Consider the following 54,170-nt stretch of genomic DNA (forward strand, 5'->3'; position numbering starts at 1 on the left):
CCTCCACCCGCCCCCGAGGGCCGGCCAGACCGGCACGACCCCCGCTCAGGTCAGGCCGCGTTCCCGCCGACAGCCACCAGCCGAGGACCGGCAGGCGCCTCCGCCTCCCCCAGCCCGAAGGCCTCATGCAGCACGCACATCGCCTTGTCGGCCACCGCCTCGTTCACGAGACAGCTTATCCGCAGCTCGGTCACCACCAGCCCCGAGACGGTGATGCCCTCCTGCGCCAGCGCCCGGCAGAGCCGCGCAGGAATCGACGGATCCGAGCGGATCCCGATCCCCACCAGCGACACCCTCGCCAGCCCTCCCGTCACCCGCATCTCCCCGGTCTTCAGTCCGGCCACGAGCGGGTCCAGGTGCTGCCGTGCGCGGAGCAGGTCCACATCCGGCAGGGTGAACGCGATGGTCGTGGTGGTGGACGTCTCCGCATCGCGCGCATGGCAGAGCATGTCCACGGCCACGTTGAGCTCGGCGAGGAGGCTGGCCAGCGACACCACCAGCTCCGGCTGGTGCTCGATGCCGGCCAGCTCCACCCGCACCTGGCCCTTGGAGCAGGCGAGGCCCGTCAGAACCTTCCCCTCCAGCGCCCTCTCCCGGTTCACGATCCAGGTCCCTTCTTCACTGGTGAACGAGCTGCGTACGTGCACCGAAACGTCGTATTTCATCGCTATCTCCACGCTGCGTACCTGGAGGACTTTCGCCCCCAGAGACGCGAGCTCGATCATGTCCTCGTATGCCACTGACCTAAGCTTGCGCGCCGTGGGGCAGAAGCGTGGATCGGCGGTGTAGACACCGTCCACGTCGGTGTAGATCTCGCAGACGTCGGCACCCAGCGCTGCTGCCAGAGCGACGGCCGACGTATCCGAGCCCCCGCGACCGAGGGTGGTGATGTTCTGACCCGAGTCCACCCCCTGGAACCCGGCGACCACCGGGATCTGCCCGCGCGCGAGCGTATCGCGCAGCGGACCTTCCTCGACCCAGAGCACCCGGGCCTTGGTGTAGGCGCTGTCGGTGAGCACGGGGACCTGGTGCCCGAGCACCGAGCGCGCGTCGCCGCCTTCGGCGTGGATGGCCATTGCGGTCAGGGCGACTGACACCTGCTCTCCCGTGGCGACCATCACGTCGAGCTCCCGGCTGTCCGGGAGCGGAGCGAGCTTGTGCGCCAAGGAGAGCAGCCGGTCCGTCTCGCCGCTCATCGCGCTGACGACGACCACCACGTCGTCGCCAGCGCGCTGGCTCTCCAGCGACAGCTTCGCGACCCGGCGGATGCGCTCCACGTCGGCCACCGACGAACCACCGAACTTCTTCACCAGAAGCCGGCGCTTCGTCGGCGTGGATGGCTGATCTCCGGACGAGGTAACGGCGCGGAGGACCCTCACTGGGCGGCCTCCTCGTAGTCGTTGTCGCCCGCGGCGAGGCCCCAGCGCAGGCCCTCGGCCATCACGATCTTCTGCAGCCGCGAGAGCATCGCGTTCACGTCCTCGCGCTGGAAGATGTTGCGCCCCACGCACAGGCCGGTCCCCCCGTGGAGCACCACCTCGCGCGCCATGGCGAGGATCTCCTCCTCGGAGCGCACCACACCGCCCGCGAAGAACATCGCGGTGTGCTCGTGCACGCCCCTCAGGATCGTGGGGATCTGCGCGTGGCTCGCGGGTGCCGCCAGCTTGAGCGCGTCGGTCCCCAGCTCCACGCAGGCCCGCACGAGGTGGCGTTGCCGCCTCATGCTCAGCTCCTCCGTGTCGCAGACCACCTTGTCGTAGAGCATGGTCAGCACCGGCATCCCGTAGTGCCGGGCCTCGTCCACCAGCTCTCCGAGTTCGGTCAGGTTGTGGGCGTCGTTCTTGCCGTCGAAGTTGAGCTGCAGCGATACCGCGTCGGCGCCGAGGCGGAGGGCTGCCTCCACCGAGGTCAGCCGCTCCTTCCGGTCCGGCTCGGCGGAGAGGGACATCATGCCGTTCAGGTGGACCATGATGCCCTTGCCGCGCAGCAACCCGAGCCGGCCGAGCCGCTCGACCATGCCCTTGTGGGCGATGACCCCGGTGATCCCCGGGTGACCGATCCAGCGCGCGACTTGCTCAGCGCTGTCCAGCCCCTCCACGGGACCGATGGTCAGCCCGTGGTCGATGGGGACGATGATGCCGCGCCCGGATTTACGGTCCAGGAAACGCGACCAGCGGATCTGCTTTGCAACTCCATCCATGGGAAAAAGCGCCTCTCAGGTTTCGATGATGTGCTCGTCGACCTTGATACCCACGTGCCGCCCGGGCTCCGCGATGTGCCCGAGGACCTTGTGGCCTGCCTTCAGCTCGGTGATGTTGAGCGGCTTCGCGTCGTCCGAGAAAATGCGCACGTGCCAGTCGTCCTGCATGATCACGTTGATCCGTTCCCCGCTCTTGAACTCGGACTCGATGAGCCGCAGCGGCCGCACCTCCGTCTTCATGCGCCCGACGCTGCCGCGGCGCGTGGCCCCGCTGCGGTCGACGAGCATGAGCGGCGAACCTGCACGCAGCTCGCTCATGTAATCGGTACGATTTCCGAAATTGTAGACGTAGCTATGGACCGCACCCGCATTCACGCGGAACGGCCGCAGCTCCATGTACGGCAAGAAGAACACCTCTGGGCAGCAGAGGATCCCGCCTTGCGACGTGGAGCCCACCAGGATCCCTTCCGTCGGCGAGAAGAGCGTCGTCGTGTCGATGCAGCTTCGATACCCCATCCCGATGGGAACGCTGCGCACGATCGTGGCGACCTCGAGCTTGGTCGCGGTCCTGTCGAGCCGGCCCAGACGTGAGACGAAATCGCTCAGCACCTCGTGCGAACGGGGCGAGAACATCACGCCTTCCGCGCCGACCTCCATCACCCCCAGGGTGACGATCGCGTCGTCCACGTCCGTGGGCGTGCTGATCTCCTTGATGAGCACCGTGCGCGTCGCCTGCAGCGTCGCGATCACCAGCTCCAGCGGGATGTTCGTGGGATCGCGGAAGCGCACCATCATGTAGGCGTGCTGGCAGCCCTCCGCGATCGACGCGTGCAGGCTGTTGCCGTCGTCGACGTACGCCCGGTAGCAGGTCGCGAATCCCCGCTGCGACGCCTGCTCCAGGAGCTGCACGTCGTGGCTGGCGATCACCACGTCCTTGCCGTTCTGGGGCAGGCCCGCGAGCCGCGCCAGATCCTCCAGCTTCTCCGCGTGGAACACCTTCAGCATGCGCGACGGAATCGCCTGCGCCATGGTGGCCACGTTGGCCGGGTAGAGGACCACGCCCGTGTACGCCAGGTTGACGATGCGCTCCAGCATCCCCTGGCAATCGTCGGGGCTCGCCAGCCCTGACGTGTCGAACCAGACCACGAGGGCGTGCTGCTCCTCCATCCGGTTCCGGTCACCCTCGTGCCGCTCCAGGCGGATACGCTCCCGCTTCGCCATGGATACTGCGTCGTTGATCCCCTTCACGAGCGGTGGCGGCGTCACGCCGCTCGGGTGGCTCCCCGAGCCGCTCAGCGACCCCTCGTGGACGCTGCTGCCGCTGCTCCCGTGGTGCATACCGTGGCCATTGCTGCCGTTGGTGTTGTGGGAGCTGCCATTGGATGATGAAATGTTCATGGTGAGACCGTTCTCCTGCTGTTTAACCCGGAGCGCCGCTGTGCTCGCGGTCGATGTAAATGGGTTTCGCCGACATCCCGAATGCGATCTGCTCCCTCCGATCGTAAAGAGTCCCCTTGGGGACCAGCTCTACCGAGAGCCGTGTTCCGTGCGTCTGTTCGAGCCGCCAGAGGAGGTCGGGCTCGATGCGATCCTCGTCGCGCTCGCGCTCCACCACGAAGCGCAGCCCGCCCTTCGTGGGCGTCACCCGCCAGAAACGACGGCTCGGCAGCTCCGAGACGATCGCCTCGAGTGTCCACTGATCGAAGGGCCGCTCCCCGATCCATACCGTGTCCGCGGCGCGCCCCCGGATCTCCAGCGTCGCGTCTTCCCCGCACGCGCAAGGCTCCTCCAGGCGGCGCCCCCGATCTCCGGTCTGGTAGCGGATCATGGGCATTGCCCGCGGCGTGAGCGACGTCACCACCAGCTCTCCCGTCTCCCCCGGCGCCACCTCCTGCTCCAGGCGGTCGTCGAGGATCTCCATCAGGAACTGGTCCTGCCAGGGGTGGAGCCGCCGCGCCTGGCAATCCATGGCCTGAGGCCCGGTCTCCGTCATCCCGTAGTTGTCGTAGACCGGGATGCCCCAGATCTCCTCGAGCAGCCTCCGGCGCGACGGCGAGAGTGGCTCTCCCGCGCAGCAGATGGCCCGCAGGCGCGGGAAATCGCGGCGCGGATCGAGCCCTGCCATCTCTGCGGTCTCCGCCACCATCACCGCCGACAGCGAGAGCGTGGCGAGCACCGTGATGTCGAGCCGCCGGAGCAGCTCCACGACGCGCGGCAATGGCGTGACCGTGGTCCGGCTATCGGCGGGGATGACGCATGCCCCCGCGTGCTGCGCCGCCGCGTGCACGAAGTGCCCGATGGTGGACAGCGCATAGGGGAAGCGCACGAGCACCCGCTCACCCCCCCTGAACCCCACCCCCCACTGCGCGAACCGCTCCCGGATCTCCGAGAGGTCACGGTTCGTGTACCACGCCGACACCGGCTCGCCGGTGGTCGCCGAGGACTCGTGGTACTGCGACAGCGCGTCTCCCGGCACGCACACCAGACCGTGAGGAGATTGCCGCCGCACGTCCTCCTTGGTGATGAACGGGATCCGCCTGAAATCGTCCCACGACTGGACGGGACCCTCTGGCAGACGACCCCGGTAGAAATCGGAGCTACGCGCGTGCTCCAGCACCTGATTGATGGCCGCAAGCTGGCTCGATGCGCTCATGACACCCCCCTCCGGCCTGCGCTCAGGAGCATTCGATGCGGAGCAGATCGCGGATGTTCCCACCCAGGATCTTGTCCCGTTCGCTCCCCGTGATGGGGAGCAGGAGCAGCTTCTGCAGCTCCACCGCAGGGTGGGACAGCGGGAACTCGGAGCCGAAGATCACCTTGCTGGCTCCTGCCCGCTTCACCGTCTCCTGGATGTGCAGGTAGCTCCCCAGCGACGTCTCCACGAACAGGTTGTCCAGCGTCGCCGCCGCGGCCGAGGCCTCGGTGTCGGCGGGGCCGGCGCCCATGTGCTCCAGCATGAATGGCGTGCGCGGGTATCGCCGCGCCAGCTTCACGTAATCGTCGGTGTTCGCCCCTGGCCTGAAGGCCACGTGCGAGCAGATCGGCGCCTCGTGTGCGGCGCAGATCTCGATGAGGGGCGCGAGCACCTCGTCTCCGAACCCGAACCGGTGCACGAGCGGCGAGATCATCAGCCCCCGGAAGCCCTTCTGGAAGAAGCGCTCCAGCGTCTCCCCGGCCCCTGGCGCGCACGGGTCCACGCAGGCGAACCCGTACAGACCCTGGCTGAGGCGCAGACCCTCGTCGATGTACTCGTTCTTCGGCACCGGCTCGGGCTTGCGCTCGCCCCTGATGTAATCGCCCATGTGCCGCACATCGAGCATGCCCCCGGGGCTGATTACCCCTCGCTCGATGCCGCCCTGAGCGAGCTGCTGCAGGTACAGCTCCGCGGAGCCGTACGTCGTCGGAGACACGTGCGCGTGCGCGTCGATGATCATCGAACCCCCTCCTCGCGTGACGGTGTGAGTCAGTTGCGAACGACGCGCGCCGCCTTCACGGTGGGGCGGGGCATCTGCTCGACGATCTCCAGCTCGAACGGCAGCCCCGTCGCCGTCTCCATCTTGCCGGCGAGCACCTCGGCGAGGCCTGGCCGGTGCTTCGCCCCGCGTGCCAGCTCGCAGCGCACCTTGATGCTCGACTCGTCGCACACGGGCATGACCATCTCGAACCAGTTGCCCACCTCGGGCATCCGGAGCAGGTGCTCCTCCAGGTAGATCGGCGACAGCGCCCGCCCCCGGAAGCGGATCTGGTCGAACGCGCGCCCCCTCAGGAAGAACCGCGGCATCCGCGCCCCGCACCCGCAGGGCGAGAGGTCGAGCACCCCGAGATCCCCCGTCCTGAACCTGATGACCGGGCTGTCGTAGCGGAGCAGCGAGGTCACCACGATCTCCCCCGGATCCCCCGGCGCCGCCACCAGCCCCGTGGCCGGATCGACCAGCTCCATCAGCACGTGCGCCTGGGGCACGTGGTAGCCGTTGTGCTCGTCGCACTCGATGCCGAGCACCCCGCACTCCAGCGACCCGTAGAAGAAGCTCGCCTGCGCGCCCCAGATCTGCTCCACCCGCTTCCTGAACGCCGGCGAGCACCCCTCGCCGGTGAGCCAGATCTTCTTGAGGTTCAGGGTGCTGAGATCGAGCGACACCCGCTCGGCTTCCTCCGCCAGGGTGATCGCCCACGAGGGACTGGTGACGATCACCGTGGGCCGCAGGTCCTTCATCACCTTGATGGTCTTGGAGGGCGTCGAGTACGCGCCCCCCTTGCCCGCCGGGATGACCGTCGCCTGGTAGCCCTCCATGAACGTCTTGTGGAACGACAGCCCCGCCGTGCTCATCTCGTACGGCAGCGCGTTCATGCAGATGTCACCGGGCCCCACCGGGAACAGCTTCGGGTAGCGGGGCGCGAGGTCGTGGAGGATGTAATCGCTCCAGGTGGACATCTGGTAGACCTCCTGTCCCCCCGTGGTCCCGGTGGAGACCTGGATGAGCGCGATGTCCTCCCTCGCGCAGGTGAGCAAGAGGTACGGGTCCTGCCGCAGCTCGTCCTTGCTCAGGAGCGGCAAGCGCGAGAGATCCGCCGTGCTCTTGATGTCCACAGGCATGACGACCGCCTGGTCCATCTTGGCCTGGTAGAAGCTCGACTTCTCGTACGCACGCCGGGCGATGGCCCGCAGCGATTCGGACTGGAATGCTTCCAGCACGTCGGCAGGCATTGAATCCGCTTGCTCCAAGCTGGAGAGATAGCGGGAAAGGGCCGGGGCCATTTGCATGGCCTGAAGGGTTTGCTCGAAGATGGGACGCCTTCGCATGGTGTTGTTTCCGGGCGCCGGGGGGGGCCTCGCCCATGCGGCGAACATCGTGGCACACGCTCCATGAGGGCGCCATCGACCCACGTCTCTATCGCTCACCTCCAGTGGCACGCACCTGCGCACCTGCGGACGACCTGGCCGCGCGCGGTGTCAATCGGAACCCGCGCTGCCCTCGCCAGGTGCACCGCGGTTATGGCCAGGCCGGGCGTGGTGATGGCCAGGCCGGGCGTGGTGATGGCCAGGCCGGGCGTGGTGATGGCCATCGGGGCGACGTCGTGGCCCGATCGCGCTCGACCGCCCGAGGCGCTGGCGCGCGCGTGCCAGCGCCTGCACGCGGTTCCGTGCCGAGCGTCGTCCCGCAGGCTGGGCGCAAGAAGCGCGCACCGGGGGGCGCCTTGTGGTAGCTCCCTGCGCCGACTTCCATGTCCTCCCCCACCCCTGGCTCTCCAGCCGCGCGCTTCCCCCCGGGCAGCCGCGCGCACCTCCTCCACGCCATCGCGCTCGTCGCCCTCCGCGCGGCCATCGCTGGCGGTGGCCTCCTCGCCGCGCGCGCGTACCTCGGCCCTGATCAGGGCCCCCTCGGCGGCTCGCGCGCCTCCTTCGCGTTGCTCGGCATCCAGGCCGCCCTGGTGCTCGTCCTCGGCTGGCTCGCCCTGCTGCGTTTCGGCCGCGTCAGCCTCCGCGACCTGGGATTCCGCGACCTCTCTCCCGGCAAGGTGGCGCTGGGCGTGGCTGCCTTCTTTCCCTGCCTGGTGTGCATCGCCTCCATGCTCCTCGCCGCCGGGATGACCCCTCCCGCGCTCCTCGACGCCATCCTCGCCCAGCCCTTCCCGGTGCGGATGCTCTGCCTCGGCGCCGGCATCGTCGCCGCCCTCGCCGACGAGACCCTCTTCCGCGGCTACCTCCAGCCCGCGCTCATCTCCCGCCTCGGCAGCGCTCTCGGCGTGATCCTCACCGCCCTCCTCTTCGCCGCCACCCACTTCCCCCGCTCTGCCACCCAGCTCGTGACGTGGATCTTCCTCGGCCTGATCTTCGGCGTCCTCCGCGGCCGCGACCAGCCGCTCTGGGCTCCCGCCATCGCCCACACCCTGGTGTGGGCCGTGATCGGCCCGATGTGATGCTGCCCCGGCGCCCTCGCCCCCGGACGCGCCAATCGGGCGCGCGGCCCCGAAAGCCCCTGCGATAGGCTATGCAGGACGCGATGGTTGCCGCCGACCTTTCCCCCCTCCTCGCCCGCGCCTTCCACACCGACACCGCGACGCGCGCCACCGCCGCCCTCGCCGAGATCCGTGAGCAGCGAGGAGGCCGCGCCGCCCGCGTCCGCGCCTACGAGGTCGTGGTCCCCGAGGGCGCCGACCGCGCCTGGTTCGAGGCCAGCCTGCTTCGCCCCCTCGTGTACTTCTGCGAGTCTGGCCGCGCGCCACTCCCCGCCTGCCCTGGCGTCTTCGTCGCCCTCTTCGCCGGCGACACCCTCCACTGCATCGATGCCTCCGAGGTCGTGTCCTTCGGCTGCGCGCTGCTCGGCGTCGACAGCGAGGAGCTGGTCCGCCGCTTCGGTACCGGCGAAGTCCGCCACGCCCTGCGCCGCGACGACTGACCCGCCCGTCCCCGGTCCTCGCGGCCTCGGTCCGGGAATCCCCGCCTCTGACGTGCCTGACGTGCCTGACGTGCCTGACGTGCCTGACGTGCCTGACGTGCCTGACGTGACTGACGTGCCCGCGAGTACGACCCTCGGACCGCGACACCACCTGCGCCATGGCCGGCGGTGTCGTGGCCCTGTTCGCCGCCCCTCGATTCCGGCCGTATGGCTCGCTGCCCGCGAGCCCCTCGCACTCGGCGCGCCGAGCGCCTTTCTTACCCAGGGCTGAGGGGGGGCGTCAGCTACTTCGGAATCCCTCAGGAAGGCAAAGTCGAGAACAGCTCCTCCACGTCGCCGACCACCACCGCGCGGCGGATCCAGTGCTCAAGCTCGGCAAGGTCCCTCGTTGCGAGGACGCGCTCCCGGATGCGCTCGGAAACCTCCAGCCCTCTGCTCTCCAGAACACTGAGCACTGCCTGAGCCTTGCCCCTGAACAGCCCCTCTTGCAGTCCCTCGTCTCGTCCCTGGGCCACGTAGCTGCGCGCGAACTCGCTCTGGTACTCGTAACCGCCCTTCATTTTCGCCTCCAGACTTCGCTTCGCCGCCTCGTTCAGCGACGGTAGTACCACATCCACGTAGAGTCGCTGTTGCTCGCCCCCCAGCCCGGCAGCCGCAGCTATCGCAGCAATGGCGATGGACACCCCAACATCACTCTGGCCGTGCGCCATGGCCGAGAGCACGGCCAGCTCCGGCCTCAGTCGCGCCTCCTCAGGTTCGGTAATTACCGGAACGGCCTCGGGACTAAGCACGTAAGGCTGCAGCACCAGACGCGGCGGACCCACCAGGATGGGCTCCGCACTCCGGCGGGCGATGGCGGGGTCGGTGGTCACCACCAGCAAGCATGCCGGGCATCGGTAACGCGCGCGCACGGCGACCAGGTACGATGGCCACGAGTATGCCTTGTCGGGATCACGCCCGAGCTGCGCCTCGACGACGATGGCAAGGACCGGCTTTCCATCGAGCAGCAGCACCACCAGGTCGGCGTGGTGCTCGACGGGCACGACCTCGGTCAGATCGGCGGGCTCGATGCGGGCCTCGCTGAAGGTGGGCACGGGAGCCCCCAGGGTGTCGCGCAGGATCTCGGCCGCGAGTGTGGGCCTGTTCTTGAACAGAAGCAGCAAGGCTTCGTGGGTCAACGAGGGCACGGCATCTCTCCTCCTCGGAGCTGTCTGGTCACCTGCACGCGACGCGGTGGTGCCCAGTGGCTTGGCGTGCTCGGACTCCCGGGCGGCTGCACCTGCTCCTTCTCCTTTCAGTTACGGAGAGCGGTGCCGTCTTATCTGGCTTTGCGCAGTGACCTGGCTCTACCCAGCCGCATGTCCACCCTCTCTCCGACGCTCACGGCGAGCATCGGGAGGAGTGTTCCGGGATTCTGGTCCAGGGTCCGGGATCCCTGGTCGTGGGTTGAGGACCGACGATGAGGGGTTTGGCTTCCCTGGTCGTGCTTCCGGCTTCGACGATGAGGGGTCCAAACTCCCTGTTGCCCGTGGGGGCGCTCACGTGTCAGGGCAAGGTTGCGGGGAGTCTGGGCAAGAAAGCCCACCTTCGGGCTACCGGGTTGCCTGCTCCTCGGGGTGGGGTCGCCTGAAGTAGGCTGCGCGCCATGGGCTTGCTCTCCCGTCGCTGCCTCGTTTCTCTGCTCTCGCTCGGACTGGGAGGTGCCCTCGCAGGATGCGGCTCTGCCATGCCGGGGGCGGATGGTCCTGCTGCTGCCGCCGCAACACCGGGGAAGGCGAAGCGTCGGGGCAAGGCAGAGCGGCTCGCGGAGGACCCGAAGATCGGGGTGTACACCTCGATTCCCTGGGGGTTCGACACGGCGTCGTACTGGATCGAGGGGCCCGAGGGGCTGATCGTCATCGACACGCAGTTCCTGGTCTCGGCGGCGGGGGAGATGATCGAGGCGGCGGAGGCCATCACCGGGAAGAAGGTGAAGCTCGCCATCGTGCTCCACCCGAATCCCGACAAGTTCAACGGGACGTCGACGTTCCAGGCGCACGGGGTGAAGGTGGTGACGTCGGCGCAGGTGGTGGCGCAGATTCCGGAGGTCCACGTGAAGCGCACGGAGGCCTTCTTCGAGCGGTACAAGCCCGACTATCCGGCGGAGCAGCCGAGGCCCGAGAGCTTCGGCGATGCGGATCAGGAGCTGTCAGCGGGCGGGGTGACGGTGAAGGTGCGGGTGATGGGGACGGGGTGCTCGGCGGCGCACGTGGCCGTGGAGTACGGGGAGCACCTGTTCGTGGGCGACCTGGTGGGGAACGGGACGCATGCGTGGCTGGAGATCGGGGAGGCGGAGGCGTGGATCGAGCGGCTGAAGGAGCTTTCGTCGCCGCCACACCGCTTCGTGCATCCAGGGAGGGGCAAGTCGGGCGGTCCCGAGCTGCTCACCTGGGAGGAGGGCTACTTGCAGCGGGTGCTCGCGGAGGTGGCGAAGGAGGGTCCGGTGATGCCGCCACCCGCGGGAGCGCTCGATCGGGTGAAGGGGCGCATCCTGGAGGCGTATCCAGGGCTCGCGTACGACGTGTTCCTGGAGCTCGGGCTGCCGGCGGTGTGGGAGACGCAGGCGCTGAAGGCGTCGAAAGGGGGAGGCTGACGCGAGCGCCTGAGGCGGAGCAGGAGCGCGGGGGCGGGGCAGGAGCGCGGAGGCGGGGCAGGAGCGCGGGGGCGGGGCAGGAGCGCGGGGTTTCAGGGCTTCCGGTTCAGGAGACCCATCCAGCCTTCGAGGGCGCCGTAGGAGATGACGTCGCAGATGTCCTCGACGAGGCGGATGCGATCCTTGTGGGCACTGGCGATGCCGTTCTTGAGGATGGCGGCGGGCCAGCCGCGCTCGCGCGCGCCGCGGAAGGTGTTGAGCACGCAGAACTCGGCGCAGTAGCCGCTCAGGATGAGCATGTCGATGGAGCGGGCGCGGAGCTGGGCGTCGAGGTCGGTCTCCCAGAAGGCGTTGCCGGCGCGCTTGTCGATGCGCAGGTCGCCCGGCTCGGCGGTGATGCTCTCGTGCAGACCGAAGGAAGGGCTGCCGGGGATGCGGGTCGGCTCCTCGATGTCGGAGACGATGATCACGGGCGCCGAGGCCTTGCGGAAGAGGGCGATGGCGGCGTTGATGTACTCCACGGCGGCGTGGAGGGAGGGCTTCTCCGGGTTGCCCTCGGCGAAGAACTCGTTCTGCATGTCGATGACGAGCAAGGCCAGGTTCATGAGGCGCATGCTCTGCTCCCTGAGCTGCGCTGACAAGCCCGGGGCTCACCCCTGACGCGCCAGTCGCGGAGCGCTCCGGTGGGCGCCTGGCGCGGAGGCAGGAGGTGGCTCGGAGCAGGTGCGGACGGGGTGGTCGCACGTGCTAGCCTCGATCCATCAACCCGGCGTCGGTCGGACCGGAGGGAACATGGACATGAAGCGAACAGCACGTGCAGTGGGCGTGGCGGTGGTGAGCGTGGCGCTCGCCGGATGGATGGCCGTGGGGTGCGGCTCCGAGGAAGGGCAGGAGCCCTCGGGAGGGAGCACGTCCTCGGGGACGGGAGGGCAAGGGGGGCAGGGTGATCAAGGTGGAGGAGGAGAGGGGGGAGGCGCGACGGGCACCGGAGGGCAGGGGCCAGGGTGCACGCCGGGGGCGACGATCCTCTGCTACTCGGGGCCGCCAGAGACGGTGAACGTGGGCATCTGCAGGTGGGGGGAGTCGACCTGTCACGCGGACGGGAGCGGCTACGGGGCGTGCGAGGGCGAGGTGCTGCCGCGGGAAGAGGTGCTCGGCGACGCGGTGGACGACGACTGCGACGGGACGACGGTGGCCGTCGGCGAGAGCCTGGTGGCGCGGTACTACTTCAACGAGGATCCGGCCGCGGGGGTGACGCAGGTGGAGGACACGTCGTCCCAGCCGCTGCCGCTGCAGATCAGCAACCCGAACCCGTCGATGCCGGTGCTCTCGGTGGCGGCGGACGCCGAGGGGCACCGGGGGCTGACGTGGACGACGGCGGGGAGCACGGCGACAGCATCGGCGCCGTTCGTGGGGACCAAGGTGCAGACGCGGCTGAACGGGAACCAGGCGTTCACGATCGAGCTGGTGGCGCGCATCGAGGGGATCGTGAACTTCTCGCGCCTGGTGTTCCTGGGGCGCTCGGAGTCGTCGCAGAACCCGTTCGATGCGCTGGTGCTGCGGTTCGACAATGCGGGGCGGCTGCAGGCGTACATCGAGGACACCACGGTGGGGCGGTGGGCCTACGATTACGTGAGCGCGGGGAGGTCGGTGCTGCAGCTCGTGGTGGACAGCACGCAGCCCATCCCCGATCAGCGGCGGAAGCTTTACGTGAACGGGGTGCTCTTGCCCGCGTTCGATACCAACGCGCCGGCGCAGTTCTCCAACGTGAACCTGGGGACGAGCACGGTGTTCTCGGTGGGGAGCCGGCCGGGAGGGAGCCACTCGATCCGGGGGACGATCTACTACCTGGCGCTGTACGAGACGGCCCTCGCGGAGGCGGAGCTGCAGGCGAATGCGACGCAGCTCATGGCCGACGACGATACGGTGCCGTGAACGCAGGGAGCATGAATGCATGAAGGCGAGGTCAGAGCGCGTGACGGCGCTCTGACGATTGCCTCACGCGCTGGCCGTCATTGTGGGCGCATGACGCGGATGGGGCGGCCCTTGCTGTCGGTGGAGAGCTCTCCAGCAGCCGTGGCGGCGGGGGGAGGGTCGCCCCGGCCGACGGTGAAGGATCGGACGGAGGAGAGGCGGCGGGCGCCGAAGGTGCCGGTCACCTGTACGGCGAGGGTCGCAGCGGTCGCGGGGGGCGTGTAGCTCACCTGGAGGGGGACGCGCTCTCCAGCGCGGGCCGTGCGGGCCGGGTTGGGCGTGGATGCGGGCGGGGCGTGGAGCACGAGGCCGTCGGCGCCCCAGACGGAGACCGTGACGTCGGTCGCGTCGGCGCGGAAGAGGATGGCGATGGAGGCGGTGCTGGCGGTGGGCTCCGCGGTGATGTCGACAGGGGCCTGGACCTTCGCGGTGACGTGGGGGTCAGGGGGCGGCGGCACGGGGTCCGGCTGGTGGCCGGTGCTCGGGGGCTGCACGGGCGAGGTTTCCTGGATGGCGTCTGGCGTCGGCTGCTGGGCGGTGCCAGGGGCGTGGGCGCTGTCAGCGGCGCATCCGCCGAGCATGAGCAGGGACAGGGCCACGAGGAGGGTCTTCATCGGCTGGTCCTTCAGGGGCTTGAGGCTGGCAGTGCCCGCGGGCGCGTCGTTGCAGGGGTCCCGGTGCGTCTCGTCTCGGTCGGGTCTGATCATGGGGTGATCTCCAGCGACACGGGGTAGGTGCCGGGGTTCATGCCGTAGCCCTGGACGTTGATCACGTAGGTCTCGCCGGGCTGGGTTGCGACGGTGACCAGCTCGTTGCCGTCGGCGGTCACGGCGAAGGCCAGGAGATCGCCGCGCTGGTAGACGAGGAGGTCGACGTCCTGGGTGGCGCTGGAGCGCACGGTCAGGGAGGGGCCGGTGGCGTTGAGGCGGACGTAGCGGTTCTGGGCGAGGGCGTTGTAGTCGGCGCCGCCGACGAGGGTGAGGGCGAGGGTGTCGCCAGGGGCGGCGTCGACGTAGACGGGGAGGGTGCCGGGGAGGCCGCCGCTGTGGGTCTCGCCGGTGCCCCAGACGTCGAGCACGGGGTCGATGCCGAGCTGGTCGCTGCCGCTGTCCGCGCGGTGGTGGGCGACGAGGGTGTCGATGGCGGCGGCGTCTCCGGGGTGGCGGGCTTTGAGGGCGGCGATGAAGGAGAAGAGGGTGGTGAGGGCGGGGGTCTGGCGGAGGTCCTGGGTCATCACCTCGTGAATGGCGCCGAGGCCGAGGGCGACGGTGTCGAAGGGCTCGGGGGGAGCGGTGGCGCCGTCGTAGAGGTCGAGGAGGACGGCTTCGATGGTGGTCTCGGAGTACCAGCCAGGGGACGAGGCGGCGCTGGTGTCGTTGGCGTCGACGTCCCAGGAGAAGCCGCTGGCCTGGGCGGGGCCCTGGGTGTCGCGGTAGGTGGTGTCGGGGTCGAGGATCATGGCGCTGAGGGCGTTGCCCCAGCCTTCGCTGAGGGCGACGCGGGGGTCGAGCAGGTCTCCGTAGCCGTGGCCGCCGCCAGGGCTGTCGGTGCGGGAGAGGCGCGATTCGTAGTAGTGGCCCCACTCGTGGACGAGGACGTGGGTGTCGAACTCGTCGGTGTCCACGCCGTCGTCGCCGAGGATGTAAAGCTCCTGGTCGTCCCAGTGGGAGGTGCCGATGCGGCCGCTCTGGATGGAGCCGTCTTCGGGGCGGTTGTCGGGGCTCCAGTTGATGTGGAGCGGGGGGAAGTCGGTGGGGCTGGCGCCCGCCGCGATGAAGCGGCGCGAGGCGGTGAGGGCGGTGTCGAGGAGGGCGAAGGGGGCAGCGGCGCGGACGCCGGTGTACGTGTCGCCACCCCAGCCGGTGGTGGCGGTGAGGTCGAGGGTCACCTCGTCTGCGAGGTCGAGGAGGGCGCTCTCCAGGGTGTAGATGGCGTCGCTGGCGGTGTTGTCCTCGATGACGATGGGTGGGGAGAGGGACTCGGCGTAGACGCGGATGCGGGCGCGGGTGCGCTCGGGGACGTCGATGGTGTAATGGCCGTCGTCGTCGGACGCGGTCTCTGCGAGGAGGGCGCCATCCTCGGTGAGCAGCTCGACGCGCGCGGCGCGGATGGGGGCGCGGGCGGTGGCGGCGTAGTCGAGGCCGTCGGCGCCCGGCAGGTGAGGGACGCGCTCGTAGGTGAGAGCGCCGACGATCGTGGAGCGAGGCGTCGGGTCAGGCTCGGAGGACGTGGTGGTCGTGGTGGCGGGGGCGTCGCTGTCGTCGCCGCAGCCAGCGGTGAGGAGGGATACGCTCAACCCGAGGCAGAGACGGGCGGCGAGAGCGACGGGCGCGGTGGGGCGCGCTGCGATGAGCGTGGTGGGGAGCGTTGCGGTGAGCGTGGCGCGCGAGGAGGCCATCATGCTGCGTGCAACGTACTGGCGTGCGCTCGACGCGGCAATCTGCGGGCGGCGTGCGGGGGGTGGCAGGCTTGCGTTCTCGACTTGCCGCCTCCAGGATGGGCAGCGGCTGGAAAGTACGGCAGCGAGGCTGGAGAGGAGCGATGGCCGACACCGTCGACGCGGAAGAGGCGCCGCAAGGGGGGATGCGTCCGGAGGAGCGGGGTACGGCTGTGCGTGAGTTTCTGGTGGGCATCGGGGCTTCCGCGGGAGGGCTGGAGAGCCTGAGCGCACTCTTCTCCAGCATCTCTTCCGACCTCGACCTCCCGTACGTGGTAGTCCAGCACCTGTCGCCGACGCATCGGAGCTTGCTGGCGCAGCTCATCGGCAGAGAGACGTCGATGCGGGTCGTGGAGATCGAGGACCAGGTCGTCCCCGAGCCGAACACGGTCTACATCACCCCGGCGAACTGGAACCTGCTCTACCAGAAGGGCCGTCTGCGCCTGGTCGAGCCGGCGAGGGAGGTATCGCCCAAGCCGTCGGTGAACTCGTTCTTCGCGTCGCTCGCGGAGCAGAAGGGGGAGGACGCAGTGGGGATCGTCCTCTCGGGGACAGGGTCGGACGGGGCCAGCGGGATCCGGGCGATCAAGGCGGCTGGGGGGGTCACGTTCGCGCAGGATCCGAGCACGGCGCGCTACAGTGGGATGCCGCAGGCGGCGATCGACACCGACCTCGTGGACTTCGTGCTCTCGCCCGAGGACATGGCGCGGGAGCTGACGGTCCTCGCCCGCTCGCGGGGGGCGATCACCCTGCCGCGGGAGGAGGCGCCGCCAAGCTTGAAGATGCTGCTCGGGCGCACGAGGCAGCGCACGAAGATCGACTTCTCCGGCTACAAGGAGACCACGGTGTGGCGGCGGATCGCGCGGCGCATGGCGGCGAACCGCGTGCGCACGTTCGACGAGTACCTGGCGCTCACCAGGCAGCGGCCCGAGGAGATCGATCGGCTCAGCAAGGACATCCTGATCTCGGTGACCTCGTTCTTCCGGGATCGGGAGGCTTTCGCGGCGCTCCGGAACGCGCTCGCGCAGGTGGTCCGCGGCAAGCCGGAGGGAGCCGACATCCGGGTGTGGGTCGCCGGGTGCGCGACGGGCGAGGAGGCGTACTCGATCGCGTTCTTGCTCTCGGACCTGCTCGGGCCGCGGGTCAGGAACCACGGCGTGCAGATCTTCGCGACGGACGTCGACGAGGAGGCGCTCTCGGTGGCGCGCCGGGGGCTGTACCCGGCGGCGGCGGTAGCCGACGTCGATCCGGAGATCGTGTCGCGGTACTTCATGGTCCGCGGCGATCACGTGGAGGTGTCGAAGGCAGTGCGGGAGATGGTGCTCTTCGCGCGGCAGGACCTGGTGCAGGATCCGCCGTTCCTGCGGCTGGATCTGGTGAGCTGCCGCAACGTGCTCATCTACTTCAACCCGACCCTGCAGTCGCAGGTGCTCTCGGTGTTCCACTACGCGCTCGCGCCGGGCGGGGTGCTGTTCCTGGGCAGGAGCGAGAGCATCCTGCCGCACCAGGGGCTGTTCGAGCCGCTCCACAAGGTGGGCAAGCTGTTCCGGCGCAGCAACGCGCAGGTGGCGCCCTCGCTGCGGTCGCTGGGGTTGTTCGGGGTAGTGCGTGAGGCGCGCGCGTGGCGGGCCGGGGGGGCGTCGCGGGACAGGCACCCCGCGGAGCGGCTGCTCGCGGCGGCGGCGCGGGCCTACCTGCCTCCCAGCCTGCTCGTCGACGGGACGCTCGACATCCATTACGCGCACGGGGAGGTGGGCGGCCTGCTGGAGTTCCCCTCGGGGCGCCCGAGCCACAATGTGGTGCGGGCGCTGCGCCCGGAGCTGCGGGCCGAGGTGCAGATGCTCATCCACCGGGCGCGTCAGCGGCAGGCGCCGGTGCACGGGGCGCCGCGGACCCTGCTGGTGTCCGGGGTGTTGCATACGCTGCGCGTGGCGGTTCACCCCGTCTCGCCAGAGGGCGTCGGGCTTGCGGCAGGGGGAGGCGGCGGGGCCGAGGAGCTGTTCCTGGTGAGCTTCGAGCCTGTGGGAGAGTGGGCGGCACAGGTGGGGCATGAGGACGCGGGCGAGCAGGAGGGGGCGGCGTTCAAGGCGATGCAGGAGGAGCTCGTCAAGAACCGGGAGCACATGCGGGTGCTCGTGGAGGAGCTGCAGTCGCTGAACGAGGAGCTGCAGTCGCTGAACGAGGAGCTGCAGAGCTCGAACGAGGAACTGCAGTCGCTGAACGAGGCGCTGGAGAGCTCGAACGAGGAGCTGACCACCGTCAACGAGGAGCTGCAGGTCAAGGCCGCCCAGCTCTCCGAGGCGAACGCAGATCTGGAGAACATCCAGTCGAGCGCGGCGATCCCCATCCTGGTAGTGGACGAGCACCTGCGGGTGACGCGCTTCAACGAGGCAGCGGCGCGCGCGTTTACGCTGCGACCCGCGGCGCTGCTGCGCAGCGTGACCGAGGTGGCGTTCGAGCCGCCCCTGGACGACGTGGCGGGCAAGCTGGCCTCCGTGATCCGCGAACGCCGGACGCACGAGGAGCAGATCGGCGACGGGCGCCGGTGGTTCCAGGTGCGGATCTCGCCCTACCTCACCGCGACGCGGGCGGTGCGGGGGGCGGTGCTGACCTTCTCGGACAGCACCAGGCTGGTGATGGCGGAGCGCGATCTGCGGGAGAGCCAGGAGCGGCTCCTCGCGGTGATGCACAACTCCACGGCGGTGATCACGGTGAAGGACACCGTGGGTCGCTACGAGTTCGTGAACGCTCGGTTCGAGGCGCTCACAGGGCTGGCGGCGGCGGCGGTGCTGGGGAAGACGGACGAGGCGGTGCTATCCGAGGGGTTCGCCGCGACGTGCCGGGATCGGGAGCTGGAGGTGCTGCGGCGGCGGCAGGCGGTGACCTCGGAGGATCTGCTGACCGTGGGCGGCAGGCCGCGCTGGTATCTCGCGGTGCGCTTCCCGCTCCACGACCAGGGCCGCGCGGTACGGGCGATCTGCACGCAGCTCACCGACATCACCGAGCGGAAGGAGATCGAGCAGGTGAAGAGCGAGTTTGTCTCGCTGATGAGCCACGAGCTGCGCATGCCGCTCACATCCATCCGCGGGTCGCTGGGGCTCGTGGCGGGCGGGGTGGCGGGGGAGATCGGGCCGCGCACCCGGGAGCTGGTCGAGAACGCGCTGGAGAGCGCGGAGCGGGTGTCGCGGCTGGTCAGCGATATCCTCGATCTGGAGCGGCTCGAGTCCGGGCGGCCCGGGTTCACGGCCGAGACGCAGGAGATCGCGCCCATCCTCGAGCAGGCGCTGCTGCTCGGTGAGGAGCTGGCCCGCGAGTACGGGGTGACGTTCCGGCTGGTGGAGCCGATGCGGGGGGCGATGGCGCGGGTGGATGGGGAGCGGCTGGGGCAGGCGGTGGAGAGCCTGCTCGTGAACGCTGCGAAGTTCTCGCCGCCAGGAGACGAGGTGCGGGTGGAGGTCTCGCGCCACGAGGGAGGCATGATCCGGATCGGCGTCTCCGATCGGGGGCGGGGCATTCCGGAGTCGCTGCGCGGGCGGGTGTTCGAGAAGTTCGCGCAGATGGGGGGGCGCGACGTGCGCGAGGGGCGCGAGGGGCGCGAGGGGCGCGAGGCGCGTCAGCGGGGGGGCGCGGGGCTCGGTCTGGCGCTCGCGAAGGCCATCGTGGAGGCCATGGGGGGGCGCATCGGGTTCCACCCGAACCCGCACCTCGGCACTACATTCTACATCGATCTGCCAGAGGCAACCTGACCGCGAGAGGCGCGCCCCGGCCCCGATCGCGGCCAGGCTGGGGGCCGCGCTGGAACCTTCCGGCGTTCGCCGGCTCCGTGCTACCAACGAGGCGACCATGATGATCCTGGCGGCCCTCGGGGCGAGGAAGACCCGCGCGTGAGCGCTCCGGTCGACGCTTCGGTGAGCGCTTCGGTGGAGGCTCTGGCGGAGGGCGCGCCGGCTGCGGTGCTCGAGGCCACGGGGCTGGTGAAGCGGTTCGGGAAGGTCACGGCGGTGAACGGCATCGACATCACCGTCCGCGCCGGCGAGGTGGTGGGGCTGCTCGGCCCGAACGGGGCCGGCAAGACGACGACGCTGCGGGTGCTCGCGGGGATCCTGCCTCCCACGGAGGGGCGCGTGCGCGTGGGCGGGGTGGACGTCGCGGAGAGACCGCTGGAGGCGAAGCAGCGCATCGGGTTCCTCTCCGGGGACACCCAGCTCTATCAGCGCCTCTCTCCGCGCGAGGTGCTGCGCTACTTCGGGCGCCTCTACAGCATGGAGGCGGACCGCCTGGAGCGGCGCATCGAGGTGCTGGTGCGCGATCTGGAGATGACCGAGTTCGCGGCGCGGCCGTGCGGCACGCTCTCCACGGGGCAGCGCCAGCGGGCCAACATCGCGCGCGCATTCCTCCACGAGCCGGAGCTGCTCATCCTCGACGAGCCGACCAACGCGCTCGACGTGCTGAGCGGGCGCTTCATCGTGGAGTCCATCCGCCGGGAGCGGGCGGCGGGGCGGGCCATCCTGCTGTCGACGCACGTGATGAGCGAGGCGGAGTACCTGTGCGACCGGATCGTGCTGGTGCACGAGGGGCGGGTGATCGACCAAGGGACCCTGGCCGAGCTGCTGGAGCACACGGGGGAGAAGAACCTCACGGACGCCTTCCTGCACCTCGTGGAGCGGTGTCAGGTATCGGCAGCGTCGGCAGCGCCGGCCGTGCCGCAGAGCAAGGCGGCGGAGGGGGCAGGGGAGGGGAGATGATGCGGTTCGCCATCATCTGGACGATCCTGGGCAAGGAGCTGCTGGAGACGCTCCGGGACAGGAGGACGCTGATGCGTCTCGTCCTGCTGCCGGTGATCCTCTACCCGATCTTCGCGATCGGGGTGAGCAAGCTCCTCGGGGATGAGTCGGCGGCGCGGGCGGCGCGGCCCTCGGTGGTCGCCGTGTGGGGGCGGCTGCCGGCGTCGTTCGAGCGCGTCCTGGGTGAGGCGGAGCGGGTGGAGGTCCATCCGTGGGCGGGCGCTCCCGAGGAGGTGCGGCAGAAGCTCACCGAGGGGTCGCTGGCGCCGCCGCCCTTCCCGGATCCGGTCGACGAGGAGGAGGCGATCGAGAAGGGGAAGGCCTCCCAGATCACCGCGGGGTGGAGCGAGCCCGACAACGAGGTCCTGCTCGCGGCGAGGGCGGCGCTCGGGCGGCGCGAGGTGGACGCGGTGCTCGTGGCGTGGAGCGATTTCGCGCCGGCCATCGAGCAGGATCGGCAGGGGCAGGTGTCGATCTACTACGACTCGGTGAGGCCGGACTCGACGACGGCCCGGGGTCGGCTCGACCGGGCGATCACCCGCGCGCGCAAGGTGATCCGCACCGAGCGGGAGGTGAACCACAAGGTCCCGGAGGGGTTCTCGACGCCCATCGAGGCGCTCTTCCGCAACGCGGCTCCGGAGCAGCGCCGGGTGGGGCAGCTCCTCGGGTCGATGATGCCGATGATGCTGCTTCTGATGTCCCTGCTGGGGGCGTTTCTTCCGGCCATCGACCTGACGGCGGGCGAGAAGGAGCGGGGGACCATGCAGACGCTGCTCTGCGCTCCGGTGCGGCCCCTGGAGATCATCTGGGGGAAGTTCCTCGCGGTGTGGTGCATCGCGGTGCTCACGGCGCTGGCGAACGTGATCAGCCTGGCGTTCACGGTGCGGCGGCTCTTGCCGGACGTGGAGTCGGTGGCGCCGAGCGTCTTTCTGCTGACCTTCGGGCTGCTGGTGCCGGTGACGTTCCTGTTCTCGGCGCTGTTTCTCGCGCTCGCGGTCTTCGCGCGCGACTTCAAGGACGGCCAGAACGCGCTGATGCCGGCCACGGTGCCGCTCACCCTGCTCGCGGGGGTGGCGTCGCTGCCCATCCTGGAGCTGGACCCGTGGACGTCGCTGGTGCCGGTGCTGAACATCGCGCTGCTGATCAAGGCGCTGTTCCTCGGGGAGGTGAAGACGGCGCTGATCTTCTGGACGCTGGTCTCCTCGGCCATCTACGCGGCGCTCGCGCTGCTGCTCGCCGCCCGGGTCTTCGCCCGGGAGCAGATCCTCCTCGGGGGGCAGGAGGGGGCGCGGGCGGTGCTGGGGCTCGAACGTCGGGGGGGTGGGGTGCCGAGCGCCACCTTCTCGATGACGGCGCTCGGGATCATCCTGGTGGTGTTCTATTACGGGAGCCTCTCCGTCGCGAAGCTGGGGGTCGCGAAGCAGCTCGCGGTGACGCAGCTCGGGATGTTCCTCTTGCCGACGCTGGTGCTCGTGCTCGGGTTCGGGTTCTCCGCGCGGGAGACGCTGGCGCTGCGGCTTCCCCCCTGGCGCGGGGCGCTCGGGGCGCTGCTCGTCGGGCTCTCCGGGGGGGTCGTGGCGGCGGGGTTCCTGGTGAGGTTCCTGCCGCCGCCCCCGGAGCTCGCGAAGGAGCTGGGCAAGATGGTGCTGCTCGACGGCGCGCCGCTGCCGCTGGTGCTGCTGCTGACCGCGGTGATGCCCGCCGTCTGCGAGGAGCTGCTCTTCCGGGGGCTGCTCTTCTCGGGGCTGCGCCGGCTCGGGCCGGTGATTGCCATCGTGGGCTCGTCGCTGGTGTTCGGGCTGGCCCACGGCTCGCTCTACCGGCTGCTGCCGACGCTCTTTCTCGGTCTGTCCATGGGGTACGCGCGCTACCGGACGGGATCCATCGGGGCGGGGATGCTGATCCACGTGCTGAACAATGGGCTCGCGGCGAGCCTGCTGTACTTCGCGCCGGAGGTGGCGGCGTCCACGGAGCAGGTGCCTTGGTCCATGGCCTTCGCAGGGCTCGCGGTGTACGCGGCGGGGATCGCGCTCCTCCGCAGTGCGGGCGACCCGGAGCCGAGGCCGACGCTCACCACGACGTGAGGGGAAGCGCGGCCCACCTCCTGGTTCAGTGACGCACCCCGGAACGTCTGCGTCGTCCGCGCCTGGCGGCAGCGTGCATCGGCATCAGGGTGGCGCTACATGCATCGCATGAACACACGACATTCTTCTCTGTGCCTTGGCTTCCTCGGTCGCGCCCTGGTGGTGAGCACGGCCGCCTTGCTCGCCTCCGGGTGCGGCGGCACGGACGAACCTGGTCCTGCCGGGGAGACCAATGCGTGCAGCGCGCTGCAGGGCAAGACCTTCGGCGAGGGGACCGTGGAGGCGGCGGAGACGGTGGAGGCCGCGGACGGTGGTGGCGCGACCTGTCGGGTGACGGGGCTCATTCGCACCTCGCTGCGCTTCGAGGCCCACCTGCCGGAGCAGTGGAACAAGAAGCTGGTGTTCGGGGGCGGCGGGGGCTTCGATGGGTTCATCTACCCGGTGCTCTACTCGCCCTCCGCCAACAGCGGCGGGTACGTGAGGGTGTTCTCCAATGGCGGTCACGAGGCCGATCCGGAGGCTGCGGCGGGCGATGCCTCGTTCGCGCTGAACAACCCCGAGGCGCGGGAAGACTTCGCCTACCGGTCGAGCCACAGGACGCTGGAGGTGGTGAAGCAGATCGTGCAGACGCACTACGGGGAGGCGCCGGCGCGTAGCTACTTCGAGGGGTGCTCGAACGGCGGCCGCGAGGCGCTGATGCAGGCCGTGCACTACCCCGAGGACTACGACGGGATCGTCTCCCGCGCGCCTGCCTACGATTTCACCCACCTCATCATGGCCTTCGTCAACAACGCCAGGCACACCCACTGGACGCCGGGCGGTGCGCTCGACGCGGCGGCGCTGAAGACGCTCACGGACGCCGTGCTCGCCGAGTGCGACGCGCTCGACGGGCTCGAAGACGGTACTGTCAGCGACGTCTCTGCGTGCACCTTCGACCCCGAGACGCTCCGCTGCGCCGCCGGGGGCAACGGCGAAGGCTGCCTGACGGATGCTCAGGTGGAGACCGTGAGCGCGGTCTACGGGCCCACCATGATCGGCTCGCGCGACGTGTACCCGGGCTGGGGTCCGGGCGGGGAGAGCGATCCGGTCGGGTGGGCGTTCTGGCTGGGGACGAACGCGGAGGAGCCCTCGTTCCAGCTCGCGCTCGCCGAGGGACTGGTGAAGTACTGGCTGCTGGAGGACCCCGCGTACGAGGTCGCGTCCTTCGTGCCGGAGGAGCATGAGGCCCGCATCGATGCGGCGGCCGCGCAGCTCGACGCGGCGCCGGATCTCGGGGCGTACTTCTCGCGGGGAGGGAAGCTGGTCATGGCGCACGGCACCACGGACTGGGCCATCAGCTACAAGAGCTCCATCGACTACTTCGACGCGGTCGCGGGCGCGGTGGGTGGCGCGGCCAGCCGCGATGCTTCCATGGAGTTCTTCCTGCAGCCCGGTGTGCAGCACTGCGGTGGGGGGAGCGGGGCCGATACGGACGATCTGCTCGCGGCCGTCGATGCCTGGGTGGAGAAGGAGCAGCTTCCCTCGGCCCAGGGGCTCGTCGCGGAGAAGATCGCAGAGAGCGGTGAGGTGACGATGCGCCGCCCGCTGTGCAAGTACCCGGCGTTCCCGCGCTACGATGGCAGCGGGGATCCGAACGCCGCCGAGAGCTTCACCTGCGTCGATCCGTGACGTCGGGTGTGGGCCTCTGGCCATCGACGGAGGCGTGCCTTCGTCGGTGGCTCACTGGCCGAGGGGGGCTGCGAAGATGCCGAGGTGATTCGCCACGGGCCGCTCCCGTCCAGGGATGCGGGTGTGGATGGGCATGTTGAGCACCTCGGGGGTGCGGTCCTTCCCAGCGATGACCAGGGCGGTGGAGCCGCCTCCGTCGAAGAGGGCGGCGTCGTGGCCGCCGTGCCGCTGGATGAGGGCGACGAGGTCGGAGAGGCCCATGCCTTCGCTGTAGCTGGGCTGGCGCCCGTCCACGGCGACGAGCAGGAGCTTCCGTCGCGCGCGGTCCAGGGCCACGGCGCTGCGCGGGTGGCGGTTCCTGGCGAAGGCGGTGTCGGCGACGCGGGGCGCGCCGCCCTCCAGCAAGGTGATGCCGGAGATGGCGTCGAAGGGCTCTCCAGGGGGCGTGTCGAAGGCGGCCTTGCGGTCGTGGCTCAGGTAGAGCGTGCGCGGACGTGGGTTGCGGTGCTTGCGCGAGTACACCACGCCTCCCGAGGCGGCTTCGCCGTCCACGGACACGGGGTCGCCCGGGCGGGGGTAGTAGTCCCAGGGGGAGCTGGACCACCACGGGTCGAAGAAGTCGCCGTTGATCGCGATCTGGACCTTGAACTCGGCGAGGAATGCGGACGTGGTGCGGCCGATGAGCGGGAGATCTTTGACGGGATCTCCCGGGGTGACCAGGAAGTCGATGCCCGGGGACGCGAGGTCGACGGTCACCACGTGCGCGATGGTTGGCCACGGTGTGTCCTCGACCTCCCGCGCGTAGAGGACGCCCTGGAACAGCGGGCGCTGCGCGTCGTCGGGTCGGATCCGGTGCGTCCAGGCGAAGTAGAGGACGCCGGTCAGGACCACGAGCGCCGCGACGACCCAGGCAGTGACCCGGAGCGCGCGGCGAAGCAGGCGACGGGCACGCGGTGACAGAGGTCAGTCCCGGATGTCGAGCCTGGGGTCCGACTTCTTGCGCGGGGGCTTTCGCCGTCCACCGGCGCCGTTCCCGCTGCCAGCCACCGTGCTCACACCCGCCGTTCCGGCAGGCGTGACCTTCGCCGCAGGGGCCTCGGAGGTCACGCGCACAGGCGCCTTCGTGGACACGGACTGACCATCCACGGCCTGGCCGTTCTCCGCGGGGACGTCCACGGTCACCGAGGCAGGTGACGCTGCTGGCATGGCCGTTCCGATCGACAGCACCTCGGGCTGCCGGATGAGGAGGGGGGCCTCCTCGGTGAGCCTGGGCGCGCCGGCCGCTGCAGCTTCGGCTCCCGACTGTGCAGCCGCGGACGCCGCCAGGTGCACTCCGGGCAGCGCGGGAGCGGTCACCCGCGCGCTCCCGGAGCGCGTCGCCAGGAACAGACCTCCGGCTCCTAGCATCACCGCGAACAGCGCCCCCGCGATCCATGCGCCCGTGCGCACCGGCTGCTCGGACTCCGTACGGCTCAAGGGAGACGAGGAGGGGTGCAGCTCGCGGCTGCCTCCGAGCGCCTCGCGCCGCGCGTCCTCCGAGGGCTCCGGCAGCGCAGGGGGGGGCTCGCGGATCAGGGCCGTGGGGTCGGCGGCCTTCACGCCGAGCGCAGTGGACAGCGCTGTCACGGCCTCCCCGGCCGTCGCGAACCGAAGATCGGACTCGCGCGAACAGCAACGCAGGAACCACTCATCGAAGCCTCCGCCGAGATCTACGCCGCGGCTGCTCGGGGTCGAGATGGGCTCGTAAGCCACGAGCGACACGAGGTGCGCGAGGGACCGGGGCTGCCAGGCGTCTTTCCCGGTGAGGAGCTTGTGCGCGATGACGCCGACGGCCCAGATGTCGGTCCAGGGGCCCACCTCGTCGTTCTGTCCACGCGCCTGTTCGGGAGCCATGTAGAGCGGCGTGCCGAACACCTCGCCAGCAGCGGTCGTGCCGATGCCACCCGTGCCTTCGGTGGCCACGTTGGGGTCGATCTTGGCGATCCCGAAGTCGAGGATCTTGATCCAGGGCGTGCCGTCTTCGCGGCGGCTCAGGTAGAGGTTCTCGGGCTTCAGATCGCGGTGGATGATCCCGAGCTTGTGAGCCTTGTCCAGGGCCCGCGCGGCCTGGGTCAGGTAGAGAAGGACCTCGGGGGCAGGGATGGCGCCGCGTTCCCGCACCTCCCGCTCCAGGTCCTGCCCGCGGAGCAGCTCCATGATCAGGAAGGGGGCGTTGCCGAGCTCCGGCGCCACGTCGGCGTCGGTGACACGCACCACGTGCTCGCTCTCAATCTGCGCGGGGGCCCGCATCTCGCGCCGGAACAGCTCGACGGAACGGAGGTCGTTCGTCGCTGCTGCGCGCAGGAGCTTCATGGCCAGGAGTTCGCCCGTGTGGACGTGCCGGACCGCGTAGACGGTCGACATGCCCCCTTCGCCGAGCGCCCGTTCGATGCGGTAACGTCCCGCAACGACCGTTCCCTCGTGGAGGTTCTGCTCCTTCGCCATGCGTCCTCGTGGGCAGGGTAACTGCTCGCCAGCCTGGCGTGAAGCCTCGGGGCTCGGCAGGTGCTGTCCGGCACGCGCGCCCGAACGCGCGCGGGTGCGGCAGACTTACCCGCCACTCTGGCTCACCGGCGCGATCGTGCAAATTCGCCGGGCTTTCTCGGCTGAGGGGTGTCTGGGGCGGCGGGTCTTCACCGAGTCTGAATGCTGCGCGGGAACGTCACGCATCGCAGCCGGCACCGGCTTTGCCCTTGGTAAGCAGAGGAGTTTCGAACATGGCCATCATGAGGAGCGACAAGACCGTCCTCGATCTGCTGAACGAGCTCATCGAACTCGAGTACGAGGCCATCGAGGCCTACGAAGCAGCCGTCGGTCGGGTCGCCGAGAGCCGGGATCGCGCCCGTATCGAGGGGTTCCTGGAAGACCACGTGCGTCAGGTCAGCGAACTCTGCGCCCTGGTGCGCCAGCTTGGCGGTGAGCCGGCAGGGGCGAGTGATCTCAAGCAGATGCTCAAGCGGGGGAAGGTGGTGATCGTCGCCCTGTTCGGCGACAGAAAAGTGCTCGAGGCGATGAAGGTGAACGAGGCGGAGTCCGAGCGGCTCCACGCGCGGATCGCGGCACGGCCCCACCTGCCGCAGCCGGTCCGGACAGTGATGCGTCGGCACCTCGCCACGGAACACCGACATCACACCTGGATCGTCGATCGCCTGGACGCGAGGGCCAGTCAGCTACGCCTGTGAGGGGACGTGCGTTTCCCGTGGCCGTGCGCGACTGGCTGCCGTAGATGTCGGGCATGCCCGCAGCAAGATTCGATGAATCAGGGCGCAAGGTGCGCCTTTCCGACATCTCCACGGATCCACCGGACGGGGTGACCAAGGAGGAAGCGGCGAACCGCTTCGAGTCGCTCAACCAGGAGATGTTCCGCCTGCAAGAGCTGATGTGGGGCGCGCGGTTGAACAGCGTGCTCGTCGTCCTCCAGGGTAGGGACGCGGCCGGGAAAGACGGCTCGATCAAGCACGTGGTCGGCGCGCTCAATCCGCGCGGCGTGAACGTGGTGTCCTTCGGGGTGCCGACCACGGAGGAGCGAGAGCACGACTTCCTGTGGCGCGTGCACCGGCATGCGCCGCGGCGGGGGGAGTTCGCCATCTTCAACCGCTCGCACTACGAGGACGTGCTCGTGGCGCGGGTGCACGATCTGGTGCCCAAGCCGCTGTGGAAGGCCCGCTACGGGCACATCAGCGACTTCGAGGAGCTGCTCGCGGAGCACGGGACCATCGTGCTCAAGTTCTTCCTGCACATCAGCAAGAAGGAGCAGGAGAAGCGTCTCCTCGAGCGCGAGCGCGATCCGTCGACGGCGTGGAAGCTCAACGTGAACGACTGGAAGGAGCGGGAGCACTGGGACGACTACACCGACGCGTACGAGTCGGTGATCGAGAAGTGCTCGGCGCGGCACGCGCCCTGGTACGTGGTGCCGGCAGACTCCAAGTGGTACCGCAACCTGGTGATCGCCGAGGCGGTGACGGCGGCGATGCGGCCTTACAAGCAGGCATGGCTCGACAAGCTCGACGCGGACGGAGCCGAGGGGCGGCGCGCGCTCGCGGAGCACCGGCGGGGGCACGGGGGCCGCGAGGAGGACTGAAGGGGTGATGCCTCGGCGCCTCAGGGAGTGAGGCCAGGAGGCTGCAGCGCCGGAGGACGAGGGCGTCCAGGGCGCGGAAAGTGCGGGGAGGCCTGCGCGGCATGGGGGTTGCCATCGCGCCAGGCATTCACGAGCCGGCCCTCCAAGAGCCGACGATCCACGCTACGAAGGAGACCATGCGACACCATCCGTTTGCCGGCGCTGCAGGCGCGCTGGCCACCGCCCTGATGGCGCTGCCCGCGGCAGCCCAGGACCTGCCCAAGAAGCTCGAAGCTCCGAAGCACGAGTACCTGACGGAGAAGCCGAGTGACCGGAAAGAAGGCCTGAGCGGGCTGCTCAACGTCGGCGGTCAGCTCAGCATCAGCGACAACCGGAGCGTGCTCGGGCAGACCGACGGGATGAGCTTCCTGTTCGGGTTCAAGCTGGACAGCACGCTCCTCTACAACAAGGGGCCGTGGGAGTGGCGCACGGTGATCGGCGTCGCGGGTGGGATGGCGCGCACGCCGCTCATCGACGAGATGGTGAAGGCGCGGGATTTCGCCAACGCCGACTCCACGCTGCTGTACCACGCGCTGCCGTGGTTCGGACCCTTCGTGCGGGTCGCGGCGAGCACCACGATGTTCCGCGGCGCGGACGTGAGGCCGGTGGAGACGGCGTACCTCATCCAGCGGGTGGACGGCACGGTGGACAGGGTGGAGACGCAGCGGCTCACGATGACCGATCCTTTCCGACCGCTGACGCTGAAGGAGTCGATTGGGCCGTTCGCGCAGCCGGTGACCTCGGAGGCATTCAGCATGGAGGGGCGCGCTGGCGTCGGGGCGCGGCAGTCGTTTGCGCGAGGGCAGCTCGCGCTCTCGGACGACGCGGCGACGCCGGCGGTCGAGGTGCAGGAGCTGAGCGATGCGTACCAGATCGGTGCGGAGGCCTCGATTGAGCTGTGGGGCACGCTGCCGGAGAAGGGAGTGTCGTACCGGCTGATGGGCGAGGTGCTGATCCCGCTGGCCTACTCGGCGCTGCCGACGACGGAGGACCGGGGGGCGTTCGAGCTGGCGAACCTCGCCCTGGTGGGGACCCTGTCCTTCAAGCTCGTGGAGTGGGCGAGCATCGACTACGAGCTGCGCCTGGTGCGGGAGCCGCTTCTGGTCGACAAGCTGCAGGCGCAGAACAACCTGCTCCTGTCGCTCGCGCTGGCGTATCCGGAGAAGTCGACCGAGAAGAAGTGAGGCTGCTGGGGGGGCGCGCCGGGGCTCAGGCGCCGAAGAGGGCGCGGAAGATCAGGAAGAAGATGGCCGAGAGGGTCATCGAGGCGGGGAGGGTCATCACCCAGGCGAGGCCGATGTTGCGCACCGTGGAGCGCTGAAGGCCGGAGCGCTGGGCGACCATGGTGCCGGCGACGCCGGAGGAGAGCACGTGGGTGGTGCTCACCGGCAGGCCGATGATCGAGGAGAAGCCGATCATGGTGGCGGCGACGAGTTCGGCCGAGGCGCCCTGCGCGTAGGTGAGGTGGGACTTTCCGATCTTCTCGCCGACGGTGACCACGATGCGCTTCCAGCCAACCATGGTGCCGATGCCGAGGGCGAGGGCGATGACGAAGAGGACCCAGTTCGGCGCGTAGTCGGTGAGCGACTTCATCTGCTTGCGCTGCCTGGTGAGCTGCTTCTGTTCGTCGGAGGTGAGGCCGAGGTCGCCCTTGCGGACCATGTCTTCGATGGCGCGGTCGGCGAGGAGGATCTGCTGGCGGACGCGGAAGCGGTCGTCGCGGGGGATGTCGGCGGTGGTGCGGCTGCTTTCGAGGATGCGGCTGACGCGCCCGAGCTCGGCGAGGACCTCGGTGACCTTGCCGGCGCTCCGGGCGTCGTGGTGCTCGCGGACGATGGTGGTGACGTTGCGGGTGGCCTCGGCCGCGAGGGTCATCTGCTCGGGGCCGGCGGTGACGTTGACGGCGAAGCTGGCGGGGACGAGGCCGATGAGGATGAGCATCACCAGGCCGACGCCCTTCTGGCCGTCGTTGGAGCCGTGGGCGAAGCTGACGCCGCAGCAGGTGGCGATGAGCAAGGCGCGGATGCCGCGCGGGGGAGGGGTGTCCTTGGGAGGTCGCGCGAGGATGGCCTTGTCGCGGGCGAAGCGCTTGATGAGGAGCATGAGCAGCGCCGCGAGGGTGAAGCCCATGAGGGGTGAGACGAGGAGGGAGAGGCCGATCTCGCCGGCCTTGCTCCACCGCACGCCGTCGCCGAAGGTGTGGCCGGGGGTGAGGGAGTTGGCGATGCCGACGCCGAGGATGGCGCCGATGAGGGTGTGGGAGCTCGACGCGGGCAGGCCGAAGTACCAGGTGCCGAGGTTCCAGGTGATGGCCGAGAGGAGGAGGGCGAGGACCATGGCGAGGCCAGCGCCGACGCCCTTGGAGACGAGCAGCTCCACCGGGAGGAGCTGGATGATGCCGATGGCGACGGCGATGCCGCCCACGAAGACGCCGATGAAGTTGCAGATGCCCGAGAGGACCACCGCGACGGGGGCGCGCAGGGCGTTGGTGTAGATGACGGTGGCGACGGCGTTGGCGGTGTCGTGGAAGCCGTTGACGAACTCGAAGCCGAGGGCGATGGCCAGGCAGACGAAGACCAGGATCTGGTTCGTCGCGCCCAGCGACGGATCGAAGAGAGCTTCCATGCGCGCGCTACCGTAGAAGGCAACGGCCGCAAGAGTGTGTCGGCCGTGTGTCAGACCGTGTCTGGTTCAGCGGCGCTGGCGTTTGTCCTCGGGGATCCGGCCGAGGTCGCCCGACATGTCGGCGGCGGCGTAGGCGAAGGCGGCGTAGGCGGCGGCGGCTTGATCGAGGTCCTCGCGGACGATTTTCGCCATGGTGTCGTTGGGGGTGTGGTGGACGTCGAAGTACCGGGTGGCGTCCTGGTGGAGGTCGGCGAGGGGGACGCCGAGGGCGCGGAGGGGGATGAGGTCGGAGCCGCCGTGGGCGTCGTCGGGGATGAAGGTGACGCCGAGGGGGACGAGGGGTCGGACGAGGGCTTCGAAGGCGGGGCGGGCGGTGTCGGAGCCGAGGAAGCTCGCGGTGAGGACCTTGCCGTCGCCGAGGTCGGCCTCGATGGCGATGAGGTGGCGGGGGATCTCGGCGGCGTGCGCGGCGGCGTAGGCGCGGGCGCCGGAGATGCCGAACTCCTCGTTGGCGAAGAGGACGACGCGCACGGTGCGGCGTGGCTTGCGGGGGAGGGCGGCGATGGCGCGGGCGGCTTCGATGACGATGGCGCAGCCGGCAGCGTCGTCGAGGGCGCCCGGGGTGAGGTCCCACGAGTCGAGGTGGGCGCCGAGCAGGACGATCTCGTCGGGGGCGCTGCTGCCAGGGACTTCGCCGAGGATGTTGGCGGACTCTGCGTCGGGGAGGACCTTGCTGTCGAGGGTGAGGGTGAGCTTCGCGGGGCCCTTGGCGAGGAGGCGTTCGAGCATCTCGGCGTCAGGCACGGAGAGCGCCGCGGCGGGGATGCGGGGCGCGTCGGCCTGGTAGAAGACCGCGCCGGTGTGGGGGATGCGTTCGACGTCGGTGCCGACGGAGCGGATGATCACGGCGGCCGCGCCCTTGCGGGCGGCGGCGCTGGGGCCCGCGGTGCGGATGGAGACCGCCTTGCCGTAGCCGGTGCCGGTCTGGGTGCGCTCCATGCGGGCGTGGAAGAAGACGATGCGGCCCTCGACGGCCTTGCGATCCAGCTTGTCGAGGTCGGCGACGGTGGGGACGGCGATGACCTCGGCGGTGATGCCGCGAGGGGGGGTGGGGGCGCTGCCTCCGAGCGCCGCCACGACGAGATCGCGGGGGTAGGGGGCGATGAGGTGCGCGGCTTCATGGCCGCGCTGCCAGCGGGGGACCTTGACCTTCTCGGCGCGGACGTTCTGCAGGCCGTGCGCGGTGAGGGTGCGCTGTGCCCAGGCGACGGCGGCTCGATCACCGGGGCTGCCCGCGAAGCGCGGGCCGACTTCGTCGACGAGGGAGCGCGTGGTCTCCCAGGCCTGAGAGGAGGAGAGGACAGCGTCGCGCAGCGCCTCGACGGTGCCCGCGGAGGGAGCGGGGGGGTCGGCGGCGATCTGCGCGGGGGCAGTGGGTTCGGGGCGGCTGGGAGGGGTCATGGCGATGGGGGCAGGAGGGGAGCCGTGGATGGAGTTCGGGGGGTGGGGCGGGGCGGAGCATCCTGCCGTGGTGGTGAGCGCGAAGGCGAGCACGGAGGCGGCGCGACGAGAGGTGGTCACGGAGCGAGGATCACCAGAACGAGGCGCGAGACAAGCAGCCGCTGGAGGGGGCGAAGGAGAAGGGAAGAGAGGGATGGGGGGTGGGGGTGGGCTCACATACGCCAGGCCTTTCCGTTCCTGGGGAGGGGCCGGAGCGTCAGCAACGCGACGGTGATCCTTCGTGCGCAGACTGACGGCGCCCGGGGGTGGAGAGGGGCTGGGAGATGGCGGGGCTCCGGAAGATTGAAGGATATCGATGGCTTGCGCGGATGGGTTGGATGGGATCGGATCGTGCATAAGGGGATGCCCGCATGGCCACGTACGGGGGCGCCGGTACGTTGACGCACGCGGGTGGCCATGAGACTCCGCAGGATGTGCTGTTGCACTGAGGGCGGACTGCACGTTGCGGTGAATGCGAGCTGAGAGCGAGGTGGAAGTAGTGAAGACGACGCTCCGAACCATGGTGCTGGCAGCGGCCGGCGTGCTGGGTACAGCGGCGATTGCGCAGGCGCAGCAGCCCGCAGCGCCAGCCCCCGCTCCCAGCCCAGCGCCTGCGGCACCCGCTGCTCCGAGCGCGCCGTCAGCCACGACGCCCGCGTCCGGTGCGCAGGTGGCTGCGGGGGCGCAGGGTGCAGCGGCGCCAGGCCAGGCAGGTGCGGTGGCAGGTCAGGTGGGTGCGCAAGATGCCCCGCCTGCATCGGAGCAGCCGCCGCCGCCGCCGCCGCCGACGCTGCCGCCCACGGAGACGCCGCCCGCGACCGAGCAGGTGACGCCGCCGACGCCGCCGGCTCCGGTGCAGGCGTCAGCGCCGGGTGCGGCGTCTCCCGTGGTGGAGGAGCCGAAGTCACCGCCGCCGCTGCGGTGGGCCGGCACGTTGCTGAACTGGAACCACAGCGCCACGACGAGCATCTTCGGCGTGGGGCAGGAGATGATCGGCTCGGACGCCGAGGCCTATACGTGGGCGTTCACGTTCGTGCCCGGGTACATGATCTACCGTGACCCGGTGAACCAGCTCCGCGTGAGCAGCTCGCTGACGCTGCGCTGGGATCTCACGAACAGCGATTTCAGCACGCGGGAGCGGGACGTGGACCTCAACGACATCCCGCTCCGGCTCGCGTACACGCGCACCCTGTACTCGGGGGGCGGTGCCGGCGAGGGCGCTGCGGCGGCAGGCGCCGCGGCGGCGCGGGATCCGACGCTGGCCGGCGGCGGCGAGTACAAGACCTGGGGTATCGCCAGCGGTGGCTTCGATCTGCCCACGTCGCGCTGGAGCCGCTACCAGGGCCGCTACCTGGCGACCTCGCTCGGGGTCGGGGTGCGGCAGATGGTGAAGCTGCTCGGCAGCAACGCCGATGGGCTCAACAACATCATCTTCACGCTGAGCGAGACCTGGCAGCACCAGTTCAACCGGGCGTCGACGGCCACGAACCCGGACCTGCAGCGCCCGCGCCAGGATGCCGGTGGGTCGACGGGCATCTCCGATCAGCTCACCGGTGGTGCGCTCGTGCAGAACCAGCTCATCACCGGGTTTTCGTTCTTCATGCCGATCTACGGCAACCTCCAGCTCAACGGGCTCGCGCAGCTCTGGAGCCAGTTCCCGGCGTCGTTCGAGTCGGCGAGCTGCGAGGCGCAGACCCTGACCGGCTGCGTGCAGGGTTCCCGCATGGAGGACCGGACGAGCTACCGCGCGCTCACCGTGTTCGACGTCAGCCTGGCGTACCAGGTGCTGCCGGAGCTGCTGGTCGACGTGGGCTACAACAACACCTCGTTCCAGCTCGGCGAGGATGGGCAGCGGCGGAACGTCTTCTTCAGCCCGGTGGGCTCGACGTTCTACGCGGACATCACCCTGACCCTCGACCAGCTCTACAAGCGGCTCTCCTCGCCGCCGGAGCAGCCGAAGGTGGGTCGCGTGGTGCAGCGGTAGGGAACGGTCAGGGAGCCGCTCCGAGGCCTCTGGTTCTCAGAGGGATCTGGCGCGGCTCCTGCTTGGCGGGGGCGCGATGAGCGCAGGATTCCCGCCTTCACCGGCCTCCAAGGCAACCCCTCCCTCCGCGTCACCTCCTCCTTCCGCGTCACCTCCTCCTTCGCCTCCTCCTCTTCCCATCCCCGAAGGGCTCTCCCCTGGAGAGCGGCTCCTGCGCATGAGCTGGGTGTCGGCGCTGCGCTTCAACGAGGCGGGCAGCCCGGAGATCCGCCCGCAGGTAGTGATCGAGCTGGGGACGCGGGTGCACGTGGTCGATGTGCGCGAGGCGGAGGAGATGCGTGGGCCGCTCGGTCACATTCCGGGGGTGAGCTGGGTGCCGTTCGAGGAGGTGCGCCGCATCGCCGAGGTGCTGCCCGCGGATGCGCCGGTGGTGCTGGTGTCCCGCTCGGGGGAGCGCGCGGCGGCGGCGGCGCGGGTACTCTCGGAGGCAGGGATGACGTGGGTCGCGTCGATGGCGGGGGGGATGGTGGCCTGGCGCGATCTGGGGTTCGCGACGCTGCAGGAAGGCGGGTTCGAGCGGCGCACGGTGGAGACGCTGTCGGAGTCTGCGCGAGAGCTGGTGCAGGACGCGGGAGACGCCGCCGAGTCGCCCCCGGAAAAGCTGACGCTGGCGCAGATCCGGGAGCACGTGGGGGATCCGCGGTCGGTGCAGTGGGTGAAGATGGCGGCGTTCCTGCTGCACGGGAAGATCTCGTGCGTGGATGGGCGCGATGATCATGGCGTGGTGGGGACGCCGGGGGGCGATGCGGGGGAGCTGCTCCTGGCGATCGCGGCGGCGGAGGCGCTGCGCGGGAAGCCGGTGAGCCGAGAGGGGTTCGCGAGGCTGATGGCGGCCTACCTGGAGACGTTCGGGCACTTCTACGTGCACACGGACGTGGCCTCGATGAACCGGTTGATCGCGGCGATGAGGGAGGATCCGGAGCTCGGGCCGCAGCTCCCGCCCACGAGCATCGATGGGCTGCAGTGGACGCGGTATCTGCAGCGGCCTCCGGAGCAGGTGCAGCCCTTGATGCTGAAGCACGTGGCGGTGGCGGAGCACATCGGGTGCGGGCACCTGCGGTCGATGTTCCAGGACGGAGAGGCCTACGGGGCGCGCTCCGAGCTGGTGGGGTGGTTCTTCGAGGAGTTCTTCAGGCTTCGCTGGAAGGGGATTCCGGAGGCGGAGACGGTGGTGCTGGGAGGGGGGCACCGCGAAGGGGCGGTGATCAACGTGCGCCTCTCCGACGAGGTGTGGCCGTTCACGCGGGTGCCGCTGGTGTCGCCGGCGTGGGGGGCGACGCAGATCTTCGTGAACCATCCAGACGTGGTCACGTTTCTGCGGCGTCAGGTGGCGGCGTTCCTGGTGCGGCGGCCTGAGACCGGGCTTCAGCGGGGGGATCTGGAAGCGCTGTGTGCGAAGGTGGCCGAGCTGGGCGCGCAGCAGCTCAGCGCCACGCTCGCGCGGCTCGCGGCGGGGTTGCCGGTGTATGACGTGCGCTTCCAGGAGGACCTGAAGCTCCAGGTGGAAGCCGCCGGGTGAGCCGCGCGCGTCCCCGCGTGTCAGGCGTGGAGCGATCAGTCGTTGCCCTCGTAGTCGCCGGGCTCGAGCGGAATGTACTCGTCTTCGTCGCCACCCTCGGCGATCTGGCGGGCGCGGATGACCTCCACGGCGAGGTCGATGACTTCGAGCCGGGTGGACGTCGCGTAGTACTCCTCCTCGGAGACGGGGGGGAGCTTGGCCAGGCGCGCGGCGAGCACCCAGCGGTCCTGGTCGTGCATGTGGAGGAGGGCGAGGGCGTCGTCGCGGCTCTCGGCGGCTGCGCCGTTCGTGCCGTGTGACACGCCATTCGAGCCATGGTCGCCGACGCCGTTGGTGGGCGCCGACGCCTCCTGGGCCTCGTCCTGGTCGTCGTCGTCGTCCTGGTCGTCGTCGTCGTCGTCGTCGTCGCGCTGGTCGTCCTCTTTCCCCTGGGAGCCCTGGGGTGCTCCAGGTGACGTCTCCCGGCTGATCACCTCGCGGATGAACAGCATGGGGTAGAACGCGAGGTAGACGGCCTCGAACTCCAGCCGCCACCCGAGGGGGTCGTCCTCGTTCGCGCTCCACCAGGCGACATGCTGGCGCCGGACGACCTCGCCGAAGTAGGCGCCAGCGGACTTGGCGAGGAGGTCCAGGGTCTCGGCCTTGGCGGCCGCGACGGCCCGGGCCTGCTCCAGGTAGTGGTCGAGGAGGGGGAGCGTCTCGGGCGTGTGGTCGAGGCGTACGCCGACGGCCTTCTCCACGAACTGGATGCAGCTACGGGCAAGATCGGCCACCAGTTCCGGTGCCGCGTGCTCGTTGGCCTCTGCGTCGTCTCGCAGCGTACCGACCCCGTGGTCTTTCCTAACCATCAGTTAGCCACCTCTGCGTGCCATGTAGTACACAGCACTCGCACGCGACAGAGAGGATCTTCTCTCGTTGCAAAGTTCAGCAAAAAAGCCGAGAACGTTGGACTGTCATGCGTGAAAGGGGGCGCGTGGGGACTTGATGGGACCTGATGGGACCTGCGGGATCGATCTCGGTCGATTGGGTTGGAATTGATACCGTGAATTCGAGGACCTCATGCTAAGCTCCGCCCTCACGTCGAGATGAGACTCGGGATCTTCAGCGACACGCACGCCAACTACGAGGCGCTCAGCGCTGTGCTCGAGGCGTACAGGAAAGAACGCATCGACGTTTATTACTGCCTCGGCGACACGGTCGGGTACGGCGGCTCTCCCAACGAGTGTGCCGACCTGGTCCGCAAGACTGCGAAGAAGACCATCCTCGGGAACCACGACGCAGCAGTCGCGGGCCGGATGGACTATTCGTACTACTACGAGGCAGCGCGTCACGCCCTGGATGCGCACGCGTCGATGCTCTCGCCAGAGAACACGGCGTGGCTGAAGAGCCTCACGTACATGGAGAAGCTGACGGACATCGGCGTCGATCTCTGTCATGGCTCGCCCGTGCGGCTTGAGGAGTTCGAGTACATCTTCGCGCCGGAGCAGGCGCGGGAGTGCTTGCCCATGTTCAACGACCTGGGCCACATCACGCTGATCGGCCACTCGCACCTGTGCAAGGTGTTCGCGTTGACGCCGACCACGGTCGAAGAGCTCCCCGCGATCGACTTCACGCTCGAGGCGAACCGCAAGTACATCGTCAGCGTCGGCTCGGTGGGGCAGCCTCGGGACTACGACAACCGCGCGAGCTACACGATCTACGACAGCGATGCGAAGCGGTTCGAGTTCCGCCGCGTCGAGTACGACATCGAGAGCGCTGCCGAGAAGGTGCTCCGGGCGAAGCTTGAGCGGAACTTCGCGCACCGGCTCTACATCGGCGTCTGAAGCGGCGTCTGAAGCGCTGACGGGAAGGGCGGCGCGCGGGCCTCGAGAGCCGCGCGCGCTTCCGTGTGCGGCTGTTACCGGGGTTTGCAGTGGTAGATCAGCGTGGAGGAGCTGCTGGTGGCTGGCTCCTCGCTGAAGTCGCCGTGGAGTGCGGTGATCCGGAAGCCGTTGTAGTGGAGCAAGGCCTCCAGCTCCTGCGGGTAGAACTGGCGATGGGCGAGGGGGGTCATCCAGGATTCGCCGCCGTTCACCGGGGAGAACTCCATGGCCACGAAGAGCACCTGGCGCATCTTGTCGTAGTCGAAGCGCTCCGTGTACTTGACGACGCTCGAACCCGAGGAGGCGTCCGGGTAGCGGAAGCGAGGGGTGGCGTAGGCGCGGGCGGGATCGCGCGCCAGCTCTTCGGGTTCGGGCATGGAGACGTCGAAGACGAGCTGGCCGTGCGGGAGCAGGTGCTCTCGCGTGCGGGCGAGGAAGGCCTCCATGTCGGCGCGCGTGTAGAGGTGCAGGAGCGCGTTGAAGGGGCAGATCACCAGGCGGAAGCGCTGGTCGAGGCGGACCCGACGCATGTCGCCGCGGCGGAGGGTGACGCGCTGGGCCACGTCGGCGGGCTCCTCGCGCAGGGCTTTCTTCAGGTCGCCCAGCATGGGAGGGGAGAGGTCGACGCCGAGGATCTCCACGCCGGTGCGGGCGATGGGGAGGGTGATCCTGCCGTTGCCGCAGCCGTACTCCAGCACCGGGCCGCGCCGCTTCAGCGCGAGGTCGACGTAGTAGCGGACGTCGTGGGTGCGGCGGGCGTAGGTCTGCCGGTAGTAGGCGGGGTTCTCGTAGTGCGCCGAGCTTCCCGCCTCCAGCTCGAGGTCTCGGGGGGGCTTCCTGGAGCGAGAGGGCGAGCTGGAAGGCGCGCTTGAGGGCGCGCGGGAGCGAGCCGCGGAGGGCTGCTTCAGGCGCTTCTGAGGAGGGGGAGACACTCCCGGAGGGTAGCGGTCAGCGGTTGGCCGAGCCGACCTGCTTCAGCCACTCGTTCACGACTTCGTGCGAGCTGCGGTTGAAGTGGACCTTGCCGGCCGCGATCTCGCGGAGGGCCGTGACGGCGGGCTTGTTCTTGGTGCGGACCTCGGGGTCGGCACCCTTCATGATCTGCCGCGTCCGCTGAGCAGCGAGGATGACGAGGGCAAAGCGGTTCTCTTCACGCTCAAGACAGTCTTCGACGGTGACGCGGGCCATAGGCCGCCATGGATACCCCTGTCTTTCCTGGTGGGCAAGCGGTCATCCATCGGGTTGCCCTCTCGGCCGTGGCCGGCTAGGAGATGCGCCGTGGCTGAAGAGAAGGATTCCATGCTCCCTCCGCCTCCCAGCCCGGCCTCCGGGCTCAAGTACCGGAGGATCATCCTGAAGATAAGCGGCGAGGCTCTCTGCGGAAAAGAGGGGGGCTTCGGCATACATCCCGAGACGCTGCTCCGGGTCGCGGCAGAGATTGCCGAGCTGCAGCGGATGGGGGTGCAGATCGGCATCGTCGTCGGCGGAGGGAACATCTTCCGCGGGCTGAAGGGTGCCAGCGCCGGGATGGATCGTTCGCAGAGCGATTACATGGGGATGCTGGCGACGGTCATCAACTCGCTGGCGCTCCAGGATGCGCTGGAGAAGCAGGCGGTGCCGACGCGGGTGATGACGGCCATCGAGATCCGCCAGATCGCGGAGCCGTACATCCGGAGGCGGGCCATCCGGCACCTGGAGAAGGGGTACGTGGTGATCTTCGGGGCGGGGACGGGGAATCCGTTCTTCTCCACGGACACGGCGGCGGCGCTGCGGGCCATGGAGATCCAGGCGCAGGCGCTGTTCAAGGCGACCAAGGTGGAGGGCATCTACGATCGCGATCCGCAGCGGCACGAGGATGCGCAGATGTTCAACCGCCTCACCTACGATCGGTTCCTGGTGGACAAGATCGGGGTCATGGACTCGACGGCGGTGACGCTGTGCCGGGAGAACAAGCTGCCCATCCGGGTCTTCAAGCTGACCACGCGGGGGAACATCCTCCGGGTGTGCCTGGGAGACGACATCGGGACGGTGGTGGGGGAGGAGTCGTAGTGGGTCGCGCGCTCGTGGCTCCGGGGGGGCGGCTGGCGTCGGTGGCGTCGAGGGCGTCGAGGGCGCTGCTGGCGTCGAGGGCGTCGGTGGCGCGGCTGGCGTCGAGGGCGCTGCTGGCGTCGGTGGCGCTCGTCGCGGGCTGCAACGAGTCCGCGCTGCAGCCTTCGTCGTCGTCGACGGAGGGAGGGGAGCCTGCCTTCGGTCTCACCGCAGAGCAGTCGTCGCGCGTGCTTGCCGAGGTGGACGGGAAGCCGATCACGCTCGGGGAGATGGGCAAGGCGCTGGAGCGGATGGATCAGTTCGACAGGCTCCGGTACCAGTCGAAGGAGCGGCGTCGGGAGCTGCTGGGCGAGATGATCGATGTGGAGCTGCTCGCCGGTGAGGCGAGGCGGCGGGGGCTCGACAAGGAGCCGGAGGTGAAGCTGGCGATCCAGCAGGCCCTCCGCGATGCGGTGCTCGCGCAGGCGAGGAAGGGGCTGCCAGCGCCGGCCGAGATTCCGGAGGCGGAGGTGAGGGCCTACTTCGAGGCGAACGCGGAGAGGTTCAACGAGCCCGAGCGGCGCCGTGTTTCGGCGATCGTCCTGAAGAGCCGGGGCGATGCGGAGAAGGTGCTGGAGCAGGCGCGGAAGGTCGCGAACGCGGCGGCGTGGGGGGAACTCTTCAACAAGCACTCGATCAACGCGCCGAAGGAGCGCGGTGCGAATGCGCCGATCGATCTCGCAGGGGATCTGGGCATCGTGGGGCCTCCCGGAGATGCGCGCGGCGCGAACCCGCAGATCCCGGAGGTGGTGCGGGGGGCGGTGTTCAAGCTGGCCAGCGTGGGGGATGTGGGCGGGGAGGTGCTGGAGCACGAGGGGAAGTTCTTCGTGGTCAGGCTGAGTGGGCTCACGGCGGGGCACCGGCGGACGCTGGCGGAGGCGGATCGATCGATCCGGGTGACGCTCCTCCAGCAGAAGGTTCAGGAGCGGGAGCAGGCGCTCACGGAAGAGCTGAAGAAGAAGATCAAGGTGGAGATCGACGAGGCGGCGCTCGCGAAGGTGAACGTGAGGCTTCCGGGGGCACCCGGCGGGGCTCCTCCCGATGGCGCTGCTCCCGGCGGGGAGTCGTCGGCACCGTCGGCACCCTCGGCACCCTCGGCACCACTTGCTCCAGCAGCACCACCGTCAGCGCCCACGGGAGGCGCTGCCCAGCCTGATGGCAAGCGGTAGTCCGCTGATCGCCGCCAGCGCGCTGGTCAGGCAGGACGACGCTGCGCGACAGGCGCAGGGGCCTGTGTCGGGCCGGCATGCGGTGCCCCGGAAGCGGCGGTCTGGACCGAAGGACTGGGGGTGGCAGCTCCGGCACGCGATCGATACGGCGGAGGGGCTGGATCGGGAGCTGTCGCTGTCGCCCGAGGAGCTTGCAGGGGCACGGCGGGCCGAGGAGGCGGGGCTGCCCATCCGGGTGACGCCTTATTACCTGGGGCTCAGTGATCGGACGGATCCGCGCTGCCCGATCCGGCTCCAGTGCGTGCCGCGCGCCGAGGAGAGCGTGGAGGTGCCAGGGGATCTCGCGGATCCGCTGGGGGAGGAGGCGCACGAGGTCGCGCCGAACCTGGTGCAGCGCTATCCGGACCGGGCGCTGCTGCTCGCGACGGACAGGTGCGCGGTGTACTGCCGCTTCTGCACGCGCTCGCGGATGGTGGGGGACGGAGGGGGGGTGGTGTCGCTGGAGCGGCTCGGGCCGGCGTTCGCTTACCTCGCGGCGCATCCGGAGGTGCGCGACGTGATTCTCAGCGGCGGGGATCCGCTGACGATGTCGACGGATCGGCTGGTGCGGGTGGTGGCGCGGCTGCGGGAGGTTCCCAGCGTGGAGACGATCCGGCTGGCGACGCGGACGCCGGTGACGTTGCCGCAGCGGATCACGGGGGAGCTGGTGCGGGCCCTGAAGCCGCACCATCCGCTCTGGGTGATGACGCACTTCAACCACCCGCGCGAGCTGTCGCCGGAGGCGGAGCGCGCGTGCAAGCGGCTGGTGGACAGCGGGTTCCCCGTGATGAACCAGACGGTGCTGCTGCGCGGGGTGAACGATGAGGCAGCGACGCTGGAGGCGCTCTTCCGGGGGCTCGTGCGCTGGCGCGTGCGGCCCTACTACCTGCTGCAGGCGGATCCGGTGCGGGGGACGGGGCACCTGCGGACGGCGGTCGGGCGGGGGATTGCGATCATGGAGCAGCTCCAGGGGCGGCTGAGCGGGATCGCGCTGCCGAAGCTCATCGTGGATACGCCGCGGGGGATGGGGAAGGTTCCCATCGGGCCTGACTACGTGGTGTCGCGGCAGCCGGGGGTGACGCGGCTGCGGACGCACCGCGGGGTCGAGGTCGACTACGTGGACCCGCCGCACGGCAGCTAAGAGCTGGCCGACAAAGCGTCGCGAGCGCCCCGCGGCCAGGAAGGCCGACCGAGGAATCCTCACGGATTTCGCGGGAGGCCGACCGACGACGCGGGGCGCGCAGCAGCGTTGCCGGTCAGCTCTTCAGCGCGGGGCTTGCTGGGCAGGGACGCGGGTGATGGTGTTGAGGGGCGGGAGCCGCGCGGCGGCGATGAGCAGCGGGTTGAGGAGCATGGGGCGGAGCAGGGTCTTGCCCTTGTCGTCGAGCTGCTGGAGGAGTGCCTCGGTCTGACGGATGGCGTCGACGAGCTTGTCGCTCACGAGGCGGGCGTCGACGTTGGGGTTCTGGTCTTCGAGCTTCTGGACCTCGTCGCGGACGCCTTCGAGGATGCGGACGTACTTGGCGAGGGAGGTGTCGGTGATGGGGGTGGAGCCGGCCTGGGAGCCGGGGACGCCGAACTCCACGGTGCGCTTGAACTCGTTGGGGACGGCGCTGAGGCGGCCGCGGATCTTCTTCACGTCGACGTTGAAGCGGAGGCCGCGGGTCTGGGAGGCGAGCTTGGTGTTGATGGCCTGGTTGATGCGGTCGGTGACCGCCTTGTTGCCGAGGGCGCCCTGGTCGCGCTTCCACTGGGTGTGGTCTTCGAGCCGGCGGAGGATGCGCAGGAACGGGTAGTCGGGCTTGGCCAGCTCGATGTACAGGGCCTTGGCTTCCTTGAGGTTGGCCGGGGTCTGCACCTGGAGGTCGGCCATCCACTCGGTCCACTGCTGGATGTAGAGCTGGTCGTAGTCGTTCGCGAGGGTGTCGAGGTGCTTGGCGATGCTGTCGGCCTGCTCGTCTCTGCCGAGGGGCACGACCCACTGCTCGCGTTCGAGGAGGCCTGCGCCCTCGGCGATGTTGGCGAGGACCTCGAAGTGGCCGACCTCGGTGTAGGGGCCGTCGACTTCCTTGAAGCGCTTCTCCTTCTGGAACAGCTTGCTGGTGACGTATTTGAGGACGTCGGGGCGGTCGGAGAAGATATCGGCGAGGGTCTGCGGGGGGAACCGCCGGTTGGAGCGGCTGTTGTCGCCGGTCTCGTCGTACTTCTCGTCGATGAGCGAGTTGACGAAGAGGTCGTAGTAGCGCTTCCGCACCGGCACGGCCTGGAGCACGCCGCGCACCTTCTCCGCGAGGGCGGTGTCGGTGGGGATGGGGGTGACCTTCTTCCCCTTGAGCAGCGTCAGGTAGTAGTTCACGTGGCCGGTGAGCTGCTTGCGCAGGTCGGCCTCGGGCAGGTTGGAGATGGGGCGCAGGACCTCTGCCCAGAGCGAGGTGTACTTGCCGGTCGCGTACTCGACGTCGAGGTTCTCGATGTCGTTGAGCATGAGGTAGGTCTTCAGGTAGGTCCGCTCGCGCAGGTACTGGTCGCCCTTGGCGAGCTTGAGCCGCGCTTCGAGGAGCTGCTTGCAGGGGATGACGAAGCCCTCCTGCAGGCTCTTCACGTAGACGGCCACCGCGGGGCGGTAGATGGTCTCGCCTTCGTACATGGTCCAGCCCATGCCGACGGGAGAGCCTTCGGTGCGGTAGGTGTCGATCTCGCCGAGCCTCTCGTACATGGGCTTCAGCGTGTCGAGCTTCTCGGAGAGCTGGCGGGGCTCGTTCCACTGGATGGCGGCGACGGCGCGGGCGCGCTCCTCGGTCTCGCGGAGGAAGCGGCGGTTGTTGATGAAGGAGGTGATGCCCGGGATGGCGAGGATGATGCCGAGGGCCGCGGCGGCGCCGCTGACGGCGAAGCGGACGATCTTCTGGCGCCTCATCTCGCTGGCGCTGCGCGCGGCGATGTCGGCGTCCGGGAAGACGACGTTCATGAACATGTCGTGGAGGAAGTAGCTCTTCGACTCCACGATCTGCTGGGCGGCCGTCTCCTGGGTGCGGATGCCCATGGCGTGGCCCATGCGCTGGAGGACGCGGTCGAGGGGGCGGCCTTCCTGGGTGCCGCTCGTGAAGTAGAAGCCGCGGAAGACGGGGGTGCCCTGGAAGGCGTTGACCGCGAACATGGTCGAGATCATCTCGGCGAGGTTCCGGCGGATGCCGGAGAACTCGAGGGGGAACTGGAAGATCTTCTCGCGGGCGTCGCGGCTGCGCTCGGCGACCAGGCGCTTGACGGCGCGGCCGTGGAGGTGGCGGGTGAGGACGTCGAACTCGGCCTCGAAGACGCGGCCGGGGTCGGTTTTGTCCGCGTTCATCTTGACGGTGGTGCCCCAGGCCTGGGAGCGGTCGCTCTTGCGGAGGTCGCCGAAGAACTCGATGAAGCCGGCGATGAGGTCGCACTTGGTGAAGAGGACGTAGACCGGGAGCACCATCTGGAGCTGGGTCATCACCTCGTCGACGCGGGCGCGGAGCTTCTTGGCCATGGACTCGAGCTGCTGCTCGTTGGCGTCGATGACGTCGGTGATGCTGACCGCGACCAGGATGCCGTTCAGCGGCCGGCGGCTGCGGAACTTCTTGAGCATCTGGAGGAAGGCGATCCACTCGTCGTGGTCGTCGGCCTCGGTGGTGTAGCGGCCGGCGGTGTCGAGGAGGATGCCCTCGTTCGTGAACCACCAGTCGCAGTTGCGGGTGCCGCCGACGCCGCGGACGCCGCCGCCGCTGCGGGGGTCGGCGTAGGGGAAGACCATGCCGGAGTGCTTGAGGGCGGTGGTCTTGCCGGCGCCGGGGGGGCCGATGATCACGTACCAGGGGAGGGAGTAGAGGGCAGCGGTGCCGCTCTTCTTGCCCTTGCCGAGCTTGGAGCTCTTCAGCGCGGCGATGCCGCTCTGGACCTGGCGTTGCAGCTCCTGGATCTCAGCGCGCCGCTCGGGGCGGGCGTTCATGGCCTGCTGCGCGCCCTGGTTGACGATGGCGCGCTCCAGCGCGGAGGCGGCGCGGCCCATGAGGAACCGGCGGTAGATCAGGACCGCGATGACGCCGAGGACCACGAGCACGCTGAGGACGATCGGGATCGCAAGCGCGAGATCGAGCGTGTACCAGAGCGCCCAGGCGATGAGGATAAACAGCCCAGAGAGTATCCACCACACAGCGGCGACGATATCATCACCCCGCGGGGGAACCAGCACGCTTCACCGGGGCGTGCAGCTTGCCGGGGTGCGGCAGGGCGGGGCGCGGGCAGGGCAGCGGATCGCGGGGATTCCTCGTCGGCCAGAAACCGGGGTGGCGGGAGGCAGGCGCTCGCCAGTCCTCCGTTTCCGAAGTCCGTACCGGGTCCTCGGCTCCGCGTTCGAGCGAAGTCACGGGGGTAGCGACCATCGGGAGCGCAGGGGCCGAAGGGCCCTGATTCGCCGTACGCAGTACCTAGAGCGAGAGGGGGATGGTCTGGCGGAGCTCGATGGTGAACGGAGCGGCGCCTCGTCCTTTGCGGATCGCGGCGGCCATGCGGTGCCGTTCGGAAGGGCTCCAGAGGGCGAATTGCCAGCTCTCGGGGTCGTCGACGAGGCGGGGGTCGAAGGCGATGCGGAGGTCGTCGCGGGCGCGCATGGGGCGTGACGCAGCGGCGGGGCCATCGTCGCCGAGGAGGAAGGTGAACTGTTCGAGGGGGAGGGAGAGGCCCATGCCGCGGGCCTTGATGTAGGACTCTTTGAGGGTCCAGTAGTCGAAGAAGCGGTCGCGCTGGCCAGAGGGGGGGACCGTGTGCAGCGCGCGGACTTCTTCGGGGGAGAAGAAGCGGTCGGCGATCTCGACGGTGCTGGAGGGGCGGTCGATGAACTCGACGTCGACGCCGACGTCGGTGTCGAGGGTGACGAGGCAGGCGATGAGGCCTTCGGTGTGGGAGAGGTTGAAGCGGAGGGGGGGGATGCCGGTGGGGGCGGCGATCTCGGGGCGGCCCTTGTCGCCAGGGATGAAGCGCCAGGCGCGGGGGTCGACAGGGGCGTAGCGGGAGAGGGTGGTGCGGACGAGGGCGCGGGTGACGAGGTGCTCGTGGCGGCCCTTGGGGAAGTAGAAGCGGGCCTGGCGCTCGGCTTCCTCGGGGGTCATCAAGGCGCGGTAGGCGGCGAGGAGCGCGGGGTCCTGGATGTCGTCGTGGAAGACGTACCAGAGGTGGGCCACGCGGGGCGGCAGGTCAAGCACGGGGGGGCTCCGAGGGCGGTGCAGGTGGTGCGGAGGTGCCGCTTGAAGAAGAGGAGGTGCCGCTTGAAGAAGAGGAGGTGCCGCTTGAAGAAGAGGGGGTGAGGTGCACGAGGCCGGGGGGGCCGGGGAGGATCTCGCGGACGCACTGGTCGGCGGTGAGGCTGGCGGGGCGCTGGCGGGGGTAGCCGAAGGAGACTTCCTCGAAGCGGACGCCGTCGATCCAGTCGGTGCGGGGGATGTGGAGGTGGCCGGTGACGACGACGGCGGCGCCGAAGCGGAGGTGCCAGTCGTGGGTCTTGCGGGTGCCGCACCAGATGGAGAAGCGCGGGATCCAGCGGAGGCGCACCAGGTCTTCGCGCATGGGGAAGTGGTTGATGAGGACCTTGGGGAGGTTCGGGGCGGCGGCGAGGCGGGCTTCGGTGAGGGCGACGCGGGCGTGGCACCAGGCCTGACGGCTGGGGTGAGGGTGAGGGTCGAGGAGCATCTCGTCGGAGCAGAGGAGGCCGCTCTCGACGGCCCAGGCGACGGCGTCTTGCTCGGCGACGTGGGCGGGGCGGAAGCTGTAGTCGTAGAGCAGGAAGAGGGGGGCGATGAGGTGGGGGCCGCCGTCGCCGGTCCAGGTGACGTACGGGTCTTCGGGGGTGAGGACGGCGGCGGCGCGGCAGATGTCGACGAGGCGCTGGTAGCGGGCTTCGCCGCGGGGGGCGCCCTTGGTCTTGTCGTCGGGGTGGACGTAGAGCTCGTGGTTGCCAGGGACCCAGACGAGCTTCGCGAAGCGGGGGCCGAGGGTGTCGATGACCCAGCGGAGGTGGTCGTCGGTTTCGCCGAGGTCGCCGCCGAGGATCAGCCAGTCGTCAGGGCGGGGGGTGATCTCGGCGAGGAGTTCGCGGTTTTTAGCGTAGCCGACGTGGAGATCGCTGATGGCGAGGAGCTTCATGCAGGGTCAGCGTTGATGGCGAGGAGCTTCATGCAGGGTCAGTGTTGCAGGCAGGCCAGGACTTCGGCGCAGGGGTAGCGGCTGGCGCAGTCGAGCTTGAACTTGTGGGGGGCCTTCTGGCATTCGAGGAAGGGGTCGCCGGGGGTGGAGCGGTCGGTGGCGATCTGGCAGGCGTTGAGGCGGGCGCAGGAGGCGGCGGCGTTCTGGGGCTTGGGGAGGTCGGTGGTGGGGTCGATGAGGGGGAAGGAGGCGACCTTGGCGCCGAGGCCCTGGACGGGGCCGCAGATGACCTGGGGGCGGCTGGAGCGGACGATGGCCTTGTACATGGCGGCGAGCTGGTTGCAGGTGGCGCCGTCGCCGCAGCGGGCGACGAGGGCGTAGCCGCCGCTCATCTCGTAGGGGGCGAGGAAGACTTCGCCGGCGGCCGGGGAGGGCTGGGTGGTGACGCGGAACTGCTGGTTGGCGAGGAGGGCCTGGCGGCTGGTGGACCACTCGTAGGAGGAGCCGACGCTCTTCGGGGCCGAGGCGAGGACGACGGCGGCCGTGGTGCAGCTATCGGGGATGGTCTTGATGGCCGTGAGGTCGTAGCCGGTGGTCGGGGTGGCTGCGGCGGCGGCTCCCCCAAGCGCGGCCGCGGTGGCAGGGGAGCCAGGGGTCGGGGCGGCTCCGTGCGCGCCGGAGGCTCCGGGAGCGGCGTTTCCCTTGGTGGCGCCAGGGGATTGCGCGGCGGCGCGGGTGACCTCGGGGGAGGTCTCGGCCTTGTCCTGTCCCTGGCATCCCGCGGCTGCGCTGACGAGCGCGAGGATCACGAAGCTTCCGAGCGTGGCGCTGTGCATGTCCGACCTCCCTCTTGGTGCGGACAGGCATCCTCGCGGGGCGGGGGGGCGTCAAGCCGCGCCCGCGGGCGTGTGGGGGGATGGGCAGACATCCTGTTGCGTGGCGATACGGCCTTCTCGCAGACCGCGCACTTCGATCGCTGGCACGAGCAAGGCGTAGGCTTCGTGTTCGGCTTCGACGCCTCCAAGCCCATGGTGGCACGCACCGAAGACGACCGCGTGGACGCGCATGGAGCTCCGCTCTGGAGGGCTCAAGCCCGCCCCGCCGAGCTTCTCCGCGAGCTCAGCCGTCAGTTTCAGGGATCGAAACTTCCAGTCATCCACACGTCGTACCGACGGTATCGCGACCGTGACGCTCGCATTGATCTGGCTGCAGGTCGCGCGTCACACTGCAGGCCCTCGGCAGCGCTGCACTGTGAGCATCGGCCATGCGTCGAATGCAGGGTGGTGAGGAGCGTGCCGAGCCGCAGCCCATGCACCGGACCTTAACGCGAGGCCACTCATGAACGACGACCGAAGCTCCCGCCGGCTCCCTGCTGGCGCGGCATCCCGCGCTCCTTCTGCCCTGACCTCGGCGTCGACCGCGACCCCTGCGACGACCCCCGGTGGCTTTTCACCCGTGACATCCCCAGCGCCCTCGCTGCCCAGGGGCGGCGGCGCGATCCGAAGCCTGGGCGAGGCCTTCCGCGTCGCCCCCGCCACCGGCACCGGTGGCTTCGACATCCCCCTCCCGCTCACTCCGGGCCGACAGGGATCCGGCCCCTCGCTCTCGCTCTCGTACGACTCCGGCGCGGGCAATGGCCTCTTCGGCCTCGGATGGCAGCTCGCTGCCCCGGCAATCACCCGCAAGACCGACAAGGGCGTCCCTCGGTACGACGACGCCCGCGACTCGGACCTCTTCCTGCTCTCGGGCTTCGAGGAGCTGGTCCCTTCCCTGAACACCAGCGGGACCCTGGACGAGACGCTGCGCCAGGACCACGACGTGCGCCGCTACCGCCCCCGTCTTGAAGGCGCTTATGCCCGCATCGAGCGCTGGCGCAGCCGAACCACAGACGACGTCCACTGGCACGTGACCACGCGCGACAACGTGACCCACGTGTACGGCGCCTCCCACGACGCGCAGATCGCCGACCCGAGCATCCCGGTCACTCCTGCCGGTACGAGCGCTCCTGCCGGTACGAGCGCTCCTGGCGGCACGAGCATGCCCCGCCGCGTCTATTCCTGGCTGCTTGAGCGCAGCGAAGACGACCGCGGCAACGTCATCCTCTACCGCTACGTGGCCGAGGATCTCGCCAACGTCTCACCGGCCCTCTACGAAGACGCGCGTCGCCGCGGCCTCGCGCCCTTCACCAACCGCTACCTGAAGCGCGTGCTCTATGGCAACACCGTCCCCGGTGACACCAGCGGCACGAGCTGCATGCTGGAGGTGGTCCTCGACTACGGCGAGCACGACCCGGAGCAGCCCACGCCTGACCCCGCGCCCGACCGCCACTGGCACGCGCGCCTCGACCCCTTCTCGCAGTACCGCGCCGGCTTCGAGCAGCGCACCCACCGCCTCTGCCAGCGCGTGCTCATGTTCCACTGGTTTCAGGAACTGGGTCCCGAGGCCGCCACTGGGCTCGATCCTGACCGCGTCCCGGCGCGGAGCGCGGTGCCGACCTTGGTGCGATCCGTGGACCTCACCTACGACGAGAACCCCTCGCTCAGCCGGCTCCTCTCCGTCACCCAGAAGGGATATCAGCGCCCCGCGGGCAGCACCGGCGCCTACACCATCAAAGCTTTTCCTCCCGTGGCGCTGAGCTACACCAAGGCCTCAGCGCAGCGGCAGGTGAAGCAGCTCGACCGCGACACGGCCGAGGTCCTCTCCAGCCGCACCTTCGAGGGCCACCAGTGGGTCGATCTCGAAGGTGAGGGACTCCCTGGTGTTCTCTCCGCGCAGGGTGGCGCCCTGGTCTACCAGCGCAACGAGGGCGGGGGACATCTCGGCCCGCCCCGGCGCCTCCGTGACCGCCCAGTGATCGCGGCGGGCGTCTCCCCGCAGATCCTCGACCTCGCGGGTGACGGCCAGCGCAGCCTCGTGCAGTTTTCGCCCCCTGTCGCCGGCTACCACGCGCGCACCGAGGACGATGGCTGGGGCCCCTTCACGCCCTTCGCCTCGCAGCCGAACATCGACTGGAACGACCCCAACCTGCGCTTCATCGACCTCAACGGCGATGGCCTCGACGATCTCCTCCTCGTCGGCGCCACGAGCTAGACCTGGTATCCCTCGCTGGGCAAGCGCGGCTTCGGCCCGGCGCGCTTCTTCCCGCGCGGACGCGACGACGCCCGCGCGCCGACGGCAGTCTTCTCCGACCCGCGCCACACTGTGTTCCTCGCCGACATGAGCGGCGACGGCCTCACCGACCTGGTGCGCATCGAGAACGGGAGCGTGAGCTACTGGCCCAACCTCGGCCACGGCAAGTTCGGGGCGAAGGTGGTGATGGCGAACGCGCCCCGCTTCGCGCCGCCGACCCAGTTCGACGCGCGCCGGATCCGCCTCGGGGACATCGACGGCTCCGGCACCACCGACGTGCTCTACGTGGGCGGCGAGGGTGGCGTGCGGGTGTGGTTCAACCAGGCCGGCAATGGTTGGAGCGCGGAACAGCAACTCGGCGTGTACCCCGACGCCAGCGCGCGCGTGGACTTGGTCGACGTGCTCGGCAGCGGCACGGCGTGCCTGGTGTGGCACTCGCCGCGGAGCCGCGCGGTCCACTACCTGGACCTGTGCGGTGGCCAGAAGCCCCACCTCCTGGAGCGCATGGTCAACAACCTGGGCTTGGAGCGGCGCATGGCCTACGCGCCCTCGACGCAGTTCTACCTGGAGGACCGCAAGGCGGGGAAGCCGTGGGTGACGCGGCTGCCCTTCCCGGTGCACGTGGTGACGCGGGTGGAGAGCTACGACCACCTGAGCCGGGTGCGCTTCGTCTCGGAGTACCGCTACCACCACGGCTACTTCGACGGGGAGGAGCGGGAGTTCCGGGGTTTCGGGCTGGTCGAGCAGGTGGACACCGAGGCGTTCTCGGCGGCGCGCGGGAAGGGGCTGTTCCCCGAGGTGACGGCGGTGAACGGGGAGCTGCCGCAGCCGCCGGTGCTGACGAAGACGTGGCTGCACACCGGGGCGTGGCGCGGGGGCGCGGCGATCAGCCGGCAGTACGAGAGGGAGTACTTCGCGGGAGAGGTCGGTGCTGGCGCTGGCGAGCCCGCGCCTGGGGCAGGGGAGAGTGCGGGAGAGCCGCGGCTGCCGGACACCCTCCTGCCGGAGGGGCTCACCGTCGACGAAAGGCGGCAAGCCTGTCGCGCGCTACGCGGCCAGACCCTGCGCCAGGAGGTGTACGCGCTCGACGGCTCTCCCGAGGCGGCGATCCCCTACTCGGTGGTGGAGAGCAGCCACGCGGTGCGCCTGGAGCAGCCGGCGCGGGGCAAGACGCCGGGGGTGTTCCTGGTCTGCCCGCGCGAAGCGATCTCGCTCTACTACGAGCGTCACCGCGACTCCCAGGGCAGGCTGGACCCGCGCGTGACGCACGCGCTCACGCTCCAGGTCGACGCGTACGGTGTCGCGACCAAGAGGGTGGCGGTGGCCTACCCGAGGCGACACGGTACGAGCGCGGTAGCCGCGCAGAACGCGCTGCACGTAACGCTGACCGAGATCGAGGTCGTGCACCTCGCGGAGGCCGTCGAGGGCTACCGGCTGGGGATCCCGCTGTCCACCCGCACCTTCGAGCTTCACGGGCTCACGGCCCCCGCGAGCCTCTACACCTTCGAGGGAATGGCGGCGGCCGTGGCCGAGGCGAGCGGGAAAGCCGCGCGCGCCTACGAAGACTGGCCACCCGCCGCTGGAGCCGAGCTGCCCGCAGTCTCCGAGCGGCGCCTCCTCGAAGACGTGCGCGTGCGCTACCAGGACAGCACCGACCTGCCGGCACCCCTCGACCTGGGTCAGGCCGATCCCCGCGCTCTCCCCTACGAGAGCTACCAGCTCGCGCTCACGCAGGGGCAGATCGACGCAGCCTTCAACGACGGACAGCCGCGCGTCTCCTCGGCCATCCTGCTCGAAGGCGGCTACGTGCAGCTCCCCGGCACACCCGGGTGGTGGATCCCCTCCGGGCGGCAGGTGTTCGATGCCGCGACGTTCTACCTCCCCACCTCGGTGATCGATCCCTGGGGAGCGGCCAGCACCATCGCGTATGATCCCTACGCCCTGCTGGTGGAGCGCACCGAGGACGCCCTCGGCAACGAGGTGGTCGTCGTCAACGACTACCGGGTGATGTCGCCCGTGGAGATCACCGATCCCAACGGCAACCGCAGCGCCGTGCGCCTCGACGCGCTGGGCATGGTGGTCGCCACCGCCGTGATGGGCAAGGTGGGGGACCAGGACGGCGATACCCTGGACGACCCCACCACCACCCTGGAGATCGACCTCTTCCGCTACATGAACGCCGGCAAGCCGAGCGTCATCCACGCCCGCGCCCGCGAGACCCACGGCGACCCGAGCACCCGCTGGCAGGAGAGCTACGCCTACTCCGACGGCTCCGGCCGCGAGCTGATGCGCAAGGTCCAGGCCGAGCCCGGCCTCGCCCCCGTCCTCGACGCCGACGGCCATCCCGTGATCGGCACTGATGGCACCCCGGAGATGGCCTCCACGACCCCGAACCCCCGCTGGGTCGGCACCGGCCGCACCATCGTCGACAACAAGGGCAACCCCATCAAGCAGTACGAGCCCTACTTCAGCACCACCTCCGAGTACGAGGACGACGAGGCGCTCGTGCACTGGGGCGTCACCCCCATCCTCCGCTACGACCCCCTGGGCCGGCTCGTGCGCACCGACTTCCCGGACGGCACCTGCGCGCGCGTGGCGTTCACGCCCTGGTTGCAGACCTCCTGGGACGCCAACGACACCGTGCTCGACGAGGGCAACCTTTGGTTCGCCGCCCGTCAGGCCGGTGCCACCCCCACCCCCAGCCTCGCCGACCAGCGCGCCGCCACGCTGGCCGCAGCCCACGCCGACACAGCCTCCATGGTGCATGTCGACCCGCTCGGACGCGCTGTGGTGAGCGTCGCCGACCTGGGAGGCAACACCAGGCTCCTCACCAGGACCACGCTCGACCTCGAAGGCAACCCGCGCGTCATCTGGGATGCCCGCGGCAAAGACTGCATGGTCCACACCTTCGACGTGGCCGGCCGCAAGATCCACCAGCACAGCGTCGACGCCGGCACCCGCTGGATGCTGTCAGACGTGCTCGGACAACCCCTGCGGGGATGGGACAGCCGCGGCCACACCGTCCGGACCACGTACGACGTGCTCCGGAGACCGATCGAGCTGTGGGTACAGCACGGCACCGACCCGGAGGTGCTCGCCGAGCGCACCGTCCACGGCGAGAGCGTCCCCAATGCGGCCTCCCTCAACCTGCGCGGCAGGGCCTACCAGCAGTACGACGGCGCCGGCCTCGTCACCAGCACCGGCTTCGACTTCAAGGGCAACCCGTTCGGAAGCACCCGCACTCTGGCCGTCGACGTCCAGACCCAGCTCGACTGGGCTGCGACGCCGGCTCCTGCCCTGGAGACAGAGACCTTCACCAGCACTGCCGCCTACGACGCCCTCAACCGGCCCATCAGCACCACCAAGCCCGACCAGAGCGAGACCCGGCCCACCTACAACGAAGCCGGCCTGCTCGAAGCCGTCGACGTCCGGCTGCGCGGCGCCTCCACCTGGACCTCCTTCGTCGTCGACATCGACTACAGCGCCAAGGGCCAGCGCGAGCGCATCGCCTACGGCAACGGCGTGCTCACCGAGTACACCTACGACCCGCTCACCTTCCGCCTCACCCGCCTCAAGTCGACGCGCGTCTCGGACAGCGTGGTCCTGCAGGACCTGCGCTACACCTACGATCCCGTCGGCAACATCGTCCTCATCGACGACAAGGCGCAGCAGAGCCTCTACCACAACGGCCAGCTCG

General features: G+C 69.6%; 40 protein-coding genes. 19 read left to right on the forward strand and 21 right to left on the reverse strand.

Features of this window, described 5'->3' with window-relative positions; genetic code table 11:
- Nucleotides 1-50 precede the first annotated feature (50 nt).
- The 6 genes from CAP_RS36975 to CAP_RS37000 form a co-directional block, all read right to left on the reverse strand.
- Nucleotides 51-1,379, reverse strand: coding sequence for an aspartate kinase (locus tag CAP_RS36975; protein ID WP_044249691.1), 1,329 nt, complete (start codon nucleotides 1,377-1,379; stop codon nucleotides 51-53).
- The gene (locus CAP_RS36980; protein WP_081865658.1) at nucleotides 1,376-2,200 is read right to left on the reverse strand and encodes a class I fructose-bisphosphate aldolase; all 825 of its coding nucleotides are present in this window, start codon (nucleotides 2,198-2,200) and stop codon (nucleotides 1,376-1,378) included. The genes CAP_RS36975 and CAP_RS36980 overlap by 4 nt, the downstream gene beginning before the upstream one ends.
- A 15-nt stretch (nucleotides 2,201-2,215) precedes the next feature.
- A complete protein-coding gene (locus CAP_RS36985; protein ID WP_156041487.1) occupies nucleotides 2,216-3,421 on the reverse strand; it encodes a 3-dehydroquinate synthase II domain-containing protein in 1,206 nt (401 codons plus the stop codon).
- A 199-nt stretch (nucleotides 3,422-3,620) separates the two neighbouring features.
- A complete protein-coding gene (locus tag CAP_RS36990) occupies nucleotides 3,621-4,853 on the reverse strand; it encodes a phenylacetate--CoA ligase family protein (protein WP_044249693.1) in 1,233 nt (410 codons plus the stop codon).
- Nucleotides 4,854-4,875: 22 nt separating this feature from the next.
- Nucleotides 4,876-5,634, reverse strand: coding sequence for an amidohydrolase family protein (locus CAP_RS36995; protein ID WP_044249695.1), 759 nt, complete (start codon nucleotides 5,632-5,634; stop codon nucleotides 4,876-4,878).
- Nucleotides 5,635-5,663: 29 nt separating this feature from the next.
- The gene (locus CAP_RS37000; protein ID WP_231511923.1) at nucleotides 5,664-6,905 is read right to left on the reverse strand and encodes a phenylacetate--CoA ligase family protein; all 1,242 of its coding nucleotides are present in this window, start codon (nucleotides 6,903-6,905) and stop codon (nucleotides 5,664-5,666) included.
- A gap of 518 nt (nucleotides 6,906-7,423) precedes the next feature.
- Between CAP_RS37000 and CAP_RS37005 the strand changes: the two genes are divergently transcribed.
- Nucleotides 7,424-8,119 (forward strand): CPBP family intramembrane glutamic endopeptidase, encoded by a 696-nt coding sequence (locus tag CAP_RS37005; protein ID WP_044249696.1) that lies wholly within the window; start codon nucleotides 7,424-7,426, stop codon nucleotides 8,117-8,119.
- 83 nt (nucleotides 8,120-8,202) lie between these two features.
- Nucleotides 8,203-8,598, forward strand: coding sequence for an STAUR_1299 family protein (locus CAP_RS37010; RefSeq protein WP_044249735.1), 396 nt, complete (start codon nucleotides 8,203-8,205; stop codon nucleotides 8,596-8,598).
- 299 nt (nucleotides 8,599-8,897) lie between these two features.
- Here CAP_RS37010 and CAP_RS37015 read toward each other — a convergent pair whose 3' ends face one another.
- A complete protein-coding gene (locus tag CAP_RS37015; protein ID WP_044249698.1) occupies nucleotides 8,898-9,785 on the reverse strand; it encodes a hypothetical protein in 888 nt (295 codons plus the stop codon).
- A gap of 458 nt (nucleotides 9,786-10,243) precedes the next feature.
- Between CAP_RS37015 and CAP_RS37020 the strand changes: the two genes are divergently transcribed.
- A complete protein-coding gene (locus CAP_RS37020; RefSeq protein WP_081865659.1) occupies nucleotides 10,244-11,230 on the forward strand; it encodes an MBL fold metallo-hydrolase in 987 nt (328 codons plus the stop codon).
- A 92-nt stretch (nucleotides 11,231-11,322) separates the two neighbouring features.
- Here CAP_RS37020 and CAP_RS37025 read toward each other — a convergent pair whose 3' ends face one another.
- On the reverse strand, nucleotides 11,323-11,844 hold the full coding sequence (locus tag CAP_RS37025; RefSeq protein ID WP_052376651.1) for a cysteine hydrolase family protein: 522 nt from the start codon (nucleotides 11,842-11,844) through the stop codon (nucleotides 11,323-11,325).
- 184 nt (nucleotides 11,845-12,028) lie between these two features.
- Here CAP_RS37025 and CAP_RS37030 point away from each other — a divergent pair, with 184 nt between their 5' ends.
- Nucleotides 12,029-13,165 carry a LamG-like jellyroll fold domain-containing protein gene (locus tag CAP_RS37030; protein WP_156041483.1) on the forward strand — a complete coding sequence of 379 codons (1,137 nt, stop codon included), beginning with the start codon at nucleotides 12,029-12,031 and terminating at the stop codon, nucleotides 13,163-13,165.
- A gap of 77 nt (nucleotides 13,166-13,242) precedes the next feature.
- On the opposite strand, the gene CAP_RS37035 is transcribed toward CAP_RS37030, so the two are convergent.
- Entirely contained in the window at nucleotides 13,243-13,911 is a 669-nt protein-coding gene (locus tag CAP_RS37035; protein WP_044249702.1) for a hypothetical protein, read from the reverse strand.
- Nucleotides 13,908-15,605 (reverse strand): hypothetical protein, encoded by a 1,698-nt coding sequence (locus CAP_RS37040; protein WP_052376652.1) that lies wholly within the window; start codon nucleotides 15,603-15,605, stop codon nucleotides 13,908-13,910. Before CAP_RS37040 ends, CAP_RS37035 begins: the two co-directional genes overlap by 4 nt.
- A gap of 140 nt (nucleotides 15,606-15,745) precedes the next feature.
- Between CAP_RS37040 and CAP_RS55390 the strand changes: the two genes are divergently transcribed.
- The 4 genes from CAP_RS55390 (at nucleotide 15,746) to CAP_RS37060 (ending at nucleotide 24,177) form a co-directional block, all read left to right on the forward strand.
- The gene (locus tag CAP_RS55390; protein WP_052376653.1) at nucleotides 15,746-19,387 is read left to right on the forward strand and encodes a chemotaxis protein CheB; all 3,642 of its coding nucleotides are present in this window, start codon (nucleotides 15,746-15,748) and stop codon (nucleotides 19,385-19,387) included.
- 138 nt (nucleotides 19,388-19,525) lie between these two features.
- Entirely contained in the window at nucleotides 19,526-20,386 is an 861-nt protein-coding gene (locus tag CAP_RS37050; RefSeq protein ID WP_231511924.1) for an ABC transporter ATP-binding protein, read from the forward strand.
- Nucleotides 20,383-22,509, forward strand: a complete 2,127-nt coding sequence (locus CAP_RS37055; protein ID WP_231511925.1) for an ABC transporter permease subunit/CPBP intramembrane protease — start codon at nucleotides 20,383-20,385, stop codon at nucleotides 22,507-22,509. Before CAP_RS37050 ends, CAP_RS37055 begins: the two co-directional genes overlap by 4 nt.
- A gap of 108 nt (nucleotides 22,510-22,617) precedes the next feature.
- Nucleotides 22,618-24,177 (forward strand): tannase/feruloyl esterase family alpha/beta hydrolase, encoded by a 1,560-nt coding sequence (locus tag CAP_RS37060; protein ID WP_044249703.1) that lies wholly within the window; start codon nucleotides 22,618-22,620, stop codon nucleotides 24,175-24,177.
- 51 nt (nucleotides 24,178-24,228) lie between these two features.
- Here the strand turns inward: CAP_RS37060 and CAP_RS37065 are convergent, their stop codons facing one another.
- Together CAP_RS37065 and CAP_RS46410 are read right to left on the reverse strand one after the other, a co-directional pair.
- Nucleotides 24,229-25,068: a phosphodiester glycosidase family protein gene (locus tag CAP_RS37065; RefSeq protein WP_052376655.1), complete on the reverse strand. Its 840-nt coding sequence runs from the start codon at nucleotides 25,066-25,068 to the stop codon at nucleotides 24,229-24,231.
- 72 nt (nucleotides 25,069-25,140) lie between these two features.
- Entirely contained in the window at nucleotides 25,141-26,661 is a 1,521-nt protein-coding gene (locus CAP_RS46410) for a serine/threonine protein kinase (protein WP_052376656.1), read from the reverse strand.
- A gap of 272 nt (nucleotides 26,662-26,933) precedes the next feature.
- Here CAP_RS46410 and CAP_RS37075 point away from each other — a divergent pair, with 272 nt between their 5' ends.
- The 3 genes from CAP_RS37075 to CAP_RS37085 all read left to right on the forward strand — a co-directional run bounded on the left by CAP_RS37075 (nucleotide 26,934) and on the right by CAP_RS37085 (nucleotide 29,520).
- The gene (locus CAP_RS37075) at nucleotides 26,934-27,398 is read left to right on the forward strand and encodes a DUF2383 domain-containing protein (RefSeq protein ID WP_052376657.1); all 465 of its coding nucleotides are present in this window, start codon (nucleotides 26,934-26,936) and stop codon (nucleotides 27,396-27,398) included.
- Between the two features lie 53 nt (nucleotides 27,399-27,451).
- Nucleotides 27,452-28,297 (forward strand): PPK2 family polyphosphate kinase, encoded by an 846-nt coding sequence (locus CAP_RS37080; protein WP_044249707.1) that lies wholly within the window; start codon nucleotides 27,452-27,454, stop codon nucleotides 28,295-28,297.
- Between the two features lie 176 nt (nucleotides 28,298-28,473).
- The gene (locus CAP_RS37085; RefSeq protein ID WP_156041485.1) at nucleotides 28,474-29,520 is read left to right on the forward strand and encodes a hypothetical protein; all 1,047 of its coding nucleotides are present in this window, start codon (nucleotides 28,474-28,476) and stop codon (nucleotides 29,518-29,520) included.
- Between the two features lie 25 nt (nucleotides 29,521-29,545).
- On the opposite strand, the gene CAP_RS37090 is transcribed toward CAP_RS37085, so the two are convergent.
- Nucleotides 29,546-30,961 carry an inorganic phosphate transporter gene (locus tag CAP_RS37090; protein ID WP_044249713.1) on the reverse strand — a complete coding sequence of 472 codons (1,416 nt, stop codon included), beginning with the start codon at nucleotides 30,959-30,961 and terminating at the stop codon, nucleotides 29,546-29,548.
- A gap of 66 nt (nucleotides 30,962-31,027) precedes the next feature.
- Nucleotides 31,028-32,542: a M20/M25/M40 family metallo-hydrolase gene (locus CAP_RS37095; protein ID WP_052376658.1), complete on the reverse strand. Its 1,515-nt coding sequence runs from the start codon at nucleotides 32,540-32,542 to the stop codon at nucleotides 31,028-31,030.
- A 418-nt stretch (nucleotides 32,543-32,960) separates the two neighbouring features.
- Here CAP_RS37095 and CAP_RS37100 point away from each other — a divergent pair, with 418 nt between their 5' ends.
- Together CAP_RS37100 and CAP_RS46415 are read left to right on the forward strand one after the other, a co-directional pair.
- Entirely contained in the window at nucleotides 32,961-34,445 is a 1,485-nt protein-coding gene (locus CAP_RS37100; RefSeq protein WP_197041514.1) for a hypothetical protein, read from the forward strand.
- 76 nt (nucleotides 34,446-34,521) lie between these two features.
- Nucleotides 34,522-36,024 (forward strand): rhodanese-like domain-containing protein, encoded by a 1,503-nt coding sequence (locus CAP_RS46415; RefSeq protein WP_081865664.1) that lies wholly within the window; start codon nucleotides 34,522-34,524, stop codon nucleotides 36,022-36,024.
- Nucleotides 36,025-36,059: 35 nt separating this feature from the next.
- Here the strand turns inward: CAP_RS46415 and CAP_RS37110 are convergent, their stop codons facing one another.
- Nucleotides 36,060-36,872, reverse strand: coding sequence for a DUF6278 family protein (locus tag CAP_RS37110; protein WP_052376660.1), 813 nt, complete (start codon nucleotides 36,870-36,872; stop codon nucleotides 36,060-36,062).
- A 237-nt stretch (nucleotides 36,873-37,109) separates the two neighbouring features.
- Between CAP_RS37110 and CAP_RS37115 the strand changes: the two genes are divergently transcribed.
- On the forward strand, nucleotides 37,110-37,847 hold the full coding sequence (locus tag CAP_RS37115) for a metallophosphoesterase family protein (protein WP_044249717.1): 738 nt from the start codon (nucleotides 37,110-37,112) through the stop codon (nucleotides 37,845-37,847).
- 74 nt (nucleotides 37,848-37,921) lie between these two features.
- Here the strand turns inward: CAP_RS37115 and CAP_RS37120 are convergent, their stop codons facing one another.
- The gene (locus CAP_RS37120; RefSeq protein WP_081865665.1) at nucleotides 37,922-38,818 is read right to left on the reverse strand and encodes a class I SAM-dependent methyltransferase; all 897 of its coding nucleotides are present in this window, start codon (nucleotides 38,816-38,818) and stop codon (nucleotides 37,922-37,924) included.
- A 16-nt stretch (nucleotides 38,819-38,834) separates the two neighbouring features.
- Nucleotides 38,835-39,074: a DNA-directed RNA polymerase subunit omega gene (gene rpoZ, locus CAP_RS37125; protein ID WP_044249718.1), complete on the reverse strand. Its 240-nt coding sequence runs from the start codon at nucleotides 39,072-39,074 to the stop codon at nucleotides 38,835-38,837.
- A gap of 111 nt (nucleotides 39,075-39,185) precedes the next feature.
- On the opposite strand from rpoZ, the gene pyrH reads away from it, so the two are divergent.
- From pyrH to CAP_RS37140, 3 genes are read left to right on the forward strand one after another with little or no spacing between them, the layout of a single operon-like run.
- Entirely contained in the window at nucleotides 39,186-39,935 is a 750-nt protein-coding gene (pyrH, locus tag CAP_RS37130) for a UMP kinase (protein ID WP_044249720.1), read from the forward strand.
- Nucleotides 39,935-41,143, forward strand: coding sequence for a peptidylprolyl isomerase (locus CAP_RS37135; protein ID WP_231511926.1), 1,209 nt, complete (start codon nucleotides 39,935-39,937; stop codon nucleotides 41,141-41,143). Before pyrH ends, CAP_RS37135 begins: the two co-directional genes overlap by 1 nt.
- Nucleotides 41,130-42,323, forward strand: coding sequence for a KamA family radical SAM protein (locus CAP_RS37140; protein WP_052376661.1), 1,194 nt, complete (start codon nucleotides 41,130-41,132; stop codon nucleotides 42,321-42,323). The genes CAP_RS37135 and CAP_RS37140 overlap by 14 nt, the downstream gene beginning before the upstream one ends.
- Before the next feature lie 123 nt (nucleotides 42,324-42,446).
- Here the strand turns inward: CAP_RS37140 and tssM are convergent, their stop codons facing one another.
- From tssM to CAP_RS37160, 4 genes are all read right to left on the reverse strand, one after another.
- The gene (gene tssM / locus CAP_RS37145) at nucleotides 42,447-45,359 is read right to left on the reverse strand and encodes a type VI secretion system membrane subunit TssM (RefSeq protein WP_044249724.1); all 2,913 of its coding nucleotides are present in this window, start codon (nucleotides 45,357-45,359) and stop codon (nucleotides 42,447-42,449) included.
- Nucleotides 45,360-45,633: 274 nt separating this feature from the next.
- Nucleotides 45,634-46,407: a 4'-phosphopantetheinyl transferase family protein gene (locus tag CAP_RS37150; RefSeq protein WP_052376662.1), complete on the reverse strand. Its 774-nt coding sequence runs from the start codon at nucleotides 46,405-46,407 to the stop codon at nucleotides 45,634-45,636.
- Nucleotides 46,400-47,344, reverse strand: coding sequence for a metallophosphoesterase family protein (locus CAP_RS37155; protein ID WP_063748808.1), 945 nt, complete (start codon nucleotides 47,342-47,344; stop codon nucleotides 46,400-46,402). Before CAP_RS37155 ends, CAP_RS37150 begins: the two co-directional genes overlap by 8 nt.
- A gap of 38 nt (nucleotides 47,345-47,382) precedes the next feature.
- Nucleotides 47,383-48,180, reverse strand: coding sequence for a hypothetical protein (locus CAP_RS37160; protein WP_044249728.1), 798 nt, complete (start codon nucleotides 48,178-48,180; stop codon nucleotides 47,383-47,385).
- Nucleotides 48,181-48,799: 619 nt separating this feature from the next.
- Here CAP_RS37160 and CAP_RS46420 point away from each other — a divergent pair.
- Nucleotides 48,800-50,434, forward strand: coding sequence for a SpvB/TcaC N-terminal domain-containing protein (locus CAP_RS46420; RefSeq protein WP_052376663.1), 1,635 nt, complete (start codon nucleotides 48,800-48,802; stop codon nucleotides 50,432-50,434).
- A 126-nt stretch (nucleotides 50,435-50,560) separates the two neighbouring features.
- Nucleotides 50,561-54,170, forward strand: a 3,610-nt coding sequence (locus CAP_RS37165; protein ID WP_275936559.1) for a toxin TcdB middle/N-terminal domain-containing protein, incomplete at its 3' end; no start/stop codon positions are given.

The organism is Chondromyces apiculatus DSM 436 (genome assembly GCF_000601485.1).
Classification (GTDB): domain Bacteria; phylum Myxococcota_A; class Polyangia; order Polyangiales; family Polyangiaceae; genus Chondromyces; species Chondromyces apiculatus.

Bases quoted from the DNA above. Each gene is read 5' to 3' on its own strand.
- CAP_RS37040 (WP_052376652.1), bottom strand. From the start codon at position 15,605: ATGATGGCCTCCTCGCGCGCCACGCTCACCGCAACGCTCCCCACCACG.
- CAP_RS37060 (WP_044249703.1), top strand. From the start codon at position 22,618: ATGAACACACGACATTCTTCTCTGTGCCTTGGCTTCCTCGGTCGCGCC.
- CAP_RS37030 (WP_156041483.1), top strand. From the start codon at position 12,029: ATGAAGCGAACAGCACGTGCAGTGGGCGTGGCGGTGGTGAGCGTGGCG.
- CAP_RS46415 (WP_081865664.1), top strand. From the start codon at position 34,522: ATGAGCGCAGGATTCCCGCCTTCACCGGCCTCCAAGGCAACCCCTCCC.
- CAP_RS37090 (WP_044249713.1), bottom strand. From the start codon at position 30,961: ATGGAAGCTCTCTTCGATCCGTCGCTGGGCGCGACGAACCAGATCCTG.
- CAP_RS37055 (WP_231511925.1), top strand. From the start codon at position 20,383: ATGATGCGGTTCGCCATCATCTGGACGATCCTGGGCAAGGAGCTGCTG.
- rpoZ (WP_044249718.1), bottom strand. From the start codon at position 39,074: ATGGCCCGCGTCACCGTCGAAGACTGTCTTGAGCGTGAAGAGAACCGC.
- CAP_RS36990 (WP_044249693.1), bottom strand. From the start codon at position 4,853: ATGAGCGCATCGAGCCAGCTTGCGGCCATCAATCAGGTGCTGGAGCAC.
- CAP_RS36995 (WP_044249695.1), bottom strand. From the start codon at position 5,634: ATGATCATCGACGCGCACGCGCACGTGTCTCCGACGACGTACGGCTCC.
- CAP_RS36985 (WP_156041487.1), bottom strand. From the start codon at position 3,421: ATGGCGAAGCGGGAGCGTATCCGCCTGGAGCGGCACGAGGGTGACCGG.
- CAP_RS37035 (WP_044249702.1), bottom strand. From the start codon at position 13,911: ATGATCAGACCCGACCGAGACGAGACGCACCGGGACCCCTGCAACGAC.
- CAP_RS37075 (WP_052376657.1), top strand. From the start codon at position 26,934: ATGGCCATCATGAGGAGCGACAAGACCGTCCTCGATCTGCTGAACGAG.
- CAP_RS37010 (WP_044249735.1), top strand. From the start codon at position 8,203: ATGGTTGCCGCCGACCTTTCCCCCCTCCTCGCCCGCGCCTTCCACACC.
- CAP_RS55390 (WP_052376653.1), top strand. From the start codon at position 15,746: ATGGCCGACACCGTCGACGCGGAAGAGGCGCCGCAAGGGGGGATGCGT.
- CAP_RS37005 (WP_044249696.1), top strand. From the start codon at position 7,424: ATGTCCTCCCCCACCCCTGGCTCTCCAGCCGCGCGCTTCCCCCCGGGC.
- CAP_RS37025 (WP_052376651.1), bottom strand. From the start codon at position 11,844: ATGCGCCTCATGAACCTGGCCTTGCTCGTCATCGACATGCAGAACGAG.
- CAP_RS37160 (WP_044249728.1), bottom strand. From the start codon at position 48,180: ATGCACAGCGCCACGCTCGGAAGCTTCGTGATCCTCGCGCTCGTCAGC.
- pyrH (WP_044249720.1), top strand. From the start codon at position 39,186: ATGCTCCCTCCGCCTCCCAGCCCGGCCTCCGGGCTCAAGTACCGGAGG.
- CAP_RS37080 (WP_044249707.1), top strand. From the start codon at position 27,452: ATGCCCGCAGCAAGATTCGATGAATCAGGGCGCAAGGTGCGCCTTTCC.
- CAP_RS37085 (WP_156041485.1), top strand. From the start codon at position 28,474: ATGCGACACCATCCGTTTGCCGGCGCTGCAGGCGCGCTGGCCACCGCC.
- CAP_RS37140 (WP_052376661.1), top strand. From the start codon at position 41,130: ATGGCAAGCGGTAGTCCGCTGATCGCCGCCAGCGCGCTGGTCAGGCAG.
- CAP_RS36980 (WP_081865658.1), bottom strand. From the start codon at position 2,200: ATGGATGGAGTTGCAAAGCAGATCCGCTGGTCGCGTTTCCTGGACCGT.
- CAP_RS37110 (WP_052376660.1), bottom strand. From the start codon at position 36,872: ATGGTTAGGAAAGACCACGGGGTCGGTACGCTGCGAGACGACGCAGAG.
- CAP_RS46410 (WP_052376656.1), bottom strand. From the start codon at position 26,661: ATGGCGAAGGAGCAGAACCTCCACGAGGGAACGGTCGTTGCGGGACGT.
- CAP_RS37155 (WP_063748808.1), bottom strand. From the start codon at position 47,344: ATGAAGCTCCTCGCCATCAGCGATCTCCACGTCGGCTACGCTAAAAAC.
- CAP_RS37115 (WP_044249717.1), top strand. From the start codon at position 37,110: ATGAGACTCGGGATCTTCAGCGACACGCACGCCAACTACGAGGCGCTC.
- CAP_RS37020 (WP_081865659.1), top strand. From the start codon at position 10,244: ATGGGCTTGCTCTCCCGTCGCTGCCTCGTTTCTCTGCTCTCGCTCGGA.
- CAP_RS37000 (WP_231511923.1), bottom strand. From the start codon at position 6,905: ATGCCTGCCGACGTGCTGGAAGCATTCCAGTCCGAATCGCTGCGGGCC.